General features: G+C 67.9%; 53 protein-coding genes and 2 pseudogenes (1 of these 55 running past the window's edge). 19 read left to right on the top strand and 36 right to left on the bottom strand.

Annotated elements, in window-relative coordinates; all coding sequences use genetic code 11:
* From BOQ54_RS19275 to BOQ54_RS19265, 3 genes are all read left to right on the top strand, one after another.
* A protein-coding gene (locus BOQ54_RS19275) for a sigma-54-dependent transcriptional regulator (RefSeq protein WP_055458899.1) crosses the window boundary here: on the top strand, positions 1-463 show its 3' portion. The gene continues 884 nt to the left of window position 1, outside the view; 463 of the gene's 1,347 nt are visible here — the last part of the coding sequence; its start codon lies off the left edge, out of view; the stop codon is at positions 461-463.
* 206 nt (positions 464-669) lie between these two features.
* Positions 670-1,644 (top strand): TAXI family TRAP transporter solute-binding subunit, encoded by a 975-nt coding sequence (locus BOQ54_RS19270; RefSeq protein WP_055458900.1) that lies wholly within the window; start codon positions 670-672, stop codon positions 1,642-1,644.
* A 237-nt stretch (positions 1,645-1,881) separates the two neighbouring features.
* On the top strand, positions 1,882-4,098 hold the full coding sequence (locus BOQ54_RS19265; protein ID WP_071924764.1) for a TRAP transporter permease: 2,217 nt from the start codon (positions 1,882-1,884) through the stop codon (positions 4,096-4,098).
* Positions 4,099-4,306: 208 nt separating this feature from the next.
* On the opposite strand, the pseudogene BOQ54_RS19260 reads toward BOQ54_RS19265, so the two are convergent.
* The 3 genes and pseudogenes from BOQ54_RS19260 to BOQ54_RS20330 form a co-directional block, all read right to left on the bottom strand.
* Positions 4,307-4,567, bottom strand: a pseudogene (locus BOQ54_RS19260) (glutathione S-transferase C-terminal domain-containing protein); the annotation flags it as partial.
* A gap of 142 nt (positions 4,568-4,709) precedes the next feature.
* On the bottom strand, positions 4,710-6,068 hold the full coding sequence (gene hmgA, locus BOQ54_RS19255) for a homogentisate 1,2-dioxygenase (protein ID WP_071924763.1): 1,359 nt from the start codon (positions 6,066-6,068) through the stop codon (positions 4,710-4,712).
* 135 nt (positions 6,069-6,203) lie between these two features.
* The gene (locus BOQ54_RS20330) at positions 6,204-6,371 is read right to left on the bottom strand and encodes a hypothetical protein (RefSeq protein ID WP_245316388.1); all 168 of its coding nucleotides are present in this window, start codon (positions 6,369-6,371) and stop codon (positions 6,204-6,206) included.
* Positions 6,372-6,557: 186 nt separating this feature from the next.
* Here BOQ54_RS20330 and BOQ54_RS19250 point away from each other — a divergent pair, with 186 nt between their 5' ends.
* The 6 genes from BOQ54_RS19250 (at position 6,558) to BOQ54_RS19225 (ending at position 14,202) form a co-directional block, all read left to right on the top strand.
* Complete coding sequence (locus BOQ54_RS19250; RefSeq protein ID WP_071924762.1) at positions 6,558-7,970, top strand: FAD-binding oxidoreductase; 1,413 nt, start codon at positions 6,558-6,560, stop codon at positions 7,968-7,970.
* Positions 7,970-8,491: a TRAP transporter small permease gene (locus BOQ54_RS19245; RefSeq protein ID WP_071924761.1), complete on the top strand. Its 522-nt coding sequence runs from the start codon at positions 7,970-7,972 to the stop codon at positions 8,489-8,491. The genes BOQ54_RS19250 and BOQ54_RS19245 overlap by 1 nt, the downstream gene beginning before the upstream one ends.
* Complete coding sequence (locus tag BOQ54_RS19240; RefSeq protein WP_071924760.1) at positions 8,488-9,765, top strand: TRAP transporter large permease; 1,278 nt, start codon at positions 8,488-8,490, stop codon at positions 9,763-9,765. Before BOQ54_RS19245 ends, BOQ54_RS19240 begins: the two co-directional genes overlap by 4 nt.
* 21 nt (positions 9,766-9,786) lie before the next feature.
* Positions 9,787-10,806 carry a TRAP transporter substrate-binding protein gene (locus BOQ54_RS19235; RefSeq protein WP_055458906.1) on the top strand — a complete coding sequence of 340 codons (1,020 nt, stop codon included), beginning with the start codon at positions 9,787-9,789 and terminating at the stop codon, positions 10,804-10,806.
* 107 nt (positions 10,807-10,913) lie between these two features.
* On the top strand, positions 10,914-11,591 hold the full coding sequence (locus BOQ54_RS19230) for a GntR family transcriptional regulator (RefSeq protein WP_055458907.1): 678 nt from the start codon (positions 10,914-10,916) through the stop codon (positions 11,589-11,591).
* Between the two features lie 121 nt (positions 11,592-11,712).
* A complete protein-coding gene (locus BOQ54_RS19225) occupies positions 11,713-14,202 on the top strand; it encodes a cation:proton antiporter (protein ID WP_055458908.1) in 2,490 nt (829 codons plus the stop codon).
* Between the two features lie 9 nt (positions 14,203-14,211).
* Here BOQ54_RS19225 and fhuF read toward each other — a convergent pair whose 3' ends face one another.
* A complete protein-coding gene (gene fhuF / locus BOQ54_RS19220) occupies positions 14,212-14,979 on the bottom strand; it encodes a siderophore-iron reductase FhuF (protein WP_071924759.1) in 768 nt (255 codons plus the stop codon).
* Between the two features lie 136 nt (positions 14,980-15,115).
* Positions 15,116-15,340 (bottom strand): WGR domain-containing protein, encoded by a 225-nt coding sequence (locus BOQ54_RS19215; protein ID WP_245316387.1) that lies wholly within the window; start codon positions 15,338-15,340, stop codon positions 15,116-15,118.
* 134 nt (positions 15,341-15,474) lie between these two features.
* Here BOQ54_RS19215 and BOQ54_RS19210 point away from each other — a divergent pair, with 134 nt between their 5' ends.
* Positions 15,475-16,617 carry a biotin carboxylase gene (locus BOQ54_RS19210; RefSeq protein WP_071924757.1) on the top strand — a complete coding sequence of 381 codons (1,143 nt, stop codon included), beginning with the start codon at positions 15,475-15,477 and terminating at the stop codon, positions 16,615-16,617.
* A 24-nt stretch (positions 16,618-16,641) separates the two neighbouring features.
* On the opposite strand, the pseudogene BOQ54_RS19205 reads toward BOQ54_RS19210, so the two are convergent.
* The 5 genes and pseudogenes from BOQ54_RS19205 to BOQ54_RS19185 form a co-directional block, all read right to left on the bottom strand.
* Positions 16,642-17,238: pseudogene (locus tag BOQ54_RS19205) on the bottom strand (biliverdin-producing heme oxygenase); the annotation flags it as partial.
* Between the two features lie 350 nt (positions 17,239-17,588).
* Positions 17,589-18,074, bottom strand: a complete 486-nt coding sequence (locus BOQ54_RS19200) for a DUF1579 domain-containing protein (RefSeq protein ID WP_071924756.1) — start codon at positions 18,072-18,074, stop codon at positions 17,589-17,591.
* A gap of 37 nt (positions 18,075-18,111) precedes the next feature.
* Positions 18,112-18,834 carry a DUF899 domain-containing protein gene (locus BOQ54_RS19195; protein WP_055458914.1) on the bottom strand — a complete coding sequence of 241 codons (723 nt, stop codon included), beginning with the start codon at positions 18,832-18,834 and terminating at the stop codon, positions 18,112-18,114.
* A gap of 154 nt (positions 18,835-18,988) precedes the next feature.
* Positions 18,989-19,834: an S-formylglutathione hydrolase gene (fghA, locus tag BOQ54_RS19190; RefSeq protein ID WP_071924755.1), complete on the bottom strand. Its 846-nt coding sequence runs from the start codon at positions 19,832-19,834 to the stop codon at positions 18,989-18,991.
* A 10-nt stretch (positions 19,835-19,844) separates the two neighbouring features.
* Complete coding sequence (locus BOQ54_RS19185) at positions 19,845-20,957, bottom strand: S-(hydroxymethyl)glutathione dehydrogenase/class III alcohol dehydrogenase (RefSeq protein WP_071924809.1); 1,113 nt, start codon at positions 20,955-20,957, stop codon at positions 19,845-19,847.
* Between the two features lie 289 nt (positions 20,958-21,246).
* Between BOQ54_RS19185 and BOQ54_RS19180 the strand changes: the two genes are divergently transcribed.
* The gene (locus tag BOQ54_RS19180) at positions 21,247-22,239 is read left to right on the top strand and encodes an omptin family outer membrane protease (protein ID WP_186438075.1); all 993 of its coding nucleotides are present in this window, start codon (positions 21,247-21,249) and stop codon (positions 22,237-22,239) included.
* A 51-nt stretch (positions 22,240-22,290) separates the two neighbouring features.
* On the opposite strand, the gene BOQ54_RS19175 is transcribed toward BOQ54_RS19180, so the two are convergent.
* From BOQ54_RS19175 to BOQ54_RS20130, 4 genes are all read right to left on the bottom strand, one after another.
* Positions 22,291-22,737, bottom strand: a complete 447-nt coding sequence (locus BOQ54_RS19175) for a hypothetical protein (RefSeq protein WP_071924753.1) — start codon at positions 22,735-22,737, stop codon at positions 22,291-22,293.
* Between the two features lie 19 nt (positions 22,738-22,756).
* Entirely contained in the window at positions 22,757-23,683 is a 927-nt protein-coding gene (locus tag BOQ54_RS19170) for a VOC family protein (RefSeq protein ID WP_071924752.1), read from the bottom strand.
* 10 nt (positions 23,684-23,693) lie between these two features.
* Positions 23,694-24,098 (bottom strand): VOC family protein, encoded by a 405-nt coding sequence (locus BOQ54_RS19165; protein WP_055458919.1) that lies wholly within the window; start codon positions 24,096-24,098, stop codon positions 23,694-23,696.
* 235 nt (positions 24,099-24,333) lie between these two features.
* Positions 24,334-24,522, bottom strand: a complete 189-nt coding sequence (locus BOQ54_RS20130) for a hypothetical protein (RefSeq protein ID WP_186438074.1) — start codon at positions 24,520-24,522, stop codon at positions 24,334-24,336.
* A 235-nt stretch (positions 24,523-24,757) separates the two neighbouring features.
* On the opposite strand from BOQ54_RS20130, the gene BOQ54_RS19160 reads away from it, so the two are divergent.
* On the top strand, positions 24,758-25,189 hold the full coding sequence (locus BOQ54_RS19160) for an OsmC family protein (RefSeq protein WP_055458920.1): 432 nt from the start codon (positions 24,758-24,760) through the stop codon (positions 25,187-25,189).
* A gap of 24 nt (positions 25,190-25,213) precedes the next feature.
* Here the strand turns inward: BOQ54_RS19160 and cobF are convergent, their stop codons facing one another.
* From cobF to pcaC, 13 genes are all read right to left on the bottom strand, one after another.
* Positions 25,214-25,969, bottom strand: a complete 756-nt coding sequence (gene cobF, locus BOQ54_RS19155; RefSeq protein ID WP_055458921.1) for a precorrin-6A synthase (deacetylating) — start codon at positions 25,967-25,969, stop codon at positions 25,214-25,216.
* A 126-nt stretch (positions 25,970-26,095) separates the two neighbouring features.
* The gene (locus BOQ54_RS19150; protein ID WP_071924751.1) at positions 26,096-27,790 is read right to left on the bottom strand and encodes a thiamine pyrophosphate-requiring protein; all 1,695 of its coding nucleotides are present in this window, start codon (positions 27,788-27,790) and stop codon (positions 26,096-26,098) included.
* Between the two features lie 3 nt (positions 27,791-27,793).
* Positions 27,794-29,152, bottom strand: a complete 1,359-nt coding sequence (locus BOQ54_RS19145) for a TRAP transporter large permease (protein ID WP_055458923.1) — start codon at positions 29,150-29,152, stop codon at positions 27,794-27,796.
* A gap of 4 nt (positions 29,153-29,156) precedes the next feature.
* Complete coding sequence (locus tag BOQ54_RS19140) at positions 29,157-29,663, bottom strand: TRAP transporter small permease (RefSeq protein WP_071924750.1); 507 nt, start codon at positions 29,661-29,663, stop codon at positions 29,157-29,159.
* Positions 29,663-30,703 carry a TRAP transporter substrate-binding protein gene (locus BOQ54_RS19135; protein WP_071924749.1) on the bottom strand — a complete coding sequence of 347 codons (1,041 nt, stop codon included), beginning with the start codon at positions 30,701-30,703 and terminating at the stop codon, positions 29,663-29,665. The genes BOQ54_RS19140 and BOQ54_RS19135 overlap by 1 nt, the downstream gene beginning before the upstream one ends.
* A gap of 101 nt (positions 30,704-30,804) precedes the next feature.
* Positions 30,805-32,250: an aldehyde dehydrogenase gene (locus BOQ54_RS19130; protein WP_063188629.1), complete on the bottom strand. Its 1,446-nt coding sequence runs from the start codon at positions 32,248-32,250 to the stop codon at positions 30,805-30,807.
* A 48-nt stretch (positions 32,251-32,298) separates the two neighbouring features.
* Positions 32,299-33,369 carry a 3-carboxy-cis,cis-muconate cycloisomerase gene (locus BOQ54_RS19125; protein WP_071924748.1) on the bottom strand — a complete coding sequence of 357 codons (1,071 nt, stop codon included), beginning with the start codon at positions 33,367-33,369 and terminating at the stop codon, positions 32,299-32,301.
* A 4-nt stretch (positions 33,370-33,373) separates the two neighbouring features.
* A complete protein-coding gene (gene pcaF, locus BOQ54_RS19120; protein ID WP_071924747.1) occupies positions 33,374-34,576 on the bottom strand; it encodes a 3-oxoadipyl-CoA thiolase in 1,203 nt (400 codons plus the stop codon).
* On the bottom strand, positions 34,576-35,355 hold the full coding sequence (locus BOQ54_RS19115) for a CoA-transferase subunit beta (protein WP_063188635.1): 780 nt from the start codon (positions 35,353-35,355) through the stop codon (positions 34,576-34,578). The genes pcaF and BOQ54_RS19115 overlap by 1 nt, the downstream gene beginning before the upstream one ends.
* A complete protein-coding gene (locus BOQ54_RS19110) occupies positions 35,352-36,209 on the bottom strand; it encodes a CoA transferase subunit A (protein WP_071924746.1) in 858 nt (285 codons plus the stop codon). The genes BOQ54_RS19115 and BOQ54_RS19110 overlap by 4 nt, the downstream gene beginning before the upstream one ends.
* A gap of 12 nt (positions 36,210-36,221) precedes the next feature.
* Positions 36,222-36,830, bottom strand: coding sequence for a protocatechuate 3,4-dioxygenase subunit alpha (gene pcaG / locus BOQ54_RS19105; RefSeq protein WP_055458931.1), 609 nt, complete (start codon positions 36,828-36,830; stop codon positions 36,222-36,224).
* Complete coding sequence (pcaH, locus tag BOQ54_RS19100) at positions 36,830-37,582, bottom strand: protocatechuate 3,4-dioxygenase subunit beta (RefSeq protein ID WP_055458932.1); 753 nt, start codon at positions 37,580-37,582, stop codon at positions 36,830-36,832. The genes pcaG and pcaH overlap by 1 nt, the downstream gene beginning before the upstream one ends.
* The gene (pcaC, locus tag BOQ54_RS19095; protein ID WP_055458933.1) at positions 37,563-37,982 is read right to left on the bottom strand and encodes a 4-carboxymuconolactone decarboxylase; all 420 of its coding nucleotides are present in this window, start codon (positions 37,980-37,982) and stop codon (positions 37,563-37,565) included. The genes pcaH and pcaC overlap by 20 nt, the downstream gene beginning before the upstream one ends.
* Before the next feature lie 155 nt (positions 37,983-38,137).
* On the opposite strand from pcaC, the gene pcaQ reads away from it, so the two are divergent.
* A complete protein-coding gene (gene pcaQ / locus BOQ54_RS19090) occupies positions 38,138-39,055 on the top strand; it encodes a pca operon transcription factor PcaQ (protein ID WP_071924745.1) in 918 nt (305 codons plus the stop codon).
* Here the strand turns inward: pcaQ and BOQ54_RS19085 are convergent.
* A complete protein-coding gene (locus BOQ54_RS19085; RefSeq protein WP_071924808.1) occupies positions 39,045-39,935 on the bottom strand; it encodes a helix-turn-helix domain-containing protein in 891 nt (296 codons plus the stop codon). The two genes, pcaQ and BOQ54_RS19085, sit on opposite strands and share 11 nt — an antisense overlap.
* A gap of 107 nt (positions 39,936-40,042) precedes the next feature.
* Between BOQ54_RS19085 and pobA the strand changes: the two genes are divergently transcribed.
* Together pobA and BOQ54_RS19075 are read left to right on the top strand one after the other, a co-directional pair.
* Positions 40,043-41,212: a 4-hydroxybenzoate 3-monooxygenase gene (pobA, locus tag BOQ54_RS19080; RefSeq protein ID WP_071924744.1), complete on the top strand. Its 1,170-nt coding sequence runs from the start codon at positions 40,043-40,045 to the stop codon at positions 41,210-41,212.
* Between the two features lie 191 nt (positions 41,213-41,403).
* Positions 41,404-42,174, top strand: coding sequence for a pseudouridine synthase (locus tag BOQ54_RS19075; protein ID WP_071924743.1), 771 nt, complete (start codon positions 41,404-41,406; stop codon positions 42,172-42,174).
* 234 nt (positions 42,175-42,408) lie between these two features.
* Here the strand turns inward: BOQ54_RS19075 and BOQ54_RS19070 are convergent, their stop codons facing one another.
* Positions 42,409-42,750, bottom strand: coding sequence for an antibiotic biosynthesis monooxygenase family protein (locus tag BOQ54_RS19070; protein WP_055458937.1), 342 nt, complete (start codon positions 42,748-42,750; stop codon positions 42,409-42,411).
* Positions 42,751-43,146: 396 nt separating this feature from the next.
* Positions 43,147-45,222, bottom strand: coding sequence for a TonB-dependent hemoglobin/transferrin/lactoferrin family receptor (locus BOQ54_RS19065; RefSeq protein WP_245316386.1), 2,076 nt, complete (start codon positions 45,220-45,222; stop codon positions 43,147-43,149).
* A gap of 289 nt (positions 45,223-45,511) precedes the next feature.
* Here BOQ54_RS19065 and hemP point away from each other — a divergent pair, with 289 nt between their 5' ends.
* From hemP to BOQ54_RS19045, 4 genes are read left to right on the top strand one after another with little or no spacing between them, the layout of a single operon-like run.
* A complete protein-coding gene (gene hemP / locus BOQ54_RS19060) occupies positions 45,512-45,688 on the top strand; it encodes a hemin uptake protein HemP (RefSeq protein WP_071924741.1) in 177 nt (58 codons plus the stop codon).
* Positions 45,689-45,693: 5 nt separating this feature from the next.
* A complete protein-coding gene (locus tag BOQ54_RS19055; RefSeq protein WP_055458990.1) occupies positions 45,694-46,611 on the top strand; it encodes a heme/hemin ABC transporter substrate-binding protein in 918 nt (305 codons plus the stop codon).
* 14 nt (positions 46,612-46,625) lie between these two features.
* Positions 46,626-47,702, top strand: a complete 1,077-nt coding sequence (locus tag BOQ54_RS19050) for a FecCD family ABC transporter permease (RefSeq protein ID WP_071924807.1) — start codon at positions 46,626-46,628, stop codon at positions 47,700-47,702.
* On the top strand, positions 47,699-48,490 hold the full coding sequence (locus BOQ54_RS19045; RefSeq protein ID WP_071924740.1) for a heme ABC transporter ATP-binding protein: 792 nt from the start codon (positions 47,699-47,701) through the stop codon (positions 48,488-48,490). The genes BOQ54_RS19050 and BOQ54_RS19045 overlap by 4 nt, the downstream gene beginning before the upstream one ends.
* 53 nt (positions 48,491-48,543) lie before the next feature.
* Here the strand turns inward: BOQ54_RS19045 and BOQ54_RS19040 are convergent, their stop codons facing one another.
* The 6 genes from BOQ54_RS19040 to BOQ54_RS19015 form a co-directional block, all read right to left on the bottom strand.
* Positions 48,544-49,395: a universal stress protein gene (locus BOQ54_RS19040; protein WP_063188657.1), complete on the bottom strand. Its 852-nt coding sequence runs from the start codon at positions 49,393-49,395 to the stop codon at positions 48,544-48,546.
* Positions 49,392-51,089 carry a cation:proton antiporter gene (locus tag BOQ54_RS19035; RefSeq protein ID WP_071924739.1) on the bottom strand — a complete coding sequence of 566 codons (1,698 nt, stop codon included), beginning with the start codon at positions 51,087-51,089 and terminating at the stop codon, positions 49,392-49,394. Before BOQ54_RS19035 ends, BOQ54_RS19040 begins: the two co-directional genes overlap by 4 nt.
* Positions 51,090-51,172: 83 nt before the next feature.
* The gene (locus BOQ54_RS19030) at positions 51,173-53,932 is read right to left on the bottom strand and encodes a cation-transporting P-type ATPase (RefSeq protein WP_145979840.1); all 2,760 of its coding nucleotides are present in this window, start codon (positions 53,930-53,932) and stop codon (positions 51,173-51,175) included.
* Between the two features lie 261 nt (positions 53,933-54,193).
* Positions 54,194-54,592: a periplasmic heavy metal sensor gene (locus tag BOQ54_RS19025; RefSeq protein ID WP_063188662.1), complete on the bottom strand. Its 399-nt coding sequence runs from the start codon at positions 54,590-54,592 to the stop codon at positions 54,194-54,196.
* Positions 54,589-55,020, bottom strand: coding sequence for a hypothetical protein (locus tag BOQ54_RS19020; protein WP_071924738.1), 432 nt, complete (start codon positions 55,018-55,020; stop codon positions 54,589-54,591). The genes BOQ54_RS19025 and BOQ54_RS19020 overlap by 4 nt, the downstream gene beginning before the upstream one ends.
* The gene (locus BOQ54_RS19015) at positions 55,017-55,628 is read right to left on the bottom strand and encodes an RNA polymerase sigma factor (protein ID WP_245280490.1); all 612 of its coding nucleotides are present in this window, start codon (positions 55,626-55,628) and stop codon (positions 55,017-55,019) included. Before BOQ54_RS19015 ends, BOQ54_RS19020 begins: the two co-directional genes overlap by 4 nt.
* Positions 55,629-55,636 lie beyond the last annotated feature (8 nt).

Raw genomic sequence — 55,636 nt, 5'->3', positions numbered from 1 at the left:
CGGGCGCTTCCGGGCCGACCTCTACTACTGCCTCAACGTTGTCAGCCTGCGCATGCCTGCCCTCGCCGCCCGGCCGGAGGACATACCGCTACTGTTCCTGCAACTCGTGGCGGAAGCCCGGGCACGCTACCGCCGGGATGACATCGAGGTCCCGGCCCACGTCATCGCCGCCGTCAGCCAGAGGGCATGGCCCGGAAACGTGCGTGAACTGCGCAACGCGGCCGACCGCTTTGTCCTCGGCCTCGGCTGTGCCGACGAGGAGGGCGCCGATGAGTCTGGCGAACCGGCGAGCCTCGCCAGCCGTGTCGCGGATTACGAAAAGCGGCTCATCGCCTCGGCGCTCGCGGCGAGCGGCGGCGCGCTCAAGCCCGTCTACGAGGGCTTCGGCATCTCGCGGAAGACTCTCTACGAGAAGATGCAGAAGTATGGGCTCACCCGTCGGACCGCCGCAGAGCTGGAGTAATGCCGGTTTCGGGTGGAAATCCACCCACGGGCATCGGCCAAATGTTACGGTTTCCACCCATCGTCGGCGTCTTGGCGCAAAAAGATGCATTTGCCACCCTTGAATGATTGTCTCAGGGGCGTGGCTGCGCGTTGATGCGGCCGGAGCCGAAGTGTGGATGGGAACCCGCACCGGCAACCCGCATTCGCTAAGCAAGGGAGGAAACGATGCGCAAGATCACGCTTGCGGCGCTCGGCGCCGCCGCGCTTTTCCTGGCAGCTCCGGCTGTGGCGCAGGACAAGACCGGCTGGCCGCAGAGCCTGACCATCGGCACCGCCAGCCAGGGCGGCACCTATTTCATCTACGGCAACGGTCTCGCCAACTTCATCAGCGAGAAGCTGGGAGTCAACGCCTCGGCCGAGGTGACCGGCGGCCCGGTGCAGAACGCGACGCTCGTGCAGACGGGCGATCACCAGATCGGTCTCGTCACCATGGGCCCGGCCTACGAGGCCTGGACTGGCAAAAGCGAGCTTGCCCCAGGCGTCGAACATAAGGACTTGCGCGCCCTCTTCCCCATGTACCAGACGCCGTTTCAGGTCGTGGCGCTGAAGTCGTCGGGTATTAAGGACGTCAAGGATCTCGCCGGCAAGCGTGTGGCTGTTGGTCCGGCCGGCGGCACCGCCGCCACCTACTGGCCGCGCTTCTTCGAGGTTCTCGAGGTCAAGCCGGTCATCAGCTATGCTGGCGCCAACGACGCCACGAGCCAGGTCAAGGACGGACTGATCGACGCCTTCGCCTTCGCCGCTGGCGTGCCGATCTCGGCCTTCGCCCAGATCGCGGCGGAAAACCCGGTCAACATCTTCGCCTTCACCAAGGAGCAGCAGAAGGCCATCCTCGACAAGATGCCCGAACTCGCCGAGTTCCAGATCCCCGGCGGCCTCTACCAGGGCTTCCCCGACCCGCAGGACACGGTGAGCCTGTGGAACTTTGCCGTGGCCCACAAGGACATGCCCGAGAGCCTCGCCTATGAGATCGTGAAGCTCGTGATGGAGAACAACGATCGCATGAAGCAGATCCACTCGACGGCGTCCGAGACCGTGCCGGGCCACGTCGACCGCAACAGCTTCCTGCCCTATCATCCTGGCGCCGTGCGCTATTTCGAGGAAAAGGGCATCACGATCCCGGACAACCTCAAGGGCTGAGCCGGACGCGCGGGGGCGGTACGCCCCGCCCCCGCCCTAGCCGGCCGCGCACCGGCTGACCGCAGACGGATGTTACAAGCGGCCCGATACTGTCCGCCGGCCGCTCCGCCGCTGCACACAGCGCACCAAGGCAAAAAGTGACGAACCGCCTGCAATGGCAGGCCGGCTCCGCTACCATATGCTGGCCGCCCGGCGGCCGGACGATGACCCAACGCATGTTCGAGGTGAGGGCCTGCTATGACCGGCACCCCACAGACGCCCCTTTCCGCAACGACTTCTCCGGCTGACACGTCTCGGCAAGGTCCCGTCCTGGCACAGGGCGTCGACGAAGAGCCGCTTGCCGGCAACCAGCGCGATTTCACAGGCGGCCTAGGCGCCGGGCTGATGATCGTGCTGTGCATCCTCTACACCGCATTCCATATCGGGGTGATGAATTTCTACCCGCTGGAAACGTGGACCTATCGCCTGATCCACGTCGCGGGTGGCCTCGTCCTCGGCTTTCTTCTGTTCTCGGCGGCCAGCATCTCGGCTGCGCCCGCCGAAGCCGGCCGGCCCCTGCGCGTGGCGCCCCTGGAATGGCCACTCCTCATCGCCGCGGCCGCTGGCATCGGCTATGCCGCCGCCATGATCGCCTTCGCCTGGGGCGCCTGGTGGCTGACCGGCGCGGCGCGCCCGCCGGCCTTCGTCTTCGAGACCTACGGCGTGCCCCTCACCGCCGGCATGGTGGCGGCGCTTGCCGGCGCCTGGCTCTTTCCGGAGCGGGCGCGGGGGCGCGTGCACTGGGCCGATGTGCTGCTCGCCGTGGCGGCCGTCACGGTGCTCGGCTACATCCTGTTCAATGTCGGGGCGCTGCGACTGCGCGCCGGCACGGCCCTTGCCCAGACGGCGGACTTCTATGCCGCGCTCGTCGGCGTCATCCTCATCCTGGAGGCTACACGGCGCCTTGCCGGCCTCGCTCTCGTCGTCATCGCCGCCATCTTCATCCTCTATTCCTTCGCGGGGCCCTATCTGCCGGGCTTTCTCGCGCATCGTGGCTACACGCCCACGCGCTTCTTCACCTACATCTACACGGACCAGGGCATCCTCGGCGATACGACGGCCGTCTCCTCGACCTACATCATCCTGTTCATCACCTTTGCGGCCTTCCTGCAGGCCTCGAAGGTCGGCGACTATTTCGTCAACTTCGCCTTCGCCGCCGCCGGCCACGCCCGTGGCGGCCCGGCCAAGGTCGCCGTCTTCGCCTCCGGCCTCATGGGCATGATCAACGGCACGTCGGCCGGCAACGTCGTCGCCACCGGCTCACTCACCATCCCGCTCATGAAACGGGTCGGCTATCCGGCGCGGTCGTCGGGCGCCATCGAGGCGGCCGCGTCCTCGGGCGGGCAGATCATGCCGCCCATCATGGGCGCCGGCGCCTTCATCATGGCCGAGGTCACCGGCATTCCCTATACCGAGATCGTCGTCGCGGCGATCATCCCCTCCGTGCTCTACTTCGCCTCGGTCTACTTCATGGTCGACCTGCAGGCGTTGAAGCTCGGCATGAAGGGCCTGCCGCGCGAGGAGTTGCCGGTCTTCGCCAAGCTGGTGAGGCAGGTCTACCTGTTCATCCCGGTCATCATCCTCATCTACGCGCTGTTCTCGGGTTATTCGGTCATCCGCGCCGGCACCCTCGCCATGGTGGCGGCGGCCGTGGTCAGCTGGCTGACGCCTTACCGTATGGGGGTCGCAGCCGTGCTGCGCGCCTTCGAGCTGGCAGCGAAGATGTCGATCCAGCTCGTGGCGGTCTGTGCCTGTGCCGGCATCATCGTCGGCGTCATCGCCCTTACCGGCGTCGGCGCCCGCTTCTCTGCCCTGCTCTTGGCGCTCGCGGCGCAGAACCAGCTGCTCGCCCTGTTCTTCGCCATGTGCATCGCCATCGTGCTCGGCATGGGCATGCCGACGACGGCCGCCTATGCCGTGGCGGCGGCGGTGGTGGCGCCGGGTCTCATCAGCCTGGGCATTCCGGTCCTGACGGCGCATTTCTTCGTCTTCTATTTCGCCGTCATGTCAGCCATCACGCCGCCGGTCGCGCTCGCCGCCTATGCGGGTGCGGCGCTGTCGGGCGCGGACCCCATGCGCACCTCGGTGGAGAGTTTCAAGATCGGCCTGGCCGCCTTCGTGGTGCCATTCATGTTCTTCTATTCTCAAGCGCTGCTCATGCAGGGCGACTGGCTCGAGATCGCGCATGTCTTCGTCACGGCGTCCGTCGGAATCTTTCTGCTGGCTGCCGCCGTGCAGGGCTGGTTCTTCGGGCTGCTGAATCCACTCGTGCGGGTCGTCCTGCTCATCGGCGCACTCGCCATGATCAAGGGCGGCCTTATCTCGGACCTCGTCGGCCTCGCGATCGGGGCCGGCGTTCTCCTCTACCAGAAGAAAGTGGTGAGCCCGCGCGACCTCGCGCACGGGCTCGACTGAGGCCGCTCGCCCCGGCCGCCTTGCTCGTGCGTCCGGCGGTCCAGGCCGTCGCCTGCACCGCCGGACGCGCGACGAGGCCGCGATATCTGTCCCGGAGTGGTTCTTGCCGGGCGACGTCCGGCAGGCCGCGGAAGACGGTCCAGTCGAGCGCGATGGCGAGCGCGAGATGGCCCTCGGCAAGCGCGGAATAGAGCAACGCTGGCGGCCGCTATTCCGCATCGGGCTGGACCGACGGATGCGCGCTGCCGAAGGCCTCGTGTCGGCCTGCGAGTTCCTCGACACGCAGGATGCGCCGGCAGGCATCGAGCGGTACCTCGAATCGCCGGGCGGCGTAGAGCTGGGGAATGAGGCAGACGTCGGCTAGCGACGGCTCGGACCCGAAGCAGAAGCCGTCGTCCCCGATGGGAGCCTCGACCGCCGCGTGCCCCTTGCCCATCCATGTCGCGATCGAGTTACTCACCTGCATTTCCGAACAGTCCAGCGTGGGCGGGATTGTGGCACGGCACGCGCCGAAGCTATTGCCGACCGGGAGGCCACCGGCCGCGGTCTCCCGGCTTTTCAACAAGGGGCTCGCCGAGCCCCCGTCATGGCGCCGCTCATGATGGCGCCGCTCATGGCCTCTGTGGATCGAAATGGATCTTCAGCTTGCGTCCGTAGGCCCGGTAGTCCTTCTGCAGCGCCTCGGTCCCGGCGGCGAAGGCGCTCACCTTCTGCGGGAAGCGCGTCTCGAACATGAAGGCGAGCGTGCCCTCGAGCCTGTGCGGCTTCAGCTCGACGTTGCTCGCCCTCTCGAAGGCGTCCACGTCGGGCCCGTGCGGCAGCATCGTGTTGTGCAGCGAGATGCCGCCGGGCACGAAGCCGCCGCCGGTCTTGGCGTCATAGACGCCGTAGACGAGCCCCATGAACTCGCTCATCACGTTCATGTGGTACCAGGGCGGGCGGAAGGTGTTCTCGGCGACGAGCCAGCGATCCGGGAAGATGACGAAGTCGACATTGGCCGTACCCGGCGTCTCCGATGGAGAGGTCAGCACGGTGAAGATCGACGGGTCGGCATGATCGTAGAGGACTGGCCCCACCGGCGAATAGCGGCGCAGGTCATATTTGTAGGGCGCGTAATTGCCGTGCCAGGCCACGACATCGAGCGGCGAGCGGTCGATGTCCGCCGCCCAGAGGGAGCCGCCCCATTTTACATACATCGTCGAGGCCGCCTCGCGGTCCTCATAGGCGGCGACCGGCGTCAGGAAGTCGCGTGGATTGGCGAGGCAGTTGGCGCCGATCGGTCCACGCTCGGGCAGGGTGAAGGCCCCGCCGTAGTTCTCGCACAGATAGCCGCGCGCCGGCCCGCCCCGCAACTCGACGCGGATCTTCACGCCGCGCGGGATGACGGCGATCTCGCCCGGTCCGATGTCGATGATGCCGAACTCGGTCCACAGGCGCAGGTTGCCTTGCTGCGGCACGAACAGCATCTCGCCATCGGCGTTGTAGAAATACTCGTCCGCCATCGAGCGGGTGACGAGATAGACATGCGCGCCCATGCCGGCCTGCGCACCGGCATCGCCCGCCGTTGTGATGGTGTGGATTCCTTCGACAAAGGACATCTCTTTATCCGGGATCGGAAGCGGATCCCAACGCATCGGCGCGATCGGCACCTCGGCCTCTACCGCCGGCGCCGTGCGCCACAGCCCGATGTCCACTTGCCGAAACTCGCCCCAATGGGCCACCGTTGGGCGGATGCGGTAGAGCCAGGATCGCTCGTTCGTCGTGCGTGGCGCCGTGAAGGGAGAGCCGCTGAGCTGCTCGGCATAGAGGCCATAGGCGCATTTCTGCGGCGAGTTGCGGCCGAGCGGCAGCGCCCCGGGCAGCGCCTCGGTCTCGAAGCCGTTGCCGAAGCCCGACATGTAGCCCCGCTGGATGGCACTCTCGGGCCGCTCCGCACGGCCGGCCTCAGGGGATGAATGCTGGTCATTCATGAGCGGAACCTCCTGTCTGGTCACGTCCGCGGCCGTCGTCTCCGGCGGCCGCAGGGCGGACGCTGATGGGGCCGATTCTGAGCCCGACCGCCCCTCGCCGGAAGGCCGGTCGCGAGATCGTGCCCCACCCGCTCGTCAGTGCGGCCGAGACGCCTGCATCGAAGGGCGCTCGGCGAAGGTCGCATACCATCTGGCAAGCGTGGGATGCGGGCGATGCGAGTCCTTGTCGGCGAAGCGGAAGTCGTAGAGCGCGGAGCCGTCGAGGAGAGCCGTCGGCACCTTGCCGGAGAGGTTGCGCGCCACGATCTGGCCTCACGCTTCGCCGGCCCGGCCACGGAGGCAGCAGCGCGATCGCGTTGGCGACGCCCTTCTCGTGAGCGCTGACGAGCACCTCGCGTACATAGAGAGAGGCCGGCAAGTCCGCCATTGACGGCCTCGTCGTGCCATATATTCTAGTACCTTACATATAAGATATCGTCGGGGAGGATCATGAACGTCATCACCACGCCTGCGCTGCGGCAGCAGGTTCTCGATGATTTGCGCCGGCAGCTCGGCCCCGGTGCCGTTCTCGTCGGCGACGACGTCCCCGCGCGCAATTGCAACGACTGGAGCCCGCAGGCGCCGCGCCGGCCGCTCGCGGTGGTACGACCGCTCGACGCCGCCGGCGTCGCCCTGACCCTGAAGGTCTGCCGCTCGGTGGGCTTCCCCGTGGTTCCGCAAGGCGGCCTCACCGGCCTGTGCGGCGGCGCCACGCCGGAGGAGGGCTGGGTTGCCTTGTCGCTGGAGCGGATGAGCGGCATCGAGGAGGTCGACGCCGCGAGCGCCACCATGACGGTGAAGGCCGGCACGCCGCTGGAGCGTGTGCAGGATGCGGCCGACGCGGCCGGCTTCCTCTTCCCGCTCGACCTCGGCTCGCGCGGCTCCTGCGCCATCGGCGGCAATCTCTCCACCAATGCCGGCGGCAATCGCGTCATTCGCTACGGCATGATGCGCGAGCTGGTGCTCGGCCTCGAGGTGGTGCTGCCCGACGGCACCATCATCACCAATCTCAACAAGCTCCTGAAGAACAACGCCGGCTACGACCTGAAGCACCTCTTCATCGGCTCGGAAGGCACGCTCGGCATCGTCACTCGCGTCGTGCTGCGCCTGTTTCCGAAGCCGCAGTGCACGATGGCGGCCCTGTGCAAGCTCGCCGACTACGACCGGGTGGTCGCCCTGCTCGCCGCCGCCCGCCGCGGCCTCGGGCCGCTGCTGTCGGCTTTCGAGGTGATGTGGCCGGACTATTGGCAGGTGGTGACGGAGCGCGCCGGCGTGCGCAGCCCGGTTGCGCCCGGCGACGGACTCTACGTCCTCGTCGAGGCGCAGGGCACCGACGAGGCCATCGACCGGCCCCGTTTCGAGAGCTGGCTCGAGGGCCTCATGGAGCAGGAATTGCTCGTCGATGCGGCCGTGGCGCAATCGCTGGCCGACATCGATGCCTTCTGGGCCCTGCGCGACGCCTGCGCCGAATTCCCGGCCGTGCTCGGGCCGCACGTCTCCTACGACATCGGCCTCGCCGTCGGGCGGATGGACGACTTCGCGCGCCGCTGCAAGGCCGCGCTCGAGGCGGCGATTCCCGGCTGCGACAGCGCCTATTACGGCCATATCGGCGACGGCAACCTGCATCTCGTCACCTGGGTGCCGGGCCTTGCCGCCGCCGCCCAGCCGAAACCGGCCATGGACGCGATCATCTACGGGCTCGTGAAGGAACTCGGCGGCAGCATCTCGGCCGAGCACGGCATCGGCACCCTGAAGAAGCAGTGGCTCGGCCATGCCCGCAGCGAGGCGGAGATCGCGCTGATGCGCACGCTGAAGGCGGCGCTCGACCCCTCCGGCCTGCTCAATCCCGGCAAGGTGGTGTGATGATCGAGCGCGCCTTCAAGCTGGTCGACGCCCTGCTCGCGGTGCTGCTGCTCGGCATGGTGGTGATGGTCTTCGGCAATGTCGTGCTGCGCTACGTCTTCAACTCCGGCATCGTCGTCTCCGAGGAGCTCTCCCGCTTCTTCTTCGTCTGGCTGACCTTCATCGGCGCCGTCGTCGCCATGCGCGACGGCTCGCACCTCGGCATGGAGACGGTCCTCCTGATGCTGCCGCGCCGCGGCCGCATCGTCTGCCTCGCGCTCAGCCAGGCCCTCATCCTCGCCTGCTGCGTCATGCTGTTCTGGGGCGCATGGCAGCAGCACGAGGTCAACGCGACGACGGGGGCGCCCGTCACCGGGCTCTCCATGATCTGGATCTTCGGCATCGCCTACGCCACGGCGGTCGGCATCGGCGCCCATGCGGTGCACAAGCTCTGGCGCATCGCCACCGGCCGCATCCGCGACGACGAACTGATCGAGGTGCACGAGAGCGAAGAGACCGTGCCCCGCGAGGTGCGGCCATGACCGTCGCCGTCTTCACCATCTCGCTCCTCGGCGCCATGGCGCTCGGCATGCCGATCGCCTTCGCGCTCCTCGTCTGCGCCGTCGCGCTGATGGTGATGCAGGGCCAGATCGACGCCACCATCCTGTCCCAGAAGCTCATCGAGGGCGCCGACAGCTTCCCCCTGCTCGCCATCCCCTTCTTCATGCTGGCCGGCGAACTGATGAACGCCGGCGGCATCTCCAAGCGCATCGTCGCCTTCGCCCTCACCTGGGTCGGCCATGTCCGCGGCGGGCTCGGGCTCGTCGCGATCTTCGCCGCGGTGGTCATGGCGGCGATCTCGGGCAGCGCCGCGGCCGATGCCGCGGCCATCGGCACATTGCTCATCCCCATGATGCGCCAGGCCGGCTACAACGTGCCGCGCTCGGCCGGGCTCATCGCCGCCGGCGGCGTCATCGCGCCGGTCATCCCGCCGTCGATCGGCCTCATCGTCTTCGGCGTCATCGCCAATGTCTCCATCGGCAAGCTCTTCCTCGCCGGCATCTTCCCCGGCCTGATGATGGGCACCGCGCTCGTGCTCACCTGGCTGTGGGTGGCGCGCAAGGACAAGGTCGCGATCCTGCCGAAGCAGGGCTGGGGCCTGCGCCTCAAGGCGGGCGTCGACGGCATCTGGGCGCTCGTCATGCCGCTCGGCATCATCGGCGGGCTCAAATTCGGCATCTTCACGCCGACCGAGGCCGGCGTCGCCGCCTGCGTCTATGCCTTCGTCGTCGGCGCCTTCGTCTATCGCGAACTGCCGCTGCGCCAGCTCTATCCGCTTCTCGTGTCGGCGGCACGCAGCACGGCGGTGGTCGTCTTCCTGATCGCGGCGGCACTCGTCTCCGCCTGGCTGATCACGCTCTCCGACGTGCCGGGCCAGGTCTCGGCGATGCTCGAGCCCTTCATGGGCAACAAGATCCTCCTGATGTTCGTCATCATGGCGATCGTCGTCATCGTCGGCACCGCGCTCGATTTCGCGCCGACGCTGATGATCCTGACGCCGGTGCTGATGCCGGTGATCAAGCAGGCCGGCATCGATCCGGTCTATTTCGGCGTGCTGTTCATCATGAACAACGCCATCGGCCTCATCACGCCGCCGGTCGGCATCGTGCTCAACGTCATCTGCGGCGTCGCCAAGATACCCATGAGCGACCTGATGAAGGGCCTGTGGCCCTTCCTGTGGGCGGAGATCGCCGTCCTGTTCCTGCTCGTCCTGTTCCCGGACCTCGTGCTCATCCCGCTGAAATGGCTCTCATAACAACCGGAGGAGGAAACGAAGATGAAGACCAGGTTCTGCTACAAGCTCGCCGGCGCCGGCCTCGCCGCCGCCGTGCTGTTCACCGGGGCATCGGCGCAGGCCGAGTTCAAGGAGCGCACCTTCCGCGTCTCCAACGGCGTCAGCAAGGAGCATCCCATGGGCAACGGCCTTGCCGCCATGGGCGCCTGCACGCTGGAGAAGACCGGCGGCAAGATGAAGATCCAGGCCTATTGGGACGGCGCGCTCGGCAACGACCTCACCGCCACCCAGAGCGTGCGCACCGGCTCGCTCGAGATGGTGCTGACCTCGACCGCGCCGCTCACCTCCATCGTCCCCGAGCTCGGCGTCTTCGACCTGCCCTTTCTGTTCAATAACGAGCAGGAGGCCGACCATGTGCTCGACGGCAAGGCGGGCGAGTGGTTCGCCGCCAAGCTGCCCGCTGCCGGCGTCATCAACCTCGCCTGGTGGGAGAACGGCTTCCGCCACACCACCAATTCGCGCCGCCCGATCACCAAGGCCGAGGATTTCGAGGGCGTGAAGATGCGCGTGATGCAGAACAACATCTTCATCGACACGTTCAAGGAGCTCGGCAGCAATGCCGTGCCGCTCGCTTTCTCGGAAGTCTATTCGGCCCTTGAGACGAAGACCGTCGACGGGCAGGAGAACCCCTTCAACAACATCGAGAACATGAAGTTCTACGAGGTGCAGAAATACCTCACCCTGACCAAGCACGCCTACAGCCCGACGCTCGTGCTCTTCTCGAAGAAGATCTGGGACACGCTGTCACCCGAGGAGCAGGCGGTGCTGAAGGACTGCGCGGCCGTGGGCCAGAAGGAGCAGCGCAAGGTCAACCGCGAGAAATCCGAGATCAGCCTCGCCAACCTCAAGGCACAGGGCATGGAGGTGAACGAGATCACGCCGGAGGAGATGGCGCGCATCCGCGAGAAGGCGCAGGTCATCTACGAGCGCCACGGCAAGGCCATTGGCGACGAGGCGCTGACCCTCGTCTTCGAGGAGCTCAAGCGCGTCCGCGGCAACTGACCGGCAGGTGGCCGGCATGGGCCTCGGCGGCCCGTGCCGGTCTGGCGTCATTGACGGCCGGAGCAATTCCGGAATGAATGTCCGTCTCCGGAATCAGACAGCCCCTGATGAAATCGTTCAGGCTCGATCCTCCCAAGTCGCTCTCCGCCAAGGTCATGCTGCGCCTGCGCCAGGCCATCATCGAGGGGGAACTGGCGCTCGGCGCCATCATCGCCGAGGAGACGCTGGCGCAATCCTTCGGCGTCAGCCGTACGCCGGTGCGCGAGGCCTTGAACCAGCTTCAGCTGCAGGGCCTCGTCACCATCCGCCCCCAGGTCGGCAGCTTCGTCTTCCGGCCGAGCCCGGAGGACATCGCGGAGCTGTGCGAGTTCCGCTCCGTCATCGAGCCGCGCGCCGCCGAACTCGCCTTCCGCCACGACAGGGACGGCACGATTGCGGCCATGGCCGCCGCCATCGCCGACATGGAAAAGGCCCTCGAGAAGCGGGACAATGTCGCCTATGGTCGCGCCGACACCGCGCTGCACGAGGCGCTGTTCACCCATTGCGGAAATTCCTACATCGAGGAATCCTATCGCCTCGCGGCGGGCAAGATCGCGGCGCTGCGCACGAATCTCAGCTCGCCCATCGACGTCCAGAACCCGACATCCTACGAGGAGCACCGCAGCTTCCTGCGGTTCTTCGAGGCGGGGGATTTCGCGGCCTTCGAGCGCCTGATGGTGGCCCATGTCACCGCCTCCGGCCGCACCTATGTCAAGGTGCTCGAGGAGCGCGCTGGGCGGCCGTGATGCGGCGCGCGATGCCGGTCTTCCTCGCGTAATGCACTTTCTGCGGCGCGGGCCCTCGACCGCGTCGCTCCGTCTGCTTAGAAAGGCCTGATGCAGCAAGCAATATGGGGCTGGAACGATCTTGGCATTACCGGTCATCCTGGCGGTCATCGGCGTCCTGCTCCTCATCATCAGCCTTGTCCAGCCCCTGGCGGGGGCGCTCAGGATGCCGTTCAGCGTCGTGCTCGCTGCCATCGGCATGCTCATCGCGGCGGCTGCCTCCTTCCTGCTGCATACGGAGCTGACCGACGCCTTCAACGAGCCCGCCCGGGCCATCCTCGATTTTCCCATCGGCTCGACAGTCTTCCTCTACGTCTTCCTGCCGACTCTCATCTTCCAGACGGCCCTGACGCTCGACGTGCGCCAGATGATGCCCGACTGGGTGCCGATTTTCGTCCTCGCCGTCCTCGCCGTCGTCGTGGCAACCGCGGTCATCGGCCTCGCCCTCCTGCCGCTTGCCGGCCAGCCGCTGCTCGTCTGCCTCCTTCTCGGCGCCATCGTGGCGACGACGGATCCCGTCGCCGTCGTCGGCATCTTCCGCGACATCGGTGCACCGGCGCGCCTCGGGCGACTTGTCGAGGGCGAGAGCCTGCTCAACGACGCCGCCGCGATCACGCTGTTCGCGGCGTTCCTCGCCATCCTCGTCGCGGGCGAGACGCCGGGTTTCGCTGATGCGGCCCTCTCCTTCCTGTGGACGCTGTGTGGCGGCGCGCTTGTCGGGCATCTGGCCGCGCGTGCGGCGGCCTGGCTCATCGGCAGGCTGCCCGAGCAGCGCTCCGCCGCCGTCTCGATCAGCTTCGCCCTCGCCTATCTCGTCTTCATCGCCTGCGAGCAGTTGCTCGGCGTGTCCGGCGTCATCGCCGTCGTCGTCGCGGGCATGACACTGAGCCTCCTCGGCCCATCGCGCGCCTCGCCGGACGGATGGAGCTACCTCACCGGCATCTGGGATCAGATTGCATTCTGGGCGAGCTCGCTCGTCTTCGTGCTCGCCGCCATCCTGGTGCCACGCCTGCTCGCCAGCCTGTCGCTGTTTGATCTCTTCCTGATTCTCGTCGTCGCAGCCGCGGCGCTCGCCGCCCGTGCCGTCATCCTCTTCGCCCTGCTGCCGCTCTTGAGCCTGCTCAAGCTCTCGCCGCCGGTCAGCATCCCCTACCGGGTCGTCATTCTCTGGGGCGGTCTGCGCGGCGCCGTCACGCTGGCGCTGGCGCTCGCCGTGACGGAGAACGACATCGTCCCCGACGACATCCAGCGCTTCGTCGCCATCCTTGCCACCGGCTTCGTGCTTTTCACCCTGCTCATCCAGGGAACCACCATGCGCTGGGTCATCTCCTCGCTCGGCCTCAATCTCCTGTCGCCTCGTGATGCTGCCATGCGCGGCCAGGTGCTCGCCGTCGCGCTTGAGAACGTGCGCGAGGCCGTTGCCCGGGCGGCCGAGGCCTACAAGGTCGCCTCCGGCACAGCGCTTGCGGAGGCCCGCCGCTACGCCGAGCGGATCGACGAGGCGGCGAGCGCCGGCCAGGGACGGGAGCTGACGGACAAGGAGCGCCTGTCCCTCGGGCTGCTGACGCTCGCCGGACGCGAGCGTGACATCATCATCGAGCGCATGAGGGCGCGAACCGTTTCCGCCGCGCTGCTGCCCTCGCTGCTTGCCCAAGCCGAGACGCTGCTCGACCGCGCCCGTACGGGTGGCTGGTCGGACTACCAGCGTGCCGCCAAGCAGACGCTTGCCTTCGACTGGAAGTTCGGCTTCGCCCAGTTTCTCCATCGCCGCCTCCATGCCAGCGGACCGCTTGAGCGGTTGCTGGCGCGGCGCTTCGAGATGCTCTTCGTGACACGAACGGTGCTTGAGGAACTGAGCTCCTTCATTGACAGCAAGATCGTGCCCATCCTCGGGCTGCGCGTTGGCGAAGTGCTGCACGAGATTGTCGAGCGGCGGCAGGAGGCCGTCGCCGCCGGCCTCGATGCTCTCCGGCTGCAATATCCGCTCTATGCGGAATCGCTGGAGCGCCGGTTGCTGCGCAAGATCGCGCTGAGGCAGGAGGAGCTCGAATACATGGTCCTCTTCGAGGACGGTCTCATCGGCCCGGAGCTCTACGACAACCTGCGCCGCTCCGTCGATGCCGACCGCAAGGAGGCGGACCGCCAGCGGCGGCTCGACCTTGCCCTCAACGCGCGCGAACTTGTCGGCGAACTGCCGATGTTCGCTGATCTGACTGGCGAACAGCTGACGGAAGTGACGAAGCTGTTGCAACCTCTGTTTGTCATCCCGGGAGAGCAGGTCATCCGCCGGGGGACGCCGGGCGATGCCGTCTATTTCATCGCCTCCGGCGCTCTCGAGGTAAGCCTGCCGGGCCGCAAGGTCCGCCTCGGGCGCGGCGATGTCGTGGGAGAGATGGCTCTGCTCCATGGCCGGCCGCGCCAGTCGGACGTGCACGCCATCAGCTATTGCTTCCTCCTGCGACTCGATGTGCGGGCCTTCCAAGGATTCCTCGCCCAGCACCCCGGCATCAGGCGCAACATCGAGCAGGTGGCGGCCGAACGCGCGGCCGCGAACGCGGAAGCGGTCGCGTAGGTTCGGAGTCTAGTGCTCCGTCCCGGCCTGCCGCACGGCCGGCAGCGGGCACAGGCCGCCGCAGCCGGGAACGCCGGGCAGCTTGTAGCGCAGGCAGCAGACCTTGCGACGGCGCGCCTCGATACCGTCCTCGACAATCGGCCTGATCGACCCGTGCATGGGATTGGGCGCGCCGCACGGCAGTATGGCCGCCTCGACGAGACGGAGCGCCGCTGCTGCGCGCTCGCCCGGCACGCGCGGATGGGTGGCGGCGGCGCGCACAACCCAGTCGAAATAGCTCGCCGCATTGTTCCAGAAGAGTCGCGGTGCGAGCCCGCTGACCGCGACCAGCGCCGCGACGGTCGGCTGCAGGTGATCCGTGATCAGCGCCTCCAGCACGGCGATCGCGTCGCAAGGTCCGAGGGTCTCGTCCGGCGCGATGCGCGCGGCCCGGCTTTCCCCCTCCGCCGAAAAGGTGAAGGAGACCTCGGACAATGCCGCCGCGGGCATCCGGTCCGAGAGCATCGCCAAGGCGGCGATTGGCAGGATAGCGCCGGAGAGATGGTAGAGGCTCCAGAAGGAGACGGCCGCGGCGCGCAGCCCCGGGTCGAAGCGGGCGGCATAGCGGTCGAGCCGCGGTCCGAGGCGGTCCGGCGCGATAAGCTCGGCCGCCGGCAGGAAGTCCCGTTCGTCGTCCGGCCGCGCGACGCGCTCGCGCAGGAGGACGAGGTCGCCGTCGAGAACGCCGTGCCAGTCGTGCGGGGCAGGATGCGCGAGGACGGCCTGCGCTGTGCTCATCCGTCACCCTTTCAGCGGCAGGAAGACCGAGGAGCCGCCCGGATAGCGTCCCGAAGGCGCAGGATCAAGCCGGCGAGGACAATCACCGGTTTTATGATCCCGTCGCAAGGGGACATCCGGCGGGTCTTCAGGCGCATCAGGCCGGCACATAGCCCTTCAGCGCCTTGCGCTGCGCAAGACGCCGGGCGGCGGCATAGGCATCGGCACGGCTGCCGCAGATGTCGAGCCGGAAGACCCCACGGCGACCGATACGCCCGTAGTTGCGGACGAGCGACCATTCGCCGAGGAGGTTTCGCTCGATGGACAAAGCATAGAAACGCGCCATGTTGCGGCGGGGATCGATGCGGTGGAGAACGATCATCATGGCTTCCGGACGGGCTTGGTGATCCTTTCCGAGGAAACACGCGTGGAATCCGGCGTCCAACGAGAGTTATGAATCGATCCGGTCCGAGCGATTCACGCCATTGATGAGGTCCAGCCGGAGGTTCCTGCCCGATGATCGATCAAGCCGCCCTCGCCGGAGCGCCGGTCGCCATTCTCTACCAGGCGCTGCCGCCGCCGGTGATCGGTGGCCTGCGCAAGGACGCCAAGCCGGGCGGCTATTCCGACAGCGGCGCCGATATCGGCTTCGCCCTCGCAGGGGTCGGGGTGCCGGTCGTGACCCCGGTCCGCAATCCCGATCCGGCGCGGAACCTCGACTGGGTCTTTCCCGACACGCCGCAGGGTATCGCCGAAGCGACCGGCAGCGGCGCGGCCGTGCTGTGGGCCAATACCGTTCTGTTCGAGGGCCATCCGCTGGAGCTCGTCTTGGGCGAACGCTTCGTCGTCGGCCATCGCCCCGACGCCGTACAGCGCGCCGACGACAAGTTCCTCACCAACCTGCGGCTGCGCGAGGCCGGCCTGCCGGTCGCGCGATCAATGCTCGCCGCGCACGAAGCCCGCGACGGCATCGCGGCCGTCGCGGAGATCGACGCGGCCCTTCTCGCCAGGGCCGGCCTCGCGCTGCCGCTCGTCATCAAGCCGGTGCGCGGGCGTGGCAGCCAGGGCGTGACGGTGGTGCGCAGCCTCGCCGCGCTGCACGCCGCCGCCCGCGACCTCCTCGCCGCGGCGACCTTCGGCGACATCGTCATGATCGAGGAATTCCTGCCGGGCGAGGAGCTGACCGTCGCCGTCCTTCCCGCCGGCCTGCCCGGCCCCGACGGCCGCCTTGCGCAGGAGGCCTGGTGCCCGCCGCCGGTACGCCGGTTCGACCACCACGACGACGTGGCGCCCTACAATGGCCTCGTCGCCGTCACCCGCAACAGCGTCGCGCTAACGGCGCACGAGGCCGCGGAGCCCGCCGTTGCGGCCGTCATGGCCGCCTGTGCGGCCGCGGCCGCGGTGGTCGAGGCGCGCACCATCATCCGCATCGACTGCCGGGCGGGAGCCGACGGCCGCTACCGGCTCTTCGACCTCAACATGAAGCCGAACCTCACCGGCGCCGGCAGGCCCGGGCGCGAGGACCAGGACAGCCTGTGCACCATCGCGGCGCAGGCGGCCGGCTGGACCTATGCCGACCTTCTCGGCGCGATGCTCGCCGGTGCCTGGCGCGAGAGGGACGGCCTCGTCGAGCGTCTTGGAGTTACGGGCGGCTGCTGAGCCGTCTGGCGCGAGGCCCGTTCGGCCGAAATGCACCTCGACGAGGCCGTGCACGCGCTTGAAGGCGGCTTCCGCCCCTGCGATCACGCGGCCTTCCTCGGCTTCCGTCAGCGCGATGCCGTCGAGCGCGGCCGTGAAGGTGCGCCAGTGCAGGCCGCGGCCGTCGGGATGGCCGGCGAGATGGCGCGCGCCGAACGTCTCCGACAGGCCGATCCCCGCCGCCGCCTTGAGGAGGAAGGCGGCACCGAGGTTGGAGCCTTCGGCGACATAGAGCCAGCCGAGCGCCGTCGGCAGGTCCGCGCTCGCGCCGAAGGCCGGCGCCGCCGCGATCTCTGGCACTGTCCCGCCGAGATCGATGATGTCCTGCTCGATCTGTGCCAGGCGTCGCCGGCCGGCGAGATGGGGCAGAAGGGCATCGAGCGCCAGGTTCGAATAGAGCGCGTCGATGTCGCGGTGGAAGGCATGTTGCACCGCAAGGAAGCGACCGTAATTGACGCGGTCGGCAAAGGGCGCACCGGCCATGATGCGCTTGTCCAGTGCCTCGTGCGTCGCGAGCGTGCAGGCCTTGAGACGTTTCGCCCGTCCGCTCATCGCCATGACCTCCGCGGCCGGCCGTTCCATCATGTTCACGGTCAAATCCCCGTTGCTGTCCACATCCATCAGGATGTCCGCCTTGCCGCCGATGGCGGACATGTCGTCGGCAAACGGCATCGCGTTATGTTTGCGCCTTTTACGTGAATATCCGAATATTCGTGATCCAGACAGATGGAAAATAGCTGTTATCGGCAGTTTATAATTTTTCAAACTATGCATAGGAGCGCTTTTCGGTCGTCGTGGCGCCCTTCTCATGAATAATCTCGTGAGGATATACAAAGTTGCACTGGGCATCGTCACGGTCGCGCTGGCCATAAGGAAAAGGCGCCCCGCATGGCGGGGCGCCTCGAAGGACGCGGTCGGCGGGGCGTGCAGGCTCAGACCCTGCGACGGTAATGGGCGGTCATCATGTCGCTCCACGACCCATCGGGCTTCTGCACCCGACCCGTGAACCTGCGATTGTCCCTGTCGATGATCGTCACGATGTCCTGATAGCGCGCCGTCTCGCCCGGCCGCTCGAAGTCAGGACCGGTGCAGTCGAGGGTCAGCACCTTGCCGGTCTCGTCGAGCGTGCCCTCATAGACCCACAGGTGGGTCATCATCGAGCCGATCCACGTGCCGACGTAGCGCTTCTTATGCGGATCATAGCCGAGCGTCAGCAGCGTCGTCACGGGGCCGCAGCCGGGCATGTCGCCACGGCCTTCGCTGACGAACCAGATGCCGTCGAGCGCGCGCACGGTCTCCGTCCATTCCGCCGTCTCCTCCTGGCCGGGCGCGGGGACCTCATTCCGCACGGCCCACTCGCCGACGAGCTGTTCGAGCCAGCGGTGCTCCTGCGTCGGTTCTGCTTTCTGCATGGTCATCTCCGGGCTTTCGTGGTGGTTGGGGCAACGGGAGACTTCAGGCGCAGCAGGCGCGACCCGCGGCCTCGTATTCGTCGTGACGGCGCACCCAGTCCATGGTCGTGTGCTCGTTGCGACCGAGCGGCGCCCGATCGAGGATCATGAGGGTGCCGATGAGTTCCTCGCCGCCGCGGGCATAGCTGGAATAGGTGTGGAACACCTCGCCCTTCTCGTCCCTGTAGAAGGCGCTGAGTCCCGGCAGTTCATCATGGGCCTGCGCGCGTGGGATCATCTCGTAATTGTAGTAGACGCTGCCCTTGGCCAGAGCCTCCGGCGTGAAGGAGACGTGGAAGTCGTAGTTGAAGTCGCTGCCATGCGACGACACCCACGGGAAGCGCCAGCCCATTCTGCGCTTGTAGGCCTCGATCCGATCAAGCGGCGCACGCGAGACAGCAAGCAGGGTCACGTCGTGGTTCTCGAGATGCGGCAGCGCGCCATCGAGATGGTCGGCGAGGAAAGAACAACCGGTGCAGCCCGCCTCCCAGTCCGGCCCGAGCATGAAATGATAGACGACGAGCTGGCTGCGGCCGGCGAACAGCTCCGCCAGCGTCTTGCGTCCGTGAGGCGTGTCGAAGACATAGGGCTTGTCGACCCGCACCCACGGCAGCGCGAGACGGGCGGCGTTCACCTTGTCGCGCAGATGCGTGAATTCCTTCTCCTTGGCGAGGAGCGCGCGGCGTGCCTCGAGCCACTCCTCCCGCGAGACAACCGGGTGCTGCATGATATCCTCCGCTGGTGTGCGGCGAACCGATCACCGCTTGGCTGGCCCCCCGATCAGGTAGGTTGATATCAACATTATAGAGTGGAGTCAAAGCGGGAAGCATATGGTTCCCCTGCTTGCCATTCGCCGTCACGGCGTGGCGCGCACGTCTGGCTCAGCCGAGCCGCGCGGCGTGCCAGCGCAGGTGGTCCTCGATGAAGGTGGCGATGAAGAAATAGGAGTGGTCGTAGCCCTCCTGGCGGCGCAGGGTCAGCGCGATACCGGCCTTGCGGCAGGCCTCTTCCAGCAGCTCCGGCTTCAGCTCGCGCGTGAGGAAGGTGTCGGCCGTGCCCTGATCGACGAGGATCTCCGGCAGCCGTGCCCCGTCCTCGATCAGCGCACAGGCGTCATAGCTGCGCCATGACACGCGATCCGGTCCGAGATAGCCCGCGAGCGCCTTCTCGCCCCACGGACAGTTCATGGGCGAGACGATGGGCGCAAAGGCCGACACGGCCCGGAAGCGCTCCGGCGCGCGCAGGGCGATGGTAAGCGCCCCGTGCCCGCCCATGGAATGGCCGGTGATGCCCTGCCGATCCATGTCCGCCGGCAGTTCCCGCGCGACGAGCGCGGGCAGTTCCGCCTCGACATAGCTCTTCATCCGGTAATGGCGCGCCCATGGCGTCTCGGTCGCATCGACATAGAAGCCGGCCCCGAGGCCGAAGTCGTAGGCGCCTTCGGGATCGTCCGGCACACCCTGCCCGCGCGGGCTTGTGTCCGGCGCAACCAGCATGAGACCGAGTTCGGCGGCGATGCGCTGGGCGCCGGCCTTCACCGTGAAGTTCTCCTCCGTGCAGGTGAGGCCGGAGAGGAACCACACGATGGGCACCTTGCACCCACCCTCGGCCTGCGGCGGCACGAAGGCGGCAAAGCGCATCGCGGTGCCGGTCTCGCGCGAGGCATGCCGGCAAACGAGCTGGGTGCCGCCGAAGGCGCGGGCACGGCTGAGGATCTCGAAGCACATCGGCGCCTCGTCAGTAGATGACGACGGAGCGGATCGACTTGCCCTCGTGCATCAGGTCGAAGGCCGTGTTGATCTCGTCGAGCGGCATGGTGTGGGTGATGAGATCGTCGATGTTGATCTTGCCCTCCATGTACCAGTCGACGATCTTCGGCACGTCCGTGCGCCCGCGCGCGCCGCCGAAGGCCGTGCCCTTCCAGACGCGGCCGGTGACGAGCTGGAAGGGGCGCGTCGCGATCTCCTTTCCAGCCTCGGCGACGCCGATGATGATCGACTCGCCCCAGCCGCGATGGCAGCACTCCAACGCCTGGCGCATCACGTCGACATTGCCGGTGGCATCGAAGGAGAAGTCCGCCCCGCCGTCGGTAAGGTCGAGGATCGCCTGCATCACCTTGTCGGTACCGATCTCCTTCGGGTTGATGAAGTCGGTCATGCCGAACTTGCGCGCCATCGCCGCCTTGGAGGGGTTGATGTCGACGCCGATGATCCTGTCGGCCCCCACCATGCGCGCGCCCTGGATGACATTGAGGCCGATGCCGCCGAGGCCGAAGACGACGACATTGGCCCCTGGCCACACCTTGGCGGTGTAGATGACAGCGCCGATACCGGTGGTGACGCCGCAGCCGATGTAGCAGATCTTGTCGAAGGGCGCGTCTTCGCGCACCTTGGCGAGCGCGATCTCCGGCAGCACCGTGAAATTCGCGAAGGTCGAACAGCCCATGTAGTGGAAAACGGTCTCGCCGTCGCAGCGGAAGCGGCTGGTGCCGTCCGGCATCACGCCCTGGCCCTGCGTGGCGCGGATCGCCGTGCACAGGTTCGTGCGCCGCGAGAGGCAGGATTTGCAGTTGCGGCACTCGGGCGTGTAGAGCGGGATGACATGGTCGCCGGGCTTGAGCGCCGTGACGCCGGCACCGACCTCGCGCACGATGCCCGCCCCCTCGTGACCGAGAATGGCCGGGAACTTGCCCTCGGAATCGAGCCCCGACAGCGTATAGGCGTCCGTGTGGCAGACCCCCGTCGCCATCACCTCGACCAGCACCTCGCCCGCCTTCGGCCCCTCGAGCCTGACCGTCTCGATGGTGAGCGGCTTGCCGGCCTCCCAGGCTACTGCGGCGCGCGTCTCGATCATGCCCTGTCCTCCAGTCTCGCCAAGCCGGCAGCCGGAACTGCCGGGGGATTCTCAGACACTATGCACGATGATGGCGAGTCGGGGACAGCAGGAGCGATCTCGGACGCGGATTTCACCTGCGAAGGCATGGCAGGCCGTCGGCCAAGCGCTCGCGACCGGCGGCGCCGACAGGCTGACAACTAACGCGGCATGCCCGAATCAGCCATAAGGAGGCCCTTCGGGCTTGGCCGCCATTTCCGATCATGCGGCGTCTGCCTGAATGGACTGGGGATATCGGGGGCAGACGTTGAACCATTCGAGAGTGAACCGGAGCGCTGCCGTTGCCGGAACGGTGGCCTTTTGCGTATTGCTGGCGCCGTCTACGGGGCTGGCGGCCGATGTCGCGACGCGAGCGGCGCCTGTAGCCGCTGGCGGGCCCGGCAGCGGTATTTCGGCGGAAGTCTTCGGGGGTTACCTGACGGGGGCGGCCGGCGAGTACGTCTATAACGTGCCGGGCGATGGCGGGAAGATCAGCCAGCTCAATTGGCAGATCGACAATGCGGCAATCGTCGGCGCACGCATCGCCTTTCAGCCGCGGGACTGGCTCACCTTGCGCGCGAGCGGCTGGTCGGCCGTCGCCTCGGACAACGCCATGGACGATTTCGACTGGTTGGCCGGCTACCAGGGCTTCGACAGCTGGACGCACTGGTCCCATTCATCGCGCACCAGCCTCGCGCTCGCCTACCAGCTCGACCTCGGCGGTGCGGTGAGGATCCATGCGGAGGGGCCGCTGGAGATCAATGCCCTCGCCGGCTACCGCTTCATGACCTTCAAGATGAACGACCGCGGCGGTCACTACATCTATTCGGAAAACGGCTTCCGCAACCAGGCCGGCGTCTTTCCCGACGGACTGGGCATTGCCTACCAGCAGTGGTGGCATACGCCTTACATCGGCCTCGGCGGCAGCTACACCAGCGGGCCCGTCAAGATCATCGCCGAGTTCATCACCAGCCCGCTCGTCATGGGCCGCGACAAGGACCATCACAACATGCGCGACATCGTCTTCAAGGAGACGTTCAGTCCGAGCTGGATGGTCGGCGCGACGCTCGGCATCGAATATGCGGTCACAGATATGCTCGCCCTGACCGGACGCGCCGAATACCAGAACTATTTCGAGGCCAAGGGCAGTACCCTCATGATCGACGGCGACGATGGCGTCGTCACGAAGATCCCGAAGCCAGGCGCCGGCGCCGGCATGGACACCTTAATTCTCTCGGTAGGCCTGAAAGCGTCCCTCTGACGGAAGCCTCCGCTACACCACAGGGCCGGCCCGGATGGAGCCGGCCTTGACTTATCGGTGTGCGATCCAGCCGCGCCTCCTCGCCTGCGCGGCGAACCATAGGAGGAAGACGCCGATGGCGAAGATGAACAGGGGAAACGGAACGGCCACGAAGCCGAGGAGGCCGATCGCGTCCATGACAAGGAAGGTGTAGCCGAACTGCAGGACGATGGCGGCGAGTGACACGGCGAAAGCCGGCATCGCCCACCCCTTGCGCAGGACGAGCCCGAGCGCGCCGGCAAGCCCGCTGAGGATGGCAAGGCCATAGACGGCAAAGAGCCACTGCGGTCGCGCGGCATAGAGCTGGCGCTGCGCCTCGCGCATCCCGGCAACGGTGGCCTCATCGGTCATCAGGTCGACGGTCCAGGCCATGGCGCCGAAGAGCATCCACAGGAGGGCGAGGCCGGAGACGAGCCAATACCAGGACGGCGGCCGGCCGGTCGCAGAGATCGGAACCATCTCTTTTTCCTTTCCTCTGTCAGGACGAGGCCCGGCCCGCGTGGGCGGCTTCGAGCGCCGCGATGTCGAACTTCTTCATTTTCAAGAGGGCGTCCATCACCCTCTCGGCGCCTTCCCGGTCCGGGCCGGAGAGCAGTTTCGGCAACACGGCCGGCACAATCTGCCAGGAAAGGCCGAAGCGGTCCTTCAGCCAGCCGCACTGCTGTGCCGTCGCGTCACCGCCTGCGCCGAGCCCCTCCCAGTAATGGTCGACCTCGTACTGGCTGTCGCAGAGCACCTGGAAGGAGAAGGCCTCGTTGAAGGCGAAGCCGTGCGGCATGCTGCTGTCCATCGCGCTGAAACTCTGGCCGGCCAGCGCGAAGCGCGCGTATTTCACGTTGCCCTCGCGGTCGTTCTCATCCGGCCCGTAGCGGTGCAGGTCCGCGATCGCGGCGGCGGGAAAGAGGCTTGTATAGGTGCGCATCGCCTCCTCGGCCTTCCCGGCTACATCCCCCGTGAACAGGAGCGACGGCGTGATCTCGATATTGGCGCGCGGCGCGCGGTCGAGCATGATCTGCCACGACAGGCCGTAGCGGTCGCTCAGCCAGCCATACCTGTCGCTCCAGTCGTAGCGGTCGAGCGGCATCAGCACGTTGCCACCCTCGACGAGCCGATGCCACAACCTGTCCACGTCGGCTTCCGAGCCGCAGTGGACAAAGAGCGACGCGGCCGGCGTGAATCTGAAATGCGGGCCGCCGTTGAGCGCGAGGAAGCTGCGCCCGGAGAGGCTGAACTCCACGGTCATCACGGAGCCCTCCGGCCGACCGTGTACTTCCTGGCCGGCCTTGCCGTAGCGTGTGACCGTGCCCGTGGCGGAACCAGGCAGGAGCGACGTATAGAAGGCTGCCGCCTCCTCGCCTTCATGATCGAACCACAGGCAGGAAATGATCGGTGGATGGTTGGTCATGTCCTTCTCCTCACGCGGGCATCGCCGACGGGTCCATCCAGAACAGCTCCCAGATGTGTCCGTCGGGGTCCTCGAAGCTGCGCTCGAACATGAAGCCGTGGTCGCCCGGCTCGCGCGCTTCTTTGCCGCCGGCCGCGAGCACCTTGTCCATCATGGCGTTGACGGCCTCCTTGCTGTCGAGCTGCAGCGCCAGCAGCACCTCGGTCGTGCGGCTCACATCCGCGATGTCCTTCCTGGTGAAGCGGCGCAGGCTGCCCGGCGTGTGCAGCATGGCGAAGATGGTGTCGGAGATGACGAGCGCGGCCGCCTCGTCGTTCGTGAAGCGCTGATCGAAGGAATAGCCGAGGGCCTCGAAGAAGCGCATCGAGCGCTTCAGGTCCGAGACCGCCATATTGACGAAGATCGCCTTGGCCATGGGGGGCTCCGATAACGTTTGAAGGGAATTCACGAAACGGCTCAGGTCTGCTGGCCGGGAGGGGGGCGCGGGCTGGCGCATGCCGATGCGGTTTCCTTCCGTATCACAGAGGGCGACGCGCTCGCCGATCCCGAGAATGTTCATAGGCTCGCAGGACACCTTGGCGACCGCATATACTCCACGGTGATACGGATATTGCGCCGGCCATTGCGGATTGCGCCCGTGGAAGCTGCCGTTAATCACGCCCGACTTGACTGGCGCGCATGTCCTCCTCCGTCTCGGTCGTCGTTGCGAGGACCTCATAGCCCGTTTCCGGATCGAGCATCGCGGTGTGCCAGTTGAAGGCGGAGCGACAGAAGGCCGCCATGTGCCCACGGTCGTCATAGGGCACTTCAAAAGCGACGACGGTACACGTTCGACGCAAGATTTGCCTCCGGAAGAGAGAGTTGTCCGCGGACCGCGCCGCTGTTCCGACGCCCGGTCTTCTCGCCATCTGCCGGCCGATATGATCGAGCAATCCAATATAAAGGTTGATATCAACGTTTTATGGGATTGTCAATGCACCGGCGACCACGAGCGCTTCGTCAGACAATTGTCCGAAATACGCGCCTAACATGAGGCTTGGGCCATCCGGCTCGGATCCAGCACAGGAGCGAGGCATGAAGATCAATCGTACGGGATCGGCTGTCTGGTCGGGAGGCCTCAAGGACGGCCGCGGCGCCCTCTCCACGCAGAGCGGCGCCCTGAAGGATTACCCCTACGGCTTCTCGAGCCGCTTCGAGGGCGTGGCGGGCTCGAATCCGGAGGAACTCATCGGCGCGGCCCATGCGGGCTGCTTCACGATGGCGCTGTCCCTCATCCTGGGCGAGGCGGGCCTCACGGCCGAGCGCATGGAGACGACGGCGAAGGTCACGCTGGAGCAGGCAGACGGCGGCTTCTCCATTCCGGCCGTGCACCTGACGCTGAGAGCCCGCATCCCGGGCGCGGACGACGCGAAGTTCCAGGAGCTCGCCGCCAAGGCCAAGGCCAACTGCCCGGTCTCCAAGCTGTTGAAGGCCGAGATCACCCTGGACGCAACCCTCGAGGGCTGATCTGGGATCAGGAGGCTAGGCCCCTCACCTCTCCTGCTTCTTCAGGAGGTAGGTGTCCATGATCCACCCCTTCCTCGCCCGCGCCGCCTGCTTGGTGCGGGCGATCTCCTCACCGACGTCGGCGAGACGGCCGGCGATGACGATCTCGTCCGGCGTGCCGAGATAGGCACCCCACCAGATGTGCGTGTCGGGATCGTGCCCGGCAAAAGCGGTGCCGCCGTCGAGCATCACGACGGTCGTGCCCTCCCCGGCGAAATCCTCGCCGAGGCGTCGGCCCGTCGTGATGATCACCGGCTTGCCGATGTCGTTGAGGACCACGCGATGGCTCGCAGCGAGGGCCTGGATGCTGGTGATGCCGGGGATCACCTCGACGGCGAGCCTCAACGCCCCGCGCGCTTCGACCCGCTCGAGGATGCGCAGGGTGCTGTCGTAGAGCGACGGGTCCCCCCAGACGAGGAAGGCGCCGGTGCGGGCCTCGTTGAGCTCATCACGGATGAGCGCCTCGTAGATCCCGGCGATGGCCTCGTGCCAGTCCTCGACACCGCTGCGGTAGCCGCCCGAAGCATCGCGCTGCGGTACGGCAAAGGAAACGCGGTGCACGCCCGCCCGCTCGATGAAGCGGTCGCAGATCCCGCGCCGCAAAGCCGCGAGCTCCTCCTTCTCCGCACCCTTCTCGGGAATGAAGACCACGTCCGCCCGATTGAGCGCCTTGATGGCCTCAACGGTCATGTGCTCCGGGTTGCCGGCGCCGATGCCGATGACGAGGATGTTGCGCTGCATGAATGGCTTTCGTCGCCGATGAAGGGGGTTGAACGGGTCGAGAATGCGGGCACTGCAACCGACGGTGTGGTGCCGTTCCGCATCAGCGTTCCTTTCCGGGACAGATACCGGAAAGGAGGAGCCCCCTCAATCCGGCAGCACCCTTATGTCGAGGAGTGCCTGGCGCCGTTCCTCGCACACCACGGTGAGCGCCGCGGCAATGGCCGCGGGCACCTCTGCCGGGTCGGTGACGCGCCGGCTCCAGGCACGGCTCGCGGCGGCGGTCTGGGTGAAGTCGGGCGACGGCTTCAGCGCCGTCAGCGGCATCTCGTTTGCCCGGGCCGCATGGCCGCCCGGATAGAGCCCGGCGACGGAGGCGCGCACGGCGCCCCATTCCTCGTTGTTGAGCACGATCACCAGCACCGGCAGGGCGAGCGCCTCCGCGATCTGGTGGCAGACCGTCGGGTTGGCGAACATGTAGGAGCCGTCGCCCATGGTCGCGACGCAGATCCGGTCGGGCTCCGCCAGCTGGGCGCCGAGGGCGCAGGGAAAGCTCCAGCCGAGCCCGCCGGAATGCGGCTCCTGGAACCACGAGCGATATTCGCTCCGCTTGAGGGTGCCGAGCTGGGTGCCGAGCTCGGAGAAGACGCTCGCCTCCAGCCCGTCGAGCGCCTCGCCGAGGCACAGGCTGACATAGGCCTTGGTGATGCCGCGGCGCACGTCCGCCGCCTTCTCGCGCGCCGCCCGGCGCGTTGCCTCGGAACCCTCGGCGAGCCGGGCCCGCCTTGCGGCGATGGCCGCCTCGTCGCGGGGGAGGCCGGCCATCGCATCGATGAGCGCCGGCACCGTCACGGCACTCTCGCCGGCGACGGCGACATCGCAGCGAAAGTTGCGCACCGGGAAGCGGCTGAAGAGCGGATCCGGCCCCATGTGGATGACCCGCGCGTCGGGGCGCAGCGCGTGCCTGTCCGGCCACCACGGGGCGAGGCAGTCGAGCACGAGGACGACATCGGCCTCCGCGAGCCACGGGCCGGGATCGGCGCCGACGTGGCAGGGATGCTCCGTGGAGATGGAAAGATGCGTCGCCCACCAGGAGCAGACGGCGATGCCCCATGCCTCGACCCAGCGGCCGAAGGCGGTAAAGCTCGCCGCATCGCCCGCCCCGCGCTGGGCGATGACGAGCGGCCGCTCGGCCCCAGCGAGGAGGCGCGCCGCTTCGGCGAGGGCCGCGGCATCGGGCGCGACGGCGACGGGGCTCAGGCTCGGCGGGCCCTCCAGCCCCGCGCGCGGCGTCGCCTCGCACAGGGTCTCGCGCGGCAGCGACAGATAGACGGGACCCTTCGGCGTCGAATTGGCGATGGCCCAGGCCCGGTCGAGGAGGCCGCCCACCTGCTCCGGGAACTTGAGCTCGTAGTCCCACTTGCAGGCCTCGCGCACAAGGGCCGTCTGGTCACGCATCTCCTGCCCCCAGGCGATGGGCACCGTGCGGGCGCCGAAGCGCTTCTCCTCCGTCACTGGCGTGCGGCCGGACATCAGCAGAATGGGCACATGCTCGCAGGCCGCGTTGATGGCGCCGGTCGCGCCGTTCGACAGGCCGACATTGGTGTGCAGCATCACGGCCTGGCTGCGCCCGCTCATGAGGTAATAGCCGTGCGCCATGCCCATGGCCGCGTGCTCGTGCGGGATGACGAGCGCGCGCGGCAGCGCGATCTCCTTGGCCGCTGCCTCGGCGAGCCCCTCGATCACCGGCGGAAAATCGGTGCCGGAATTGGCGAAGACATAGTCGACGCCGAGCGCCTTGAGGCGCGTAAAGATGGCGCCGCCGGCGGTCATCGTGTCCATGGCCTAGCCTCCCAGCACTTTCGGCAGCCAGAGCGTGATCATGGGGAAGGCGACGAGCAGGGCGACGCGCACCAGCTCCGCCGCGAAGAAGGGCATGACGCCCTTGAAGGTCTCGCTCATCGGCGTGTCCTTCGCCATCGAGGAGATGACGAAGACGTTCATGCCCACCGGCGGCGTGATGAGCCCGAGTTCGACGACGATGAGGGCGAGGATACCGAACCAGATCTTGAGATCCTCGGTGCTAAGGCCGAAGCCGGCCGCGTCGGCCGTCTGGTAGAGGCCACCGTTCACCTCGACGAGGACCGGCCAGAAGAAGGGGATGACGAGCAGGATCATCGACAGGCTGTCCATCAGACAGCCGAGGACGACGAGCGCAAGGAGGAGCAGCAGCAGGATGGTCATCGGCGCGAGGCCCGAGTGGGCCATCCATTCCGCCGTCGCCTGCGGCACGCCGGCCCGCGACATGAAGATCTTGAGCATCTCCGCGCCGAGCAGGATGAGATAGATCATGCCCGTGGTGCCGGCCGTCTCCAGGAGCGAGCCCGTCACGCCCGCCCGGTCGAGCTTGCCGCGGAAGAAGCCGAAGACGGCAACGAGGAAGACGCCCACGGCAGCCGCCGGGGTCGGATTGTAGAGCCCGGCATAGATGCCGCCGATGACGAGGCCGAAGATGACGAGGACCGGCACGATACCCTTCGTCGCCGCGAGGAACTCGGCCCGGTCTCCGGCGCTGCCGCGGGGACCGGCATCGGGCCGCAGAAGGACGTAGATCGCGATCGTCACGATGAAGAAGACGACGGCAATGAGGCCCGGCACCAAGGCGGCCATGAACATCGTGACGATGTTGGCCTCGACGATGACCGCATAGATGACGAGGACGACGGAGGGCGGAATGAGAATGCCGAGCACGCCGCCCGCGGCGAGCGTGCCGGTGGCAAGCGCCCCGGAATAGCGGTAGCGCGCCAGCTCCGGCAGCGCGACGCGCCCCATGGTCGAGGCGGTGGCGAGCGAGGAGCCGCAGACGGAGCCGAAGCCGGCGCAGGCCGCGATCGCCGCCATGGCCGTGCCGCCGCGCAGCCAGCCGAGCCATGCGTTCGCCGCCCGGAAGAGGTCCTGGCTGAGGCCCGCTCGCGTCGCGAGCGCGCCCATCAGCACGAACATGGGCACGACCGAGAGATCGTAGACGGAGAACTGGCCGTAGGCGAGCGTCTTCAGCTGGCTCATGAAGATCGCCGGGCCGTTGAGCAGCGTCACGCCCACGCCACCGACGAGGATCATGGCATAGGCGATGGGCATCCGGATCGCGATCAGGAAGACGAGGACGCCGAGGCCGGCGAGGCCGATGAGGAGCGGTTGCGTCATGCGGTCAGGCCCTGGCGTCACGAACGTTCGCGACGAACGTCATGACGGCGGCGATGGCGAGCAGTAACAACGAGACGAGGAAGACCGCATAGGCCATCCAGTGCGGCAGCTGCAGGATCGCGGTGGTGTAGCTGTAGGCCTTCTGGTCCAGCATGCCTACATACATGCGCGTCAGCAGCAGCAGGCTGAAGCCGAGCGCCACAAGCGAGGCGAGCGCCGAGAGCGCCGCCACCCAGCGCGGCGGCAGGCCGGCGGTGAAGATGTCGGCCGTCACGTTACAGTGGTTGAGCTGGCAATAGGGCAGGAACATCGAGGCTGCGACCGCGACCCCCATCTCCGTGATCTCGAAATCGCCCGGAAATGGACGCCAGAGGGCCCCGCCGGCGACCGACAGCACGTTGACCATGACGACGAGGGCAATGAGGGCGCCGCCAGCAAGCGCCCAGACGGTGATGAGGGTGCGGAGAGGGCCGGACCGGACGGCCCCCTCCTCCTTGATCTGCATGGACATCAGTGGCCGCCGTGCTTGGCGATGAGCTCCCGCGCCTTCTTGACGAGCGCCTCGCCGTCGATGCCCTGCCCCTTCACCTCGCCGATCCAGCGGTAAACCACCGGCTCGAGCGCGGCCTGGAAGGCGCTGGTCTCCTCGGGCGTCAGCGTGATGTGCTCGTTGCCGGCGGCGACGGCCACCTTGATGCCGCGCTCGTCGATCTGGCGCCACGTATCGCCGGCCTTGGCGAGCCAGGCCTCGTCCGAGGCGTCGCGGAAGGCCTTCTGGATCTCCGGCGGCAAGGCGTCCCAGCGCGCCTTGTTCATCGACACCTGGAAGATGCTGGTGCCGAAGCGCGTCTTGTCATGGCCCTCGATCTGGTACTTGGTCTGGTCCTGGATCTTCAGCGCCGGGATGATCTCCCACGGGATGAAGGCGCCGTCCACGACTCCCTTCTGCAACGCCTGCGGCAGCTCCGGCACCGGCATCGCCGCCGGGGCGGCGCCGAGCGCCTCGATGACCCAGGCGCCGGTGCGCGTCGGGATGCGCATCTTGAGGCCCTTGAGGTCCGACGGCTGGCGCACCAGCTTGTCGCGCGTCTGGATGGCCTGGCCCGCATGGGCATGCAGGAACATCACCTCGACGCCCTTGTACTCCTCCTTGAGGTTGCTCTCGAACATCTCGCGCATGGCAAGGTTCGCCGCCTTCGGATCATTGACGAAAACGAAGGGCAGCTCGAACACCTCGGTGCGCGGGAAGAGACCCGGCGTGTAGCCGTTCAACGTCCAGACGAGGTCGACGACCCCGTCGCGCGCCTGCTGGATGAGCTCGGGCGGGCGCCCGCCCAGCGTCATGTTGGGGAAGATCTCGATCTTCACCCGCCCGCCGGAGTTCTGCTCCACCTGCCGCGCCCACGGCTCCAGCATGTCCGTCTGCGCCGGCGCCTGCTGGCCGAGGAAGTGGTGCAGCTTGAAGGTGAATTCCTGCGCCGCCGCACCCGTCGCCGCAAGGCCGGCGAGCGCGAGGCCAAGGACTGCCTGACCGATCCAGTTCCGTTTCATCGTTCTCCTCCCTGAGTTGGTCGCCTACCCTCGTGGGAAACCGGGTGGAGCGGCCCGTTGTTGTTCTCGCCGCCCCGGTTCTCGTGAAAGCTCTCCCACATTCAAAACGGATAGTGCTGGCCGGGATCTTCGATGGTCACCCACCGCAGATCCGTGAACTCCGCGATCGCCGCATGGCCACCGAAGCGGCCGTAGCCGCTCGCCTTGACGCCGCCGAAGGGCATCTGCGGCTCGTCCGCCACCGTCGGCCCGTTGATGTGGCAGATGCCGGACTGGATGCGCTCGGCCACCTTGAGCGCGCGGCGGATGTCGCGGCTGAAGACGGCCGAGGACAGGCCGTATTCCGTGTCGTTCGCCACCCGCACGGCCTCCTCCTCGCCGTCGACCCGAATGACCGGCTTGACGGGACCGAAGGATTCCTCCCCATAGACGCGCATCTCGCGCGTCACGTTGTCCAGCACGGTCGCCGCCACGATGGTGCGGTCGCGTGTGCCGCCGGCGACCACCTTGGCGCCCTTGGCGACGGCGTCTGCAATGAGCGCATCCATCTTCTCCGCCGCCTCGCGGCTGACGAGCGAGCCGATGACCACCTGCCCGCGCGGATCGCCCGCCGGCAGCGCCGCGGCCCGGGCTGCGAACTTCTCGACGAAGACATCCGCGATGCTCTTGTCGACGATGATGCGCTCGGTTGACATGCAGATCTGGCCCTGGTGCATGAAGGCGCCGAAGATCGCCGCGTTGACCGCGGCGTCGATGTCAGCATCGTCCAAGACGACCAGCGGCGCCTTGCCGCCCAGCTCAAGCAGGACGGGCTTCAGCTCCTCCGCCGCGAGCCGGGCGATGACCTTGCCGATCCTGGTCGAGCCGGTGAAGTTGACGTGCCGCACCGCCGGATGGGCGATGAGCGCCGCCACCACCTCGGCCGCGTCATCCGGCGCATTGGTGACGACATTGACAGCGCCCCTGGGGAAGCCGGCATCGGCGAAGACCTCGCCGATGAGCCGGTGCGTCGCCGGGCACATCTCGGAGGCCTTGAGGACCACCGTATTGCCGCAGGCGAGCGCCATGGCGACGGCGCGCGTGCCGAGGATGACCGGCGCATTCCACGGCGCGATGCCGAGGCAGACGCCGCGCGGCTGGCGCACCGCCATGGCGAGCGTGCCGGGTTTGTTGGCGGGGATCACCTCGCCGGCAACCTGCGTCGTCATCGCTGCCGCCTCGCGCAGCATGCCGGCGGCAAGATGCACGTTGAAGCCGGACCAGCCGGCTGTCGCACCCGTCTCCTCCATCATGACGCGCATGAAGTCCGCGGCCCGCGCCTCCATCGCGTCGGCCGCCTTGCCGAGCAGCGCCCGCCGCGCGGCGGGGCCCGTCTGCGACCAGCTGGGAAAGGCGCGCGCGGCAGCGGCGACGGCAGCGACGGCATCCTCCTTGCGGGCGGCGGGCGCGCGCGTCGCCACCGCGCCGGTGACAGGATCACGGCGCTCGAAGGTCGCCCCGCCCGTCGCCCCGCGGGCCTCGCCGTCGATCAGCAAAGAAATGTCCATCGCAAATCCTCGTTCCTTCCTTCCCACCGGCCGCCATGCGCGACCGGGCTAGCCGTCTTCTTGCGCCCCGATGGAGCGGATCTGCCCGATGAGCCGCCCGGCCGTCCCGAGCGCAGCGCCCGTTGCCGCCAGCATCTGCGGCAGCACGAGCCATTCGAGCGTCCAGGCGGCGCCGGAGCGCTCCTGCTCGTGCACCATCGCGCCTGCGAGGGCCCCCGCGAGCGCGGCGTTGTAGCGGGCGAGCGCGACGAGAACCTCGGCGCCGACCGGGTTTTCCTTGTGTGGTATGGCGGACGAGCCGCCGCCGCCCGCGAGGCGGATGTCGCCGAGGGCATTCTGCGCCATGAGCGCGATGTCCTGCCCCATCTTGCCGAGGCTGCCGGTGACGAGGGCGAGCCAGCCGCCGAACTCGACGATGCCGTCGCGCGCGGTGTGCCAGGGGCGCTGCGGCGCGGCGAGATCGAGCAGCCCGGCAAGGCGCCGGGCCACCTCTGGCCCCTTCTCACCCAGCTTGTCGAGGGTGCCGACGGCGCCCCCGAACTGCAGGACGAACAGCCGCGGCGCCAGTTCTGCGAGCCGGGCGCGGTGGCGCGCGAGCGGTTGCCGCCATGCGGCGATGCGGTCGCCCGCCGTGATCGGCACGGCGTCCTGCATGCGCGTGCGGCCCATCAGGGCGTTGCCGCCGAAATCCCGCTCCAGCCCGGCGAGCGCGGTGTCGATCTCCGCCAGCCGTGCGTCGAACCGGGCGGCCAGCTCCTTCAGGCGCAGCACAAGGGCGGTGTCGACGACATCCTGGCTGGTGGCGCCGAAATGCAGATGCGCCCTGTGCGGCTCCGCGAGGCCGGCGCGCAGCTGGCGCACGAGATCCGGCACGACGACGCCGTCACGCGCCGCCCCGAGGTTGAGCGCTGCCACGTCGGCCCGGAAGGCGCCACACAGATCTTCGATCGCCGCCGCGGCGGCTGCGGGAATGACGCGCTCCTCCGCCTCGGCCCGCGCCAGCGCCGCCTCGAAGCGCAGCATCGCCGCAAGTTCTGCCTCCAGCCCCACGAGCCCCCTCGTCTCCTCATCGCCGAGGAGGCCGGAGAGAAACGGATGGTCGAAAGGCGAAGCGCTCATGCCGTCACACACCCTCGAGCGCGATGGCAATGCCCTGGCCGACGCCGATGCACATGGTGGCGAGGGCGTGACGGGCTTTGCGGGCGGCAAGCTCCAGCGCCGCCGTGCCGGTGATGCGTGCCCCCGACATGCCGAGCGGATGACCAAGGGCGATGGCGCCACCGTTCGGATTGACGTGCGGCGCATCGTCGGGAATGCCGAGCCCGCGCAGTACCGCAAGCCCCTGCGAGGCGAAGGCCTCGTTGATCTCGACGACCTCGAAGTTTTCCGGCGCCATGCCGAGCCTGAGGCACAGCTTGCGCGTCGCCGGCACCGGGCCGTAGCCCATGATGCGCGGCGCGACCCCGGCCGCGGCGCCGCCAAGAATGCGCGCGATCGGCGTAAGCCCGTGCCGTTTCGCCCCCGTCTCGGAGGCGATGACGAGCGCGGCCGCGCCGTCGTTGACGCCGGAGGCGTTGCCCGCCGTTACCGTACCGCCCTGGCGGAAAGGGGTTGGCAAGCGGGCGAGCGCCTCGAGCGTCGTCTCGCGCGGATGTTCGTCGCGTTCGACAACGACATCCGGCCCCTTCCGCTGCGGGATGGCGACCGGCACGATCTCGCGGGCAAGGCGGCCGGAGGCGATGGCGGCGGCGGCGCGCTGCTGCGAACGCAGGGCGAAGGCGTCCTGGTCGGCGCGCGAGACGCCGAACTCGGCCGCCACGTTCTCACCCGTCTCGGGCATGGAATCGACGCCGTACTGCGCCTTCATCAGCGGATTGACGAAACGCCAGCCGATGGTCGTGTCGTGGATTTCCGCATGGCGCGAATAGGCGCTTTCCGCCTTCGGCATGACGAAGGGGGCGCGGCTCATGCTCTCGATGCCACCGGCGATCATGATCTCGGCCTCGCCCGCGCGGATGGCGCGCGCGGCGGCGAGCACCGCGTCCATGCCCGAGCCGCACAGGCGGTTGATGGTGGTGCCCGGTACGCTCTCCGGCAGGCCCGCCAGCAGCAGCGCCATGCGCGCGACGTTGCGGTTGTCCTCGCCCGCCTGGTTGGCGCAGCCGAAGACGACATCGTCGATCGCGGCCGCATCGAGCGCGGCGTTGCGGGCGAGGAGCGCCCGCAGTGGCACGGCGGCGAGATCGTCCGCGCGCACGCCGGCCAGCGCCCCGCCGAAGCGGCCGATGGGCGTGCGCACGTAGTCGCAGATGAAGGCTTCCGCCATCAGGCCACCTCCTGCCCGCCATGCGCGGCAGCCGTGCGGGCCCTCAGGGCGCGCAGGGTGTCGAGCTCCAGCGCCGTCGGGGCCGGCGTCTCGACAAGGCCCGGCGCAAAGCGCACCGGCCAGCCGCAGGTCTCCTGCACCGCCTCGCGCGTCACGCCCGGATGAAGCGCGGTGACGGTGAATTCCTTCGTCTCCGGATCCGGCTTCCAGATCGCAAGGTCGGTGATGAGCAGCGTCGGGCCCTTGGTCCTGAGGCCGAGCCGCTCGCGCGCATGGCCGCCCTCGCCATGGCCGAAGGAGGTGAAGAAGTCGATCTTGTCCACGAGCCCGCGCTTCGACTGCTTCATGGTGATGAAGATTTCGCCGCAGGAGGAGGCGATCTCGGGTGCGCCGCCGCCGCCGGGCAGGCGCACCTTTGGCCTGTGGTAATCGCCGATCACCGTGGTGTTGATGTTGCCGAAGCGGTCGAGCTGCGCGGCGCCGAGGAAGCCGACGCTGATGCGCCCGCCCTGCAGCCAGTAGCGGAACATCTCGGGCACGGACACGGTGGTCACCGCCGTCTCGCACAGCTCCCCGTCGCCGATGGACAAAGGCAGCACGTCCGGCGCCGTGCCGATCGTGCCGCTCTCGTAGATGAGGGTGATGTCCGGCGCATGGGTGAGCCGCGCCACGTTGCAGGCTGCGGAGGGGGCGCCGATGCCCACGAAGCACACGTCGTCGTTCTTCAGCGCCCGCGCCGCGGCGATGGTCATCATCTCGTCGGAGGTAAAGCCCGTCATCGTGCGGCCCTCAGCGCTGCGACGCGGCCAGCGAAGACGTCTGCGTCCTTGTCGAGGACGTTCTGCTTCATCCACGCCATGAAAGCCTCGCGGTCGGCGGCGATCGCATCCCATTCGAGATAGCTGCGGTTGTCGCGGGCGTAGTAGCCGTGGGCGTAAGAAGGATGGGCGCCGCCTGGCACGACGGCGATGGCCTTCACCGTCCAGTGCGGCAGCACGCAGGCGTTGGGGTGGACGCCCGCGAAATCCTCCACCACCTCCTCCACGGTCACGACGGCGCGCCTTGCCGCGAGCACCGCCTCCTTCTGGATGCCGATGATGCCCTCGACCAGCACGTCGCCGCGGCGGTTCGCCTTCTGGGCGTGGATGAAGGTCACGTCCGGGCGGATGGACGGCACCGCCGCCAGTTCCTCGCCCGTGAACGGGCAGATGATGGAACGGATGTTGGGATTGACCTTGGCGAGGCTCGCCCCCTTGTAGCCGCGGAAGACGGCGCACGGCAGGCCCGCCGCGCCCGCCTCGTAGGCATTGGCCATGGCGGCGTGGGAATGTTCCTCGATCTCGACCGGATGCGGCCAGTCGTTCTCCACCGCGTCGCGCAGTCGCCGCAGCAGGCCGACGCCCGGATTGCCGGCATAGGAGAAGATGAGCTTCTTCGCGAGGCCCATGCCGATCATCTGGTCGTAGACGATGTCGGGCGTCATGCGCACGAGCGTCAGGTCGCGCCGGCCCTGGCGGATGGCCTCGTGCGCCGCGGCGTGGGGGATGAGATGCGTGAAGCCCTCGAAGGCGGCGGTGTCGCCGTCGAAGAGATTGCCGCTGACAGCCTCGGCGAGGCTCATGAAAGTCGCCATCAGGCTTTGCCCTCACACGTCGAAGAAAACGGTCTCGCCGTCACCCTGCAGGTGAATGTCGAAGTGGACGGTGTCCCCCTCCCGCCGGCCGATCAGCGTCGGCACGCGGGCGGGCACGACGCGGCGCAGCACGGGATCGTCCCGGTTGGCCGCCTCCTCGTCGGAGAAATACATGCGCGTATGGAGGCCGATGTTGATGCCGCGCGCGACGATCCAGAAGCTGACGTGCGGCGCCATCGTCGTGCCGTTCGGCCCGGGGACGCGGCCGGGCTTGACGGTCTCGAAGACGAAAGCGCCCTCCTCGTCCGCGGCGCAGCGCCCCCAGCCGGCGAAGTTCGGGTCGGCACGGCCGCGATGCTCGGCCGGGCTGTTGTAGAGCCCGGCGGCATCGGCCTGCCAGATCTCGACGATGCAGTCGTTCACCGGCCGCCCCGCCCCGTCGAGCACGCGGCCGCGGATGGTGATGCGCTCGCCGCGGACCCCGTCGGCCACCATGCGGGCGCCGAGGTCCTCCGGCGTGACGCCGGTGATGCCGCAGACATTGGGCGTCAGGCCGATGTGCACATAGGGGCCCGCGGTCTGCGACGGCGTTTCCCTCAGGCGATCGAGATGCTGGACCATCAGTTCCCCTCCGGCCGGTTCTCGAAGAAGGTGGAGCGGCGCCCGCGCAGCACGATGTCGAACTTGTAGGCGCGGCAGTCCATCGGCACCGCATTGGCCATGTCGAGCGCCGCGACGAGCTGCGCGACGGCCGCCGGGTCGGCGATCGTGCGCACGATCGGGCACTGCGGGATCATCGGGTCGCCCTCGAAATACATCTGCGTGATGAGCCGCTGGGCGAAGCCGGAGCCGAAGACCGAGAAATGGATGTGAGCCGGGCGCCAGTCGTTGACGCCGTTCGGCCAGGGATAGGCACCGGGCCGGATGGTGCGGAACCAGTAGCGCCCTTCGCTGTCGGTCAGCGAGCGGCCGAAGCCGCCGAAATTGGGGTCGAGCGGAGCGAGATAGCCTTCCCGCTTGTGGCGATAGCGGCCGCCGGCATTGGCCTGCCAGTATTCCACCAACACGTCCGGCACCGGGCGGCCGTTCTCGTCGAGCACGCGGCCGTGCACGATGATACGCTCGCCGATGGCGGCTTCGCCCGGCTTGGCGAAATTGCGAATGAGGTCGTTGTCGAGCGCGCCGATGATGTTGTGGCCGAAGGCCGGCCCGGTCTTCTCGGACAGGGTGCTCTCAAAGGAGACGAGCGCCTCGCGCGGCGCGCGCAGGATGGTGGACTTGTAGCCTGGCGCATAGGCCGGCGGATGCCGGCCACGGTCGCGCGCCATGAAGGGCGCGGCCTCGGACGCCAGATTAGAGAGCCGCTTGTCCATCCTCCTCCTCCCCTTTCATGCCGACGAGCGCCTCGCGTGCCACCTTGATCGCCTGGTTGGCGGCCGGCACGCCGGCATAGATGGCAACATGCAGCAGGGCTTCGCGAATGTCGTCCATTGTCGCTCCGGTGCGGGCGGTGGCGCGCACGTGCATGGCCATCTCCTCGTAATGGCCGAGGGCGGCCAGAAGGGCGATAGTGACCATGGAGCGCTCGCGCTTCGTCCACGTCTCGCGCGACCACACGTGGCCCCAGGCGGCTTCGGTAATGAGGGACTGGAACGGACCGTCGAAACCGTTCGCGTTGGCGAGCGCCCGCTCGACATGCGCCTCGCCCAGAACGGTGCGCCGCGTGGCGAGGCCCTGACGATAGCGCTCGGACGGTTCGTCCCCGGTCGGCATCGAGCCCTCCTCCCTTGTCCGGCTTTTCGCGCCGCGCTCTCACGACAGGCGGTGCCGTCCTTCTTTGTAGCCATAGTGCTGCGCGAAAATGTTTCTGTAAAATGATAAAAATGCAGGTTATGATAACCCCTGTGTTATCTATCGTGGGGGCCTGCATGGCTGACGGGCGTGTGCGCTTGCGCCACCTCAGGACCTTTCTCGAAGTTTCCCGCCAGCATTCCATTGGCAAAGCGGCGGAGGTCCTCAACGTCAGCCAGCCGGCGGTGACGAAGACGATCCGGGAGCTCGAGGCAATCCTCGGCGCGCCGCTGTTCGACCGTGAGGGTCGCGGCATCCGCCTGTCGCATTACGGCGAAGTGTTCCTACGCCATGCGGGGGCGAGCATTGCCGCCGTACAGCAGGGCATCGACAGCGTCGCCCGCGCCCGGGCGGGCGGCGGCCCGCCCATCCGTCTCGGCGCCCTGCCGACGGTCTCGACGCGCATCATGCCGCGCGCCATGGCGCAGTTCCTGGCGGCACGGACCGGTAGCCAGACCAAGATCGTCACCGGCGAGAACTTCGTGCTGCTTGACCAGTTGCGCCTCGGCCAGCTCGACATCGTCGTCGGTCGCCTTGCCGCGCCCGAGCAGATGGCGGGCCTCGCCTTCGAGCATCTCTATGCCGAGCAGGTCCGTTTCGTGGTGCGCACCGGCCATCCCCTCCTGTCGGGCCGGCTCGACTTCGCGCGCATCCGGGAGTTCCCCATCCTGATGCCGACCCGCGGCTCCGTCATCCGCCCCTTCGTCGAGCGCTTCCTGCTCGCGCACGGCATCGCCGAGCTGCCCGGCGAGATCGAGACGGTGTCGGACGCGTTCGGCCGCGCCTTCGTGCGCAGCTCGGACGCGGTGTGGATCATCTCCGAGGGCGTCGTCGCCGCCGACGTGGCCGACGGCCTGCTGCAGTTCCTGCCGATCGACACCTCCGAGACGCGCGGCGCGGTGGGCCTGACGACGCGGCAGGGCGAGGCGAGGCATGCCGCGATGGAGATCCTGTCGCGCGCCATCCGCGACACGGTGGAGGTGCTCAGGCTGTGAGCGCCCCCTCCTCGCCGCGCGAGGTGGCGCGGAAGCGGCTCGGCGTCACGCCCGCCGCCCGCGTGAAGAAGCGGGTGAAATAGGCCGGGTCCGCATAGCCGAGGATGATGCCGATCTCCTTGACGCTGAGGGCGCTGAACTTGAGGTAGCGCTTGGCCTCGACAAGGACACGGCCCTCGATGGCGGAGAGCGCCGTGATGCCGAGCTCGCGCCGGCAGATGCGGTTGAGATGCGTCGTGCTGATGCCCAGCGCCCCGGCATAGAAGGACAATGCGCGGTTGTCCCGGTAATGCCGGTCGACCAGCGCCTGGAAGGCGCGCAGATGCCGGGCCGCAACGGCGGCCGCCCCATCAGCGTTGACCGGGCCGGCACGGCCGATGCGATGGATCGCGAGGAACAGCAGCACCAGGCGCGCCCTGACGGCGAGGGCCTGGCCGGGTGCCGACCGGTCTGCCTCCTGCGCGAGGCGGGCGATGTCGGCCGCGAGCGGCGACAGCCCCTCCGTCTCGGGCCCGAGGATGCACGGCCCCGCGAAGCCGGCCAGGATGTCCGGCACATCGGCGAGGAGGCCGGCAAGGTCGCGCTCGAAGAGCGTCAGCACGAAGCCTTCCACGTCGGGCGAGAAGGCATAGCCGTGCACGGTGAGCGCCGGCACGGTGACGAGCGCCGGCGCCGCCAGCGCCGTTTCCAGCCCGTCGAGCGTCACCCGCGCCGCACCGCGGGCGAGGAACAGCACCTGGAAGAACTGCTCGTGCCGGTGCGGGGCGATGTGGAAGCCGTAGAGCCGGCTGCGCGAGGTGATCGTCTCCCAGTGCAGCCAGTTCTGTTCCTCGGAGTAGGTGTCCTCGCCGTAGAGGGCATAGACGGGGATGTCGGTCATGTTCGTATCGTCCAACGCTTTGTCGGCTCCGTCCATTGGCAATCATATCCGCCCTCCACAGACTTCTCGCCAATGACGAGCGGCCGCGAAGGCCGCGGGAGGACGACATGCGCACCCAGGTTGCGATCATCGGGGCGGGGCCCGCCGGGCTCATGCTCGGCCGGCTGCTGGAGCGGGCCGGCATCGAGGCCGTCATCATCGAGCGACGCAGCGCCGACTACGTCCTTGGCCGCATCCGGGCCGGCGTCCTCGAGCAGAGCACGGTCGAACTCCTCGCCCGCGCGGGCGTCGACGAGCGGCTGAAGACGGAAGGCCTCGTGCACGACGGCGTCGAGATCTCCTTCGACGGCGACATGCACCGCATCGACTTCTCGGGTCTCATCGGCCGCCACGTCACCGTCTACGGCCAGACCGAGGTGACCCGCGACCTCATGGAGGCGCGGACAAGCTCCGGCGCCTCGTCCATCTATGAGGCCGAGGACGTCTCGATTCACGATTTCGACGGCGCGCGCCCCCGCGTGCGCTACCGCAAGGACGGCGTCACGCACGAGATTGCCTGCGATTTCATCGCCGGCTGCGACGGTTTCCACGGTGTCACGCGCGCGAGCGTGCCGAAGAAGGCGCTCCAGCTCTTCGAGCGCGTCTACCACTTCGGCTGGCTCGGCGTGCTCGTCGACAAGCCGCCCGTGGCGGAGGAGCTGATCTACGCCCACCACGAGCGCGGCTTTGCGCTCTGCTCCATGCGCTCGCCGAGCCGCAGCCGCTATTACGTGCAGGTGGACGCCGACGAGAAGGTCGCGGCCTGGTCGGACGAGCGCTTCTGGGACGAGCTGCGCCGCCGCCTCAACCCGGAGGTGGCGGAGCGGCTCGAGACCGGGCCCAGCATCGAGAAATCCATCGCGCCGCTGCGCAGCTTCGTCGCCGAGCCAGTGCGGTTCGGCCGCCTGTTCCTTGCGGGCGATGCCGCCCACATCGTGCCGCCGACCGGCGCCAAGGGCCTCAACATGGCGATGCACGACGTGCGTCTGCTAGCGGATGCCCTCATCGAGCACTATGGCGATAAGTCCGACGCCGGCATCGACAGCTATTCGGCCAAGGTCCTCGCCCGCACGTGGAAGACGGAGCGCTTCTCCTGGTGGATGACGTCGCTGCTTCACGTCTTCCCGACGACCGGCGCCTTCGGCCGCCGCATCCAGCGGGCGGAGTTCGACTATCTGAAATCATCGCGCGCCGCGGCGACGTGCCTCGCCGAGAACTACACCGGGCTGCCTGACTGAGCGGCCGGGTCGCGGCCGGCGGCGACGGCAGCGCTGCATTGCAGCAGCGATATTGCATCGCGGTATGAAAGATCCTAAAGCGCCTGCCGGCGACCCATCCGGCAGGAGCAGGATCCATTGTACGCAGGCCTGATACCCTGCCCACCCCGCGCGATCCGTCACGCAGCGGCCCGCGCCCCCGGTGGCCGGCCGTGAACCGGCCTCTTCCGAGGGGCCGGGGCGGACCCCGGCACACAGCAGGCGCCGTCGTCAGCCTGCCGCGCGCCCTGTCGAAGCTCGGCTTCTGCTCGCGCACTCAGGCCGAGGCCCTGATCGCCGAGGGACGCGTCAAGGTCGACGGACGCACGGTCCGCGATGCGACAGTCCGGGTCGATCCCGGTCGGGCGCGCATCACGGTCGACGGCAGGCCCGTCGTCGCCGAGCGCAAGGTCTACCTGATGCTCAACAAACCGCGGGGGCTCGTGACCACCCGCGACGACCCTCAGGAACGGGCAACGGTCTACGATTGCCTCGAGGGGCTCACCCTGCCTTTCGTCGCTCCAGTCGGCCGCCTCGACAAAGCGAGCGAAGGTCTTCTCCTCATGACCAACGACACGCGCTGGGCCCAGCGCCTCCTTGATCCAGCCTCCGATGTCGAGAAGACCTATCACGTGCAGATCGACCGCATGCCGGACGAAGTATTGCTCGCCCGCCTCACCGCCGGTCTGACGGTCGACGGAGAGCACTTGTCCGCGAGATTCGCCGCCGTACTGCGGGCCGGACAGCGCAACGCCTGGCTCGCTATGGTGCTCAACGACGGCCGGAACCGCCACATCCGGCGGATGCTCGGCGCGCTCGGTATCGAGGTCCTGCGCCTCGTGCGCGTCGCGATTGGCGGCATCGCGCTCGGCGACCTGCCCAAGGGCGCCGTGCGGCACCTTACACCTGCTGAAAAGGCGCAGCTCGATCGGGCCCCGCGCTGAGAAGCATCCGTGACGGAAGGGCGCGCCGGTCCAGTCGGGACGGCTGACGCACAGTTTCGGCCGGCGGCGCCATCCTTGGGCGTTTTCCGGAGCGGTTCAGCCGGCCGGCCTGCCGCTCAGACCGCGTTGCCGGCCTCGAGCCGGCTGCGACCCCCTGAACAGGGCGGACAGGAAACGGGCGCGCCCGGCAGGAGCGCCCCGTTTTGCCTTCTCCAGAATGCGGAGGTCTCACCCTCAGGCGGCGGCGTTCACCCGTTCGCCATCCTTGGTGACGGTCTGGATGATCTCGAAGCCCTCGAACTGCGGATGGCCGAGGTAGAGCACCTTGTTTTGCCCGGCATCCTTGTGGGCGTTGCGGAAGGCTTCCGACTTGGTCCAGCCTTCGAAGGCCTCCTTGCTCGCCCAGACCGTGTGCGAGGAATAGAGCACGTGGTCGTCGTGCTGGGGCCCGCGCAGCAGGTGGAACTCGACGAACCCCGGCACCTCGTGCAGGTAGACGTCGCGCTCGCGCCAGACCCGCTCGAAGTCGGCGCAGGAATCGGGATGAACCTTGAAGCGGTTCATGGCGATGTACATGGTTTCTTCTCCTTGGATGGACCTGAACAGGCGCCCTACGGCACCAGGGGCCGCCGCACTTGACGAGGTTGTTATCCTCGTCGAGCACGGCGAATTGGCGCAACGTGTCGGCCGCATCCGTAATCCGCGGCCGACCTTCCCCCGGCAGAACCCGCGACCTCGAAAGCTCCCCGCCAGGGCAGACGATCCCTCTCCCGACATGGCCAGCCGGCGAAGAAGTGCAGTTCGATGCCGTCGCGGCGCGGAACCAGGTTATCGTCGTAGCGGTCTGCGAGCGTAAAGCCGCGCCGCTCGCAGAAGGCGATCGTGCGCTCGAAATCGCGGCTGGGCATAACCGGTATCGCGGTATTCATGGGAATCCTCGGCATCGGTCCCTCTCGGCTGCTGCGACCGCAACTACTTCGCCGCGAACTTGACGGTGAGCGCGAACTTCGCCGTGAGGCCCGGGCTCGGCTCGGAATTGAGGTACTGCGTGTACTGGCGATCGAACACGTTCTTGACGATGACGTCACCCCGGATCCGGTCGCTGTACTGATAGGAGGCGAACAGGTCGACGAGACCGTAGCCCTTGGTGGGGTTCGACACCGTCTCCTTCGAACCGTCGACGAAGGTGAGTCGCGTCCCGACCGTCAGCTTGTCGTCGAGGAAGCGCAGGCCGAGCGTCGTGCTGACCTGATCCGGCATGACGCTGTTGAGCGGCATGTTCGTCTGCTTGTTCTTGCCTGTGATATGCGTCGCCGCCAGCGAGATGAAGCCGCCGCCCCAGTCATAGGCGGCCTCCAGCTCGACGCCCGTGAGCCGCGCCCTGGCGACGTTCTGGTACTGCTGGTCGTGGAATTCGACGCAGGGCGTGCCGGGGAACCGGCAGAACGCCGCCGGGAAGCCCGGCGCCACCGGGATCCGGTAAGGCTCGCCGACCTCCACCATGTCGATGAAGTTGGTGACGTTGTTGAGGAAGACGTTGGCCTTGCCGCGGAACTTGTCGTTCTCGGTGAAGACGCCGTCGTACTTCACGTTGACGCCGGCTTCCCAGGTTTTGGCGACCTCCGGCTTGAGGCCGGGGTTGGGCAGGATGTTGAAGGCCGGGAACGGGTGCGTGCCGGCGATCAGCGTCTCCGTCACGGTCGGCGCGCGATAGCCCTCGGCATAGGTGCCGTAGAGCTCGATGCCCTCGATCGGCGTGACGCCGACGGTGATCTTCGGCGACAGGCGGCTGCCGCTCGATTCATTGCCCCCGCCCTCGAGCTTGTAGTCGTCGAAGCGCAGGGCGCCGATGACGCGCAGCCAGCCGCCGTAGCGCAGTTCGTCCTGGACGAAGGCACCGGCGAGGCGCCGCCGGCCTGACGGCGTCAGCGCCGAGGCGAAGCCGCCGGCCGTGTCGGTGGTGGTGACGTCGTCACGCAACGCATCGAAGCCGATGGTCAGCGCATGGTCGACGGCGGCCGTGCTGAAGCGCGCCGTGTTGTAGACGTCGAAGCCGAGGGTGCCGACATCGAAGCGCCGCGCCGCGCCGGCACGCGCGCCGAGGAAGCTGTAGGCCGAGGTCGGGTTGATGAGGCGCTGGTCGTCCGTCGTCGTGGCGTAATAGCCCTTGATCGACAGGTCGAGCCAGGGCACGTCCGGCCGCTGGAAGCGGTGGCCGAGCGTATAGGTGCCGGTCTGCACCTCGTGGCCGAAGCGCGCGCCGACGGCCTGGCCGGCATCGTTGTAGGCGCTGTTGGTGTAGCTGTATTCTTGGAACAGCGCAGTCGCCGAGATGGTGTGGCCGTCCGCCGGGCGCAGGTTGAACTTGACGTTGCCGGCCGAGATCTGGGTGCCGGTGTCGCGGATGGTCGTGCCGCTGCCGTCCTTGTAGGGCGTCTCGTTGCGCCAGACGAACTGGCCGAAGACGTCGGCCGCCGTGCCGAGCCGCGCACCGATCATGGTGCTGTTCACGAAATTGGCGCCGTTGGTTCCGGCCCCGAGACGCTGGACGACGCCGATCTGCTCGTCCGCATCAAGGACGTCGTCGATGGTGCGCGTGCGAAAGGCAACGACACCGCCGATGGCGCCCGAGCCATAGATCGTCGACACCGGACCGCGCGTGATGTCGATGCCGCCGACCAGTTCCGGATCGAGATAGAAGCTGCCATTGGCGCCATGCCCGCTCTTGCCGTAGTTCTGCCGGGCGCCGTCGACGAGCACGGCCACGCGGCCGAAATCCTGCATGCCGCGAATGTTGATGGCCTGGCCCGGATCGTTGACTTCCGTCGACGTCGTGACGCCCGGCACGCCGAGGAATACGTCCGAGATGCGCGAGGGCTGCAGGCGGGCGACGTCGCGCTCGTTCACCGTGCTGACACCCGCCAGCGCATCGATGACCCTATCCTCGGTCTTCGTTGCCGTGACCGTGATCTCATCGAGCGTCACCTCCCCGCCCGGAGCAGCCGGCTGGGTGGGCCCATCCTGCGCCAGTGCGGTCGACAGAGCCATGAAGGAAACCGTGGCGCAGAGCGCCGCGCGAGCCATAACGCGCATGTGATCGAAGCCCCCCGAATGTCCGAATTTGACTGGTTCGGCTGGCTGGCTGCGGGCTTCGAGGCCCCGGCTGGCTGGCGCTGTCGCGCTCCTGCCGAGGAGCGCATTTGCGCTTCCTATACGCCTTGTGTATGCACGTCAATCGAAGCAAAACCACAGTAGTTTTGTACTATTCAAAACTTCTGTAAAGTTGAGAATCGTTCAAAACAACCTTTCGAACAGTTAAAAGGAAACGGCCGTCGCCATGTCCACGTCATCCCTGCCTTCCGCGCCGAGTCCGGCTCCGCTCAAGGCCGCCGAACCGCCCGCTATCGATGTACGCTCGCTCTTCGCGGGCGGGCGCGAGGTGGTGCTTCTGCACAAGGGCGAGCGCTATCACCTGCGCATCACGGCCAATGACAAGCTCATCCTGACGAAGTGACGGCCATGACCGGCAGACTGCAACACCTCCTGTCACGGCGCGCCTTGAACGGCCTGCTGGCCGCCGCCCTCCTCCTCGCTCCCGCGCCGCTCGCACTGGCGCTGTCGGGCGAACCGCCGGGCGGCAACCGTATCGTCGCCGTCGGCGGCGCCGTCACGGAGATCCTCTACGCCCTCGGCCTCGAGGCGCGCATCGCCGCCGTCGACACGACCAGCACATTTCCCGAGCAGGCGCTGAAGGAGAAGCCGAACGTCGGCTATGTCCGCGCCCTGTCGGCCGAGGGCATCATCGCGCTCAACCCGTCGCACGTCATCGCCATTGGCAATGCCGGGCCGCCCGACGCGATCAGGCTGATCAAGGAGACGGGCGTGCCCTTCACGCAACTCCCGGATGAGCCGACGCCCGAGGGGATCGTGGGGAAGATCGAGACCGTCGGCCGGCTGACCGGAACGGAGGCGAAAGCCGATGTGCTTGCCGCCGAGGTGCGCCGCAGCTTCGCCGACCTCGCGGCGACGCGGGAGCGCATCGAGAAGCCAGTCAAGGCCCTCTTCGTCCTCGCCATGCAGAATGGCCGGCCGCTCGTCGGCGGACACGCCACCTCGGCCGACGCGATCCTGCGCCTCGCGGGTGCGGAGAACGCAGCCGGCGCCATCGAGGGCTTCAAGCCGATGACGGACGAGGCCATCATCGCTGCGGCGCCGGACGTCATCGTCATGATGGCCAACGGCGGCCATGCGGCCGGTCGCGCCGAGGAGGTCTTCGCCGCGCCCGCCTTCGCCGGCACGCCGGCGGCAAGCCGGCAGGCGCTCGTGACCATGGACGGGCAACTCATCCTCGGCTTCGGCCCGCGGACGCCGCGAGCAGCCGGGGAGCTGATGCACGCCTTCTATCCCGCGCTGGCGACGAGCGAGAAGGCACAGTGAGCATCGCGGCCGACATGACTGGCGATGCGATCGACGCCGCACTAGCGCGGCGTCGGCTGCGCACGCTCATCCTGTTCCTCCTGCTCGGTGCCGGCGTCGTCATCGTCTCGGGGCTGTCCATCGGCACCGGCGCGCTCGCCCTCGCTCCCTCCCGGGTGGTCGCGGTTCTGCGCGCCGTACTCACCGGAACGGTGCCGGAGGATATGGCGCGCGATGCGCTCGTCGTCGCCGGCATCCGCCTGCCACGGACCCTGCTCGGCGTGCTCGTTGGGGCATCGCTCGCCGTCTCAGGCGCTCTGATGCAGGGGCTGTTCCGCAACCCGCTCGCCGATCCGGGGCTTGCCGGCGTCTCCGCCGGGGCCGCCTTCTTCGCCGCCGGCATGATCGTGCTCGGCGAGCGCCTGGTCGCCCTGACCGGCCCCCTGCCCTTCATCACCTTGCCGATGGCGGCCTTCGGCGGGGCGCTTCTCACCACCTTCACACTCTATCGAATCGCGACCCGCGCCGGCCGCACCTCCGTCGCGACACTGCTCCTCGCCGGCGTTGCGCTCGGGGCTCTCGCCGGCGCGCTCACGGGTGTGCTCACCTTCCTCAGTGACGACCGGCAGCTGCGCGATCTCACCTTCTGGTCCCTCGGCAGCCTTGGCGGCGCCACCTGGGCGAAGACGGCGACGGTCGCTCCGGCCATCCTGCCCGTGCTCGTCGCCGTGCCGTTCCTCGCCCGCGGGCTCAACGCCCTCGCGCTGGGTGAAGCGGAAGCCTTTCACCTCGGCATCGCCGTCGAGCGGGTGAAGCAGGTGGCGATCTTCCTCGTCGCCGTCGCCGTCGGCGCCTCGGTCGCCGTCTCGGGCATCATCGGCTTCGTCGGCATCGTCGTGCCGCATCTGCTGCGCCTCGCCATCGGGCCGGATCACCGCGTGCTCCTGCCTGCGAGCGCCCTCCTCGGCGGCATCCTGCTCGTGCTGTCGGACATGCTGGCACGCACGCTCGTCCAGCCCGCGGAATTGCCCATCGGCATCGTCACCGCGGCTATCGGCGCGCCCTTCTTCCTCTGGCTGCTGCTCACCGGCCGCCGGAGCCTCGCCCTATGACCGCCGTCGTCACCGCCACCGGCATCGGCCTCGAGGCCGCCGGCCGGACGATCCTCGCGCCGATGGACCTCGCACTCGCTGCCGGTGAGCTCACCGTCGTCATCGGGCCGAACGGCGCCGGCAAGTCGACGCTGCTCAGGGTTCTTGCCGGAGAAGTCGCGCCGGCGAGCGGCGCGGTCGTCTATGGCGACACGCCCGTCGCCGCCATGCCGCCGTGGCGCCTCGCCGCGAAACGGGCCGTGCTGCCGCAGAGCACGCAGCTCGCCTTCCCGTTTACCGTCGCCGAGGTGGTGCGCCTGGGGCTCGACGGAGCTGGCAATGCGGCCGAGCGGCTGGACATGATGCGCCGAGCGCTCGCTGCGGCCGATGTCGGCCATCTCGCCGGTCGCAACTACCAGACCCTCTCCGGCGGTGAGCAGCAGCGGGTGCAGTTCGCCCGCGTGCTGGGCCAACTCATGGTCGGCGGCAGGCGCGAGAAGCACCGCGCGCTCTTCCTCGACGAGCCGGTCGCGAGTCTCGACCTGAGGCATCAGCTCGCCCTGCTCGAGCACGCCCGGCGCCTCGCCGGCGAGGGCGTCGCCGTGCTCGCCATCCTGCACGACCTCAACCTTGCCGCCGCCTATGGCGATCGGCTGGTTGTGATGAAGGCCGGCGCCGTCTTCGCCGACGGTTCCCCGGAGACGGTCCTGACCGACGCGCTCCTGCGCGACGTCTTCGATGTCCGGCTGAGCGTCGGTGCCGTGCCGGCAACCCCCTTCGTGCTGCCCCGCGCGGCTGCGGGAGGCTGAACGGCTGGCAGGAACGCTGCCATCGCCCCGCGTCGGCCCGAGCGGCGTCGATGCTACAGCCCGCGCGATCGCGAGACGATCCGCGGCACGATGAGGACGTCCGTCGATCCGTGGCGGATCAGCTCAGAGCTGACGCTGCCGAGCAACCCGCGGGCGACGGCGCGACGCGCGTGCGAGGAGACGGCCACCAGGTCACAGCCGGCACTTTCGACGAGATCCGCAATCGCCAAGCGCGGCGGCGCATCGACAATCCTGATGTCGAGCGGCATGCGGTGTCCCTTCAGACCGGCCGTGATGCGGGCGCGCGCCTCCTGAGCGATTCGCGCGCGATAGTCGTCGCGGATCTCCCGTTCGACACCGGCATAGTGCAAGAGCCCTTCGGCCGGGGCGCTGACGGCATGCAGCAGCGTCGCCCGTCCCGGAGCGGCCGTGCCAAACCGGGCCAGCACGTGGAGGAGTTCCGGCCCTTCGTCGCTCTCGACGCCCACTAGTGCGTGGCGATAGGGCGCGCCGTCGATCCGGACGATGAGCACCGGCACGGCCGATACGCGGATCAGCCGCTCGACGGTGGTGTCGCGGAAAAGGTCGCGCAACGGGCTGCGCCGATGGTCGCCCGCTACGATCAGGTCGGCATGCGCCTGGGTGGCTGCGCGATGCAGCGCCCAGAAGACGTCACCAACCACCACCTCGCAGCTGACATTCACGCCGCCGACGGTGGCCGCCTCCTGGTCTATCGTCTGCTCGGCCTCGGCGACCCGGTGATCGAGAATGTGCCTGGGCAGCCCGTCATCGACGGCATGGACAAGCAGCAGGCGGGCCCCGGCACCTGCCGCGATGGCCGCCGCCCGCCGAAGCGCGACGCCGCTGCGCTGCGAGAAGTCGGTAACGGCCACGATCGTCTTCATGTCGGCGTCGCCTCCTCCACCATGCTGGCCAATTCCTCGTCGAGATCGGCGATCTGCTTGGCCGCCGCCGTCGCAGCATCGTCGAAGGGATAGAGAACGAGGTCGATGCCCCCGCTCTCCTTGAGGCGACGCGCTTCCTCGTCATCGCGTGCGGTGATGGCGACCCGGCCTGCGAACCGATGCGAACGAATCGCCGTGATCAGCCCGCTGTGCGGATCCGTCTCGGTCAGAAGGATGGCGCCGTAAGGAACGGACAGGACGATCCAGCGTGCCTGAACCAGCGGCAACTCGGACCAGAACTCCTGTTCTGCAACGTCGCCGTAGCGCACCTGCCAGCCCTCGTGTGACAGACGCCGGACGGCCTGCGGATCGAGATCCACGCCGAGCACGCTGTAGCCGGCGTCGTCTAGGCGCCTCAGCAACTGGCTACCGAAGCGGCCGAGCCCGAAAACGATGACGTCGACGGCCGGCCGCTGTTCGTCGTTTTCCGCGGCCACTTCCCTCCCATCGCGGAGATCGAGCGGACGCAGCAGCGGCCGCGCCCATACATAGAGCTCATGGGAATAGGTGATCATGTAGACGGACAGCGCAATCGTCACGAGCCCTACCAGGGTGACGAGTCCCACGGCGGACTGATCGACATGGCCGAGGCTGAGCCCCATGGTTATGAAGATGAGCGAGAATTCCGAGATCTGCGCGACCGTGAGGCCCGCGAGGAACCCCGTGCGGGCGCGGTAACCCATCCAGGCCATGATCAGGATGACGATCAGTGGATTTCCGACGAGCACGAACAGCGAGAAGACGATGGCGCGTGTAAAGTCCTCCCCGAGCGTGGAAAGCTCCAGCGTTGCACCGATCGACAGAAAGAAGAACAGCAGCAGGAAGTCCCTCAAGGCTGCAAGCCGCGCCGAAACCATGTCGCGATAGGGCGTGGAGCCGATGGAGATGCCGGCGGCAAGGCCGCCGAGTTCCTTGCCGAGACCGATCGTGTCGCCGATGGTGGCCGCCGTGGCCGCCCATCCGATGGAGGCGATGACGAGCAGTTCCGGCGTGCGGGCAAGACGGCTCATCAGCGGATCGGCCAGATAGCGAACGAACAGGACGAGCAGCACCACGACCGCGAAGAGCGAACCGAGCACCATGGCGAGGTCGCCGAGCCCGCTACCACCCTGAGCGGCGCCGATCCCGATCGTGGACAGGACCACCATCGCGATAACCACCACGATGTCCTGAACGATCAGGAAACCCAGAGCGATCCGGCCATGAAGCGTCTCCAGCTCACGCTTGTCACTCAGCAGCTTCACCACGATGATCGTCGAGGAGAAGGTCAGCGCGACCGCCACATAAAGGCTGGTGAGCCAGTCGAGCCCAAGCGCAAGGCCGATGAGGAACCCGATGCCCGCGGTGAAGGCGACTTGACCGAGACCGGTGGCCAGGGCGACGGGCCCCAGGGTCTTGATCAGGCGCCAGTCGAGTTTGAGGCCGACGAGGAACAGCAGAAGCGCCACACCGAGTTCGGCCAGGAAACGGATCTGGCTCGCCGTCTCGGCACTGCTGTCGAAGAACGCGGCCGCCGCGATGCCGACGGCGATGAAGCTTACGATGACGGGCTGCCGCAGCACTGCGCCCAATAACCCGACGGCGGCGGCTGCCAGCAGCAGCCATGCGATCTCCTGGAAAACGACGTCAGCCATGTAGCTCGGATCCCTGCCTCGTGCTGTCGGACCGCTGACTGTTCTCCTTCGATCCTACGTCATTTCCCGCATCTTACTTCGGCTTATCGGGAGACGAGGCGCTTTTCGACCTCCACGATCACGAGGAGCACGATGCCGACGGCGATGATCGCCAGCCCGTCGGTGAAGGATACCGGACTGCTGCCGAAGACTGTCTGCATGACGGGCAGATAGGTGAAGGCCAGTTGCGCCACGACGACGGTCGCAAGACCCATGAGCACGGCGGGCGTGCCGAGGACGCCCTGGAGGGTCAGCGACGGGCCGTGTACGTAGCGGACGCTGAACAAATAGAAAATCTCCATCACGACGATGGTGTTGACGGCCATCGTGCGTGCCGCCTCGACGGAGAGGCCACGGGCGCTCGCCCACGCATAGATGCCGAAGGTGCCGGCAACCATCAGTGCCGAAACGAAGAGAATGCGCCAGAGGAGGCGCCCCGACAGCAGGGGTTGGCCGGCTGGGCGCGCCGGCCGCCGCATGGCGTCAGGCTCCGTCGGCTCGAAAGCGAGGGTGAGGCCGAGCGCGACCGCGGTGACCATGTTGATCCAGAGAATCTGGACCGGCGTGATGGGAAGGGTCAGGCCGAACAGGATGGCGAGAATGATGGTAAAGGCCTCGCCGCCGTTCGTCGGCAATGTCCAGGCGATCACCTTGGTCAGATTGTCGTAGACCGTGCGTCCCTCGCGCACGGCCGCGACGATGGAGGCAAAGTTGTCGTCGGCGAGGACCATCTCGCTCGCCTCCTTTGCCGCTTCCGTGCCCTTGCCGCCCATGGCGACGCCGACATCCGCCCGTTTCAGGGCCGGGGCGTCGTTCACGCCGTCGCCAGTCATGGCGATGATGGAGCCGTCCCGCTGCAGCGCCTCCACGAGACGCAGCTTGTGCTCGGGGCTGGTTCGGGCGAAGACGGTGGCCTCGCGCGTGTACCTGTCGAAATCGTCCGCGCTGGCGGCGTCGAGATCCTGGCCGGTCACGGCCTTCGGATCGTCCGCGAGACCGAGCTGGAGCGCGATGGCGCGCGCAGTCGCCGCGTGATCACCCGTGATCATCTTGACCTTGATGCCGGCCGCCCGGCATTCGGCGATGGCGGCCATCGCCTCCGGGCGCGGCGGATCGATCAGCCCGACGAGGCCGAGCAGCGTCAGGTCGTGCTCGACATCGTCCGACGCCAGTGCACGGGCGCCGGCGTCCATCGTCCGGCGTGCGAGTGCGATGACGCGCTGCCCGTCGGCCGCTAGGGCATCGATCCGGCTGTGCCAGGCCGTGCGATCGATCGGCTCTTCGCCCTCGAGGGTCGCCACGCGCGAGGCCATGGCGACGATGCGTTCGGGCGCACCCTTGACATAGGCGACGGGCGGGTGCCCGTTTCGGGCGTGCAAGGTTGCCATGTAGCGGTGGCGGGAATCGAACGGCACCTCGTCGAGGCGGGTGAAGCCGGCGCGCGCCGCGGCTGTGTCGTGCCCCGCCTTCATGGCGAGCGACACCAGCGCCCCTTCCATCGGATCGCCGTCGACGATCCAGTCCCCGTCACGCCGCCGCAGTTGCGCGTCGTTGCACAGCAAGGCCGCAAGCGACAGTTCCTCCAGCACCGGATCGGCGGCCGGATCGAGCTCGCGCCCATCCTTCGCCCGGAAGTTGCCCTCGGGCCGGTAGCCCGTGCCGTCGACTCTGATCTCATGGTCGGCAGTCACAACCGCGCTTACCATCATCTCGTTGCGGGTCAGGGTGCCCGTCTTGTCCGAACAGATCACGGAGACCGAGCCCAGCGTCTCTACGGCCGGGAGGCGGCGGATGATGGCGTTGCGGCGAGCCATGCGCTGCACGCCCACGGCGAGCGTGATCGTCATGACGGCCGGCAGACCCTCCGGAATGGCTGCAACGGCAAGGCCCACCACCGCCATGAAGGCATCGTCGAGATCATGGGACTGGACGAGCACGGCATAGCCGAAGACGAGGGCCGCGACGCCGAGCACCACGGCCGAAACCTGCCGTGCAAACTCATCCATCTGGCGCACGAGCGGCGTGGTGAGCTGCTCGACAGCACCGATCATCGTGCCGATGCGGCCAAGTTCCGTCGCTGCGCCCGTCGCAACGACGACGCCCGTGCCCTGGCCGGCAGTGACGAAGGTGCCGGAGAAGGCCATGGAGACGCGATCGCCGAGGGCTGCATCGAGGTCGACGGGGTCCAGGGCCTTGTCGACCGGAATGGATTCGCCCGTGAGAATTGCCTCGTCCACACGCAGGCTGCGCGCCTTGACGAGGCGCAGGTCCGCCGGCACCCGATCGCCCGCCTCGAGCAGGACGATGTCGCCCGGCACCGCCTCGTCCGCCGGGATCGTCAGACGCCGGCCATCGCGGATCACGGAGGCGTGCGGATCGATCATCGCGCGGATCGCCCCGAGCGCCTGCTCCGCGCGCCCCTCCTGGACGAAGCCGATGATCGCATTCACGACGACGACGGCGGCGATGACGAGAGCGTCGGTCTCGTGGCCGATCATCGCCGCAAGCACGGCCGCGCCAAGAAGCACGTAGATGAGCAGGTTGTGAAACTGCAGCAGGAAACGCATCAGAACGCTGCGCCGCTGCCCCTGGGGCAGGCGGTTGGGACCGAAGCGTTCGAGCCGCCGCGCCGCCTCCGCCTCGCTGAGGCCGTCCGGACACGATCCGGTCGCCTGCAGTGCCTCCGCCGGCGTGACGGCATGCCAAGCCCGGTCGAAGTCCAGCACGGCCTGCTCCCCTGAGACGCCGCGCTCGGCAGGATGGGCCGACGACATGGCATGGGATGCAGAAGTCAGGCTGCGCATGCGTCGGGCTCCCCTGCAATGCCCGCCGCGGGATCAGGCGCGGTGGGCCGACGGCGATGACAGCCGCGCGGTAGCGCTGGCAGGCATCGGCACCGAAGACTAAAGGAACGCACGCGGCGCGCTCTTGACCGGGATCAATGGCCCCGGCAGATGCCGCGGGTGGGCGTGAGGCCGTCCGCATCGTGCGGACTGTTTTTCATGCACGACAGGCTGCGGCCGCTCCGCGGGACCATGGCGCGTGACGATCTGCAAATGCGCCCGTCAGGGCCTGCCCGCGTCCTGTCGGGCGCGCAGCGTCTGAAGAAGAAGATCCTGCATGAGCCGCTGCAGTGCGTCCGTCGCTGTGCGCACGTCCTCCATCGCCCGCTCCACCGTCTTTTCGTCGAGTGGCGTCGCATTGGCCGCCGCGGCAAGGGTGCGCCTCGCATCGCGCACGTCACGCAGGGCGGTCAGCACGCGTGGCCGGTTGTCTCGCAGCTGACGGCGGAAGCCGGCGCGTATCTCCTCAGGATAGGCCGCGGCAATGCTCTCGGCGAGGAAACCCGCGCCACGCGCCTGACGCTCGCCCCTGACGATGAAGCCGACGAGGAAGACATTCGCGATGAGCGAGATCGCAAGGCCAGCGACCAGAAGAAGCCGGATCGGGACCACTCGTTTCACAGTTCGTCTCCGACAGATCCAAGGCTCTCTACGATATCGTCGAGGCCAGACGGCTCGCCCGCCGCAAATGCGAGAAGTGTGTCGTTCGCCGCCTCCGGGCCCCGTTCGCCGAGCCGATAGCCTGCGGCGGCGGCCACCATGAGGACCAGTGCCAGGCAAGCGGCGACGGCGGAAGAGGGCATATGCCGCAAGGAGGCGGACAGGACATGAGCCGGCCGGCGCGATCCCTCGATCCGCGACAGGACCTTGCGCGCCAGCGCCCGCTCGTCGGCCGGGGCGTCAATAGCTGCGCGCAGCAGGCGGTCGAGGTCGTCGTCGGTGCCGTTGTCCTCCTGAAAGGACCTTGCCTCCTGCCGGTATGGCGGCGGCCATGCGGCCACATCCTCGCCGAAGCGGCGCCGAAGCTGCTCGAAATCATCCCTGTTCATCGCAATCTCCCTTCTTCTTGCTTGTTGTCTGCGCGCACGTCCGTCGTGTGTTCGCGCAGCGTGCGCCGCGCCCGCACGAGCAGTTGCTCGACCGCCCCGGTGCTCGATCCGATGACTTCGGCGATGGCCGGAACGTCGAGATCGGCCACGGCGCGCAGCAGCAGCGCCATGCGCTGGCGCTCGGGCAGACGCGCGAGGCCATGGCGCACTGCCGCGAGCTCCTGCCGCGCCGCGAGGCGCATGTCGGCGTCGACACCGGCCGCCGGCAGCGTCTCCGCCACCTCGTCGAGGCCGATGAAGACACGCAGGCTGCGCCACCGGCGCATGTCGATGCAGCGGTTGGCGGCGATCCGGTAGAGCCAGGTCGTCGCCCGCCCCCTTGCGGGATCGAACCGCCCAGCGCGTTTCCACACCGTGACGAACACGTCCTGCACCACGTCCTCGGCGTCGTCCGCGCTGCCGAGATAGCGCGTGGCGAAGAGGCGAAGGCCGCGCCCATGCCGATCGATGAGCCGGACGAGCGCCACCTGCTCACCAGCCGCGATGCGGGCGAGTAGACGCTCATCCTCGCCCTGTCCCGGCGTCTCCACGGCATCGGGCGCCTGCACCCGCTCCA

The organism is Chelatococcus daeguensis (assembly GCF_001887265.1).
In the GTDB taxonomy this organism is placed as follows: domain Bacteria; phylum Pseudomonadota; class Alphaproteobacteria; order Rhizobiales; family Beijerinckiaceae; genus Chelatococcus_A; species Chelatococcus_A sambhunathii.
The sequence above is the reverse complement of the archived record's forward strand: the minus strand, read 5'-3'. Positions and strand labels throughout refer to the sequence as shown.

What these genes read in the sequence shown, in the direction of transcription:
- fghA (WP_071924755.1), bottom strand. Translation starts at nt 19,834, where the DNA reads ATGTGCTTCGAGATCCTCAGCCGTGCCCGCGCCTTCGGCGGCACCCAG.
- BOQ54_RS19160 (WP_055458920.1), top strand. Translation starts at nt 24,758, where the DNA reads ATGAAGATCAATCGTACGGGATCGGCTGTCTGGTCGGGAGGCCTCAAG.
- BOQ54_RS19050 (WP_071924807.1), top strand. Translation starts at nt 46,626, where the DNA reads ATGACTGGCGATGCGATCGACGCCGCACTAGCGCGGCGTCGGCTGCGC.
- BOQ54_RS19145 (WP_055458923.1), bottom strand. Translation starts at nt 29,152, where the DNA reads ATGACGCAACCGCTCCTCATCGGCCTCGCCGGCCTCGGCGTCCTCGTC.
- BOQ54_RS19265 (WP_071924764.1), top strand. Translation starts at nt 1,882, where the DNA reads ATGACCGGCACCCCACAGACGCCCCTTTCCGCAACGACTTCTCCGGCT.
- BOQ54_RS19030 (WP_145979840.1), bottom strand. Translation starts at nt 53,932, where the DNA reads ATGCGCAGCCTGACTTCTGCATCCCATGCCATGTCGTCGGCCCATCCT.
- BOQ54_RS19245 (WP_071924761.1), top strand. Translation starts at nt 7,970, where the DNA reads ATGATCGAGCGCGCCTTCAAGCTGGTCGACGCCCTGCTCGCGGTGCTG.
- hemP (WP_071924741.1), top strand. Translation starts at nt 45,512, where the DNA reads ATGTCCACGTCATCCCTGCCTTCCGCGCCGAGTCCGGCTCCGCTCAAG.
- fhuF (WP_071924759.1), bottom strand. Translation starts at nt 14,979, where the DNA reads ATGAGCACAGCGCAGGCCGTCCTCGCGCATCCTGCCCCGCACGACTGG.
- pcaC (WP_055458933.1), bottom strand. Translation starts at nt 37,982, where the DNA reads ATGCCGACCGGGGACGAACCGTCCGAGCGCTATCGTCAGGGCCTCGCC.
- BOQ54_RS19175 (WP_071924753.1), bottom strand. Translation starts at nt 22,737, where the DNA reads ATGGTTCCGATCTCTGCGACCGGCCGGCCGCCGTCCTGGTATTGGCTC.
- BOQ54_RS19020 (WP_071924738.1), bottom strand. Translation starts at nt 55,020, where the DNA reads ATGAACAGGGATGATTTCGAGCAGCTTCGGCGCCGCTTCGGCGAGGAT.
- BOQ54_RS19040 (WP_063188657.1), bottom strand. Translation starts at nt 49,395, where the DNA reads ATGAAGACGATCGTGGCCGTTACCGACTTCTCGCAGCGCAGCGGCGTC.
- BOQ54_RS19270 (WP_055458900.1), top strand. Translation starts at nt 670, where the DNA reads ATGCGCAAGATCACGCTTGCGGCGCTCGGCGCCGCCGCGCTTTTCCTG.
- BOQ54_RS19215 (WP_245316387.1), bottom strand. Translation starts at nt 15,340, where the DNA reads ATGATCGTTCTCCACCGCATCGATCCCCGCCGCAACATGGCGCGTTTC.
- BOQ54_RS19115 (WP_063188635.1), bottom strand. Translation starts at nt 35,355, where the DNA reads ATGACGGGCTTTACCTCCGACGAGATGATGACCATCGCCGCGGCGCGG.
- BOQ54_RS19195 (WP_055458914.1), bottom strand. Translation starts at nt 18,834, where the DNA reads ATGCAGCACCCGGTTGTCTCGCGGGAGGAGTGGCTCGAGGCACGCCGC.
- pcaH (WP_055458932.1), bottom strand. Translation starts at nt 37,582, where the DNA reads ATGGACAAGCGGCTCTCTAATCTGGCGTCCGAGGCCGCGCCCTTCATG.
- BOQ54_RS19045 (WP_071924740.1), top strand. Translation starts at nt 47,699, where the DNA reads ATGACCGCCGTCGTCACCGCCACCGGCATCGGCCTCGAGGCCGCCGGC.
- BOQ54_RS19065 (WP_245316386.1), bottom strand. Translation starts at nt 45,222, where the DNA reads ATGGCTCTGTCGACCGCACTGGCGCAGGATGGGCCCACCCAGCCGGCT.
- BOQ54_RS19125 (WP_071924748.1), bottom strand. Translation starts at nt 33,369, where the DNA reads ATGAGCGCTTCGCCTTTCGACCATCCGTTTCTCTCCGGCCTCCTCGGC.
- BOQ54_RS19130 (WP_063188629.1), bottom strand. Translation starts at nt 32,250, where the DNA reads ATGGACATTTCTTTGCTGATCGACGGCGAGGCCCGCGGGGCGACGGGC.
- BOQ54_RS19055 (WP_055458990.1), top strand. Translation starts at nt 45,694, where the DNA reads ATGACCGGCAGACTGCAACACCTCCTGTCACGGCGCGCCTTGAACGGC.
- BOQ54_RS19210 (WP_071924757.1), top strand. Translation starts at nt 15,475, where the DNA reads ATGATCGATCAAGCCGCCCTCGCCGGAGCGCCGGTCGCCATTCTCTAC.
- BOQ54_RS19070 (WP_055458937.1), bottom strand. Translation starts at nt 42,750, where the DNA reads ATGTACATCGCCATGAACCGCTTCAAGGTTCATCCCGATTCCTGCGCC.
- BOQ54_RS19085 (WP_071924808.1), bottom strand. Translation starts at nt 39,935, where the DNA reads ATGACCGACATCCCCGTCTATGCCCTCTACGGCGAGGACACCTACTCC.
- hmgA (WP_071924763.1), bottom strand. Translation starts at nt 6,068, where the DNA reads ATGAATGACCAGCATTCATCCCCTGAGGCCGGCCGTGCGGAGCGGCCC.
- BOQ54_RS19170 (WP_071924752.1), bottom strand. Translation starts at nt 23,683, where the DNA reads ATGACCAACCATCCACCGATCATTTCCTGCCTGTGGTTCGATCATGAA.
- BOQ54_RS19235 (WP_055458906.1), top strand. Translation starts at nt 9,787, where the DNA reads ATGAAGACCAGGTTCTGCTACAAGCTCGCCGGCGCCGGCCTCGCCGCC.
- pcaG (WP_055458931.1), bottom strand. Translation starts at nt 36,830, where the DNA reads ATGGTCCAGCATCTCGATCGCCTGAGGGAAACGCCGTCGCAGACCGCG.
- BOQ54_RS19250 (WP_071924762.1), top strand. Translation starts at nt 6,558, where the DNA reads ATGAACGTCATCACCACGCCTGCGCTGCGGCAGCAGGTTCTCGATGAT.
- BOQ54_RS19110 (WP_071924746.1), bottom strand. Translation starts at nt 36,209, where the DNA reads ATGGCGACTTTCATGAGCCTCGCCGAGGCTGTCAGCGGCAATCTCTTC.
- pcaF (WP_071924747.1), bottom strand. Translation starts at nt 34,576, where the DNA reads ATGGCGGAAGCCTTCATCTGCGACTACGTGCGCACGCCCATCGGCCGC.
- BOQ54_RS19165 (WP_055458919.1), bottom strand. Translation starts at nt 24,098, where the DNA reads ATGGCCAAGGCGATCTTCGTCAATATGGCGGTCTCGGACCTGAAGCGC.
- BOQ54_RS19140 (WP_071924750.1), bottom strand. Translation starts at nt 29,663, where the DNA reads ATGTCCATGCAGATCAAGGAGGAGGGGGCCGTCCGGTCCGGCCCTCTC.
- pobA (WP_071924744.1), top strand. Translation starts at nt 40,043, where the DNA reads ATGCGCACCCAGGTTGCGATCATCGGGGCGGGGCCCGCCGGGCTCATG.
- BOQ54_RS19150 (WP_071924751.1), bottom strand. Translation starts at nt 27,790, where the DNA reads ATGGACACGATGACCGCCGGCGGCGCCATCTTTACGCGCCTCAAGGCG.
- BOQ54_RS19240 (WP_071924760.1), top strand. Translation starts at nt 8,488, where the DNA reads ATGACCGTCGCCGTCTTCACCATCTCGCTCCTCGGCGCCATGGCGCTC.
- pcaQ (WP_071924745.1), top strand. Translation starts at nt 38,138, where the DNA reads ATGGCTGACGGGCGTGTGCGCTTGCGCCACCTCAGGACCTTTCTCGAA.
- BOQ54_RS19230 (WP_055458907.1), top strand. Translation starts at nt 10,914, where the DNA reads ATGAAATCGTTCAGGCTCGATCCTCCCAAGTCGCTCTCCGCCAAGGTC.
- BOQ54_RS19035 (WP_071924739.1), bottom strand. Translation starts at nt 51,089, where the DNA reads ATGGCTGACGTCGTTTTCCAGGAGATCGCATGGCTGCTGCTGGCAGCC.
- cobF (WP_055458921.1), bottom strand. Translation starts at nt 25,969, where the DNA reads ATGCAGCGCAACATCCTCGTCATCGGCATCGGCGCCGGCAACCCGGAG.
- BOQ54_RS19135 (WP_071924749.1), bottom strand. Translation starts at nt 30,703, where the DNA reads ATGAAACGGAACTGGATCGGTCAGGCAGTCCTTGGCCTCGCGCTCGCC.
- BOQ54_RS19200 (WP_071924756.1), bottom strand. Translation starts at nt 18,074, where the DNA reads ATGACCATGCAGAAAGCAGAACCGACGCAGGAGCACCGCTGGCTCGAA.